We start from the raw sequence: 41,662 nt of genomic DNA on the forward strand, positions 1-41,662 counted from the left end.
CACTTGCCTTATTGTCATAATCATCTTGTGCTACTATAGCTGAATAACTTATCACTTCACGCAAATAAGTATCTAATAGCACTACCTTTCCACGTTTTAATTCCCGGCTTAACGTTGCAGGGCTTACACCCATCCGTTCTGCCATTTTACGCTGGCTCAGTTTTTCTTTCTTCGGCACAGCATTGTTTTGCTTTACCATTTCTTCTAATTCTTCTCTCTCTGAAAATGTTAGATGTTTACCTTTTTGTCGTGTTCTAATACAATATACTAAGCTCATGATCTTCTCCGTTTCTGTTTATTGTCGTTGATAACATTATAACAGAGAAGCTCTCATGAGCGTTGTTTTTTAGTTGTGTTTCATTTAATTATACAATTCGCCATCATTAATTGAACAATAATATGCAATTATATTAATGTTCATATTACCGTAATCATGAGCCACCTCAGTACAAAGTTTGTCAACAGAAACAACTATATTAAGCTCTTCATTAAGTTCTCTAGCAATACATGCTTGTGGGGTTTCATTGATTTCTATTTTCCCACCTGGAAACTCCCAACCACCAGCAAAGTTTTCTTTTGGTGCACGTCTAGTTATCTAAACTTTGTCATTATCCTTAATTACTCCTGCTGCAACTTTAATTCTTTTCACAGTTTTACACCTCTTTTCTCCTTAGGAGGTTATCATTAAAGTGGGTGGAGCTTTCAACTGAAATTGTGGTCCATTTTTAGTTTAACATAAACGCAATTATTTTATATATATATATTAGTTTAGCAATTTTATACATTTTAAATTTACCATGTTTTATTCTTTAATAATTTTGCTATCTCTGACATATCAGGCAGCTTTTCAATACCAAGAATTTCAGTTAAATCAAACATTCTACTTCCCATAGGTGCATATTGTGTTTTTTTCTCAAAAAATGTATCATAAAACTTTTCAACAAAAAAGTACCTATGCCTTATACTTGATAGATTATAACCATATTTTTTTGAATCTTTAATGGCCTCTAAAATATTGTTCTTCATTTCATCTGTTATTTTAGCTTTTTCTACAGTTATATCCAGTCCATTCGCTGTAGGCAAAGCAGTTACTATTGCAATAATTTTACCTATTGCTCTAACTTCTTTTTTACTATATAGTCCCAAATATTTATGCCCCGAAGAACCTCTCTCTGCATTATCATAATATAAGTTAAGCTTTTTGTTTGTATTTAAAGTTGTTCAAGAAAGCTGGACTCTCATTCGCTTCCAATCATCTGGTATAAGTCCTCCATAATAACAATATTCTTTATAATCTTCCAACACTTTTATCATTTCATAATCTCTATCATCTATAATTTCCTCGATATTTTTTATTAATTCTTCAAAGGTTAAATGGCAATGAACTACATTACTTTTATTATCTATATTATAATTATTTATTTGTTTATCAATCTGATCCTTAATCTTTGTATCTAGAAAATGCGGGTCAAGTGTCAGCAATACTTTGTAATCTTCGTTTTTAAATGAGGTTAAATGATTCATCAATTGTTTTAACCTAAAATTACCATATAGCTTCGTTTCAACAACAACTTTAAAATTCGCTTGTGAAATTTTCGCATCAGATACACTTTCCTTATTCTTTTCTTGAAAATTAAAAAATAATTCTACATCTGCATTTTCAGGCATTATTTTTCCTAGAAATGCAAAAAATTTAATTGATGAATATTGATATAACCTAGAAAGTAATAACATTATATTAGTATCTACATTTTCTTTACTATAATATCGTTGAAAAAAATGACTATGCATGTTTTACCCTCCTAATATATGAGATTACCCTCACCTTTGAGTTGTTTTATGTATAGCGAAAAACAAAATACCTCCAAAGGAAAGATAAAATTATGCCTCATTTACCTTATTCTACGCATTTAATTAAATCCATTCTTTTTCTAATAAATATATATTAAATTCCCCTCATCTCCAAATAATTTATGCTACAAAACAAAAAAGCCCTGATTTATCAAGGCTTCTATCTAATGTATCAATGCAATGTTCAAATTTGGTGGAGGCGGTGGGAGTCGAACCCACGTCCGAGAACCGATCCACAGGAGTTTCTCCGAGCGCAGCCAGTAATTTGCATTTCCCGAAACTAACCTCCTACTGGCAGGATGATAGTTTCGGTAGCTTCATGTGTTCCGTTTCTAGCTCAAAGCTTTGCTAGACTCGGTTCCCCACTGATTTGACGTTCTATTCTATATCGTGGGCAATATAGATAGAACGAGCAGCTTAAATTAAGCTGCTAGTGCGTAATTTTCTTCTGCGTTTATTTTTGTTGCCACTTTTTACGTTGCTTGGCGACAACGGCTCGCTACTCCTGATTCACGACCCCCGTCGAAACCATTTTCGCCCCCATATTTTCATGTATATGATACCACAAAGGTCATTAAAAGTCAAATTGAAAGAAGCTATTTATACTTCTCCTTCTCTAATTGCCTTATTTTTCTTTCAGCATCTCTTTTGGCAATTGTTTCTCTTTTATCGTAAAGTTTTTTACCCTTAGCTATTGCTAGTTCTACTTTAACTTTGCCATTTTTAAAATATAACGATAGTGGGACGAGTGTATATCCTTTTATAGTAGTCATACCAATCAATTTTCTGATTTCTCTTCTATTTAATAAAAGCTTTCTTACTCTTAATGGATCTACATTGTAAATATTCCCTTGCTCATATGGACTTATATGCATATTATATAAAAATACTTCTCCATTCTCTATATTTGCATAGCTATCCTTTATATTTACTTTACCTTGACGGATAGACTTAACTTCAGTGCCAGTCAATACAATTCCAGCTTCTATTGTATCTTCTATAAAATAGTCATGCCTTGCTTTCTTATTTGATGCAACTAGTTTTACTTGTTTTTCACTCACATCTACCACTCCTATATTGCAATTTCTTCAGTCAGTAATTCAAAATCTATTGTCTTTTTAATCAAATCTGTACCTATGACTCTAATCTTTACTTCATCACCAACACGATAAATCTTTTTTGTCATCTCGCCAATTATCTGATAATTTTCTTCATCAAAATAATAATAGTCGTCTATCATATTGCTAAAGTGAACTAAACCCTCCACAGTATTCTCTAGTTGAACAAACATGCCAAAATTTGTTACTGACGATATCAAACCATAGTATTCTTCTCCGATTTTAGAACTCATGTATTCTGCTTTCTTTAAATCATCAACATCACGTTCCGCTTCATCTGCTAATCTTTCTGTAGCAGATATATGATCTGCTATCTCTGGCAATATCTCTCTTAACTTTTTTTCTTTCTTTGGTGTTAATTTTAAGTTTAAAAAGTCACTAATGATTCTATGGATTTGTAAGTCAGCATATCTCCTAATTGGTGATGTAAAATGTGTATAATATTTTGCTGCTAATCCAAAGTGCATTTCATGTTCTGCACTATATCTTGCCTTTTGTAGTGTCCTAAGTAAAAGATTAGATATAAGTGCTTCTTCTTTTTTGCCTTTAATTTCTTTTGATATTCGCTGAAATTCTTTGGGATGCAAGTCTTTACCTTTTAATGAGTATCCAAAATTATATAAAACTTTATTAAATGCTTCAACTTTCTTTGGGTCTGGTTCCTCATGAATTCTATAAATAAAAGGTATATCTAACCAAAAAAACCGTTCTGCAATTGTTTCATTTGTAACAAGCATGAATTCTTCAATCATTCTATTAGCTACACGTCTTTCTAATTTTCTCACATCTACTGCTTTTCCATTTTCATCCAGCTCTATATAGCTTTCAGGAAAATCAAAGTCTATGCTTCCTCTCTTTTCTCTTCTATCTTTTAGTATATTCATTAATTCCATCATTATTTTGAGTTCTTGTTCTACTAGTAATAATTCTGTTGGGTATTCTCTTTCAACCCCTTCTATAAGATCAGAAACATCATCATAAACTAATCTAGCTTTGCTGTTTATAATACTTTTATATATCTTATGATCTTTCACTTTTCCATCTCTATCGATATCCATGATAACTGACATGGTAAGTCTGTCAACATTTGGATTTAATGAACATATTCCGTTACTTAATTCTTCAGGAAGCATAGGAATAACCCTATCCAATAAATAAACGGAATTCCCTCTTAATAATGCTTCTCTATCTAGTTGCATGCTTGGTTTTACATAATGCGATACATCTGCAATATGAACTCCCAGTCTAAAAGTATCTTCATTCAACATCTCTATAGAGACAGCATCATCAAAATCTTTGGCATCTTTTCCATCAATAGTAAAAATAACTAAATCTCGTAAATCTACTCTATTTTTTATTTCATCATCATGTATTTTAGCTACACGTTTAGCTTCTTTTTTTGCTTCGTCCGAAAATTTATCCGGCAAATTATACTCTTTTATAATAGATAGAATATCTGTACCCTTTTCATTCATATAGCCTAAAATTTCGATTATTATTCCCTCTGGGTTCTTATGCCAGTCTGGCCACTTTGTAATCTTTGCTACAACTTTTTGGCCATTTTTTGCATTGTTTTTAGCACTTTTAGGAATAAAAATATCATAGAAAATTTTATTATTATCAGGTATTACAAATCCATAGTTTCCATTATCTTCAAATGTTCCTATTACATTGATATTTGCTCTTTCAAGTATTTTGATGACTTCTCCTTCAGCTTTTTTACCAGCACTAGCTCTCTTTATAATATTTACTATAACAAGATCATTATGCATAGCTGACCCCATGTTTTCAGGTGCTATGAATATATCTTCTTTAGATTTATCTTCAGGTATTAAAAATCCATAACCTCTTTCATTTGCTTCAATTCTTCCAATAGCCATATATTCATTATTAATTAATATATATCTATCATCTTTATTCCTAACAATTAGCCCCTCTTTTTCAAGAGAAGTTAATATCTTATAGAAATCCTTTTCTTCTTTTCCACGTATACCAAAAACAAATGCTAATTCTTCTTTTAACATTGGTTTATATTCTTTCGTACTCATCAATTCAATAATCTTTTCTTTTATTGGCATATTTACCCTCCAACATTACTAATAAGTTATGCTGCACTAAAATGCGCAGCATATTTTAATGTTATTTTTTTATTTTTGTACCAAATTGCGTTCTATTAAACAAATTAGAATCATAAGTATATATATTGTTTTCTTTATCTTTCTGAGCTTTTACAGCAATATCTATCATTTTAGAGATCAATTCTTTAAAACTATATCCTCTGCCTTCCCAAAGGTAAAATGCTATCGAACCGGGTAAAGTATTTATTTCATTTACATAAACCTTTTCTTCACTGACTAGAAAGTCAATTCTAGCATTGCCTCTACAATCTATCGCTCTAAAGGCATCTTTTGCATAATTTTCTATTTTGATTCTTAATTCATCAGATATATTAGCTGGAATATTCTTATTTTTATTACTATCTTTCGATGTTTTACTGTTTTGCTTAACATATTTATCATCGAAAGACAATATTTCTTTCCAGCCTAAAGGTTCTTCGCATAATGAGGCCTCTACTTCATTTTCATAACCCATTACAGCACAGTTGATTTCTCTTGGATTCTCAACAGCTTTCTCAATGATAGCCTTTCTATCATAGCTAAATGCTAAATTTAATGCTGATTCTAATTCTTCTTTGTTCTTAACTTTGCTAATACCTATACTTGAGCCTAGATTTGCAGGTTTAACGAACAATGGATATTTTATTTTTGACTCTATATCTTCGAGAATTACTTCTTTATTTGAAATCCATGTGTTTCTATAGTAGTAAGTATAATCAACAACTGGTATCCCGTTTGCTTTGAATATATCTTTCATGATAATTTTATCCATGCCTACAGCAGAGCTTAATACTCCTGCTCCTACATAAGGTATACCTATTAGTTCTAACAATCCTTGTATAGTACCATCTTCTCCATTGGTACCATGCAATGCTGGAAAGAAAACATCAATACTATCCAAATCTTTTTTTGTAAATAATTTTATATTGTTTGGATGTAGATATAAATTTGCATCTTTATAATTTGGTGATAAAATTATCTTTCTAGGATTGTCGAACTTCGAATTCTTAAAACTCTCAAATTTTAAGAATGAATCAGAAATAAGCCATTCACCCGCTTTATTGATATATATCGGAATTGGATTGAATTTTGTTTTGTCTATATTTTCAATTATCTGCATAGCAGTTATTACTGAAACTTCGTGTTCAACACTTCTACCTCCGAATAATATTCCAATATTTTTCATTATATACACTCCTATTCTGAATAAGTATCTGGCAAATCATTTTCAAATAAAACAACATCTTTTGGTTTAGCTATTCTTCCAATAATCTCAGTAGCTTCATCTAAACTATTAACTACAAATATATGTTCATCATCAAAATTAGCCTCTTTTAATCCTTCATAGATTGGCTTTGAGCGGTTTTTACCTACTAATATAGCATAATCACATACTTTACCAATATTTTGCCCAAATTCCTTGTTGTATTTTTCTTCTAGCTCCCCAAGTTCAATCATTCCAGGAGTTACTATAATTTTTTTCCCTTCTTTAAATTGACTTATTACATCAAGCGCTGCTTTTGTACCTTCTGGATTCGAGTTAAATGCATCATCTATAATTATCACTCCATTAGGTGAATTAATCAAATTTAGTCTATGTTCAACTGGCTGAATTTTTTCAATACCTTCTCTTATTTCTTCAAAAGTTAAGCCCATAGCCAAGGCTGCAGCTGCACCCGCTAATATATTGTATATATTATGCTTGCCTAATAGTATCGTACGACAGCTTATACTTCTACCATCTTTATGTTTCAAAGTAAATGAAGATCCATTTTCCGATGTTACTATATCTTCAACATAAATATCAACTTGATCTTTAAGCTCAATACCATATAATATCTTTTCTTTAAAGGTCTTGTCAGCTAACTTTCTCACATATTGATTGTCATAGTTGAATATTGCTATCCCATTAGTTGGCAATTCTTCAATAAGTTCGTATTTTGTTTTCATTATATTGTCAATATTTTTAAATGTTTCAATGTGTACTGGTCCTATTGATGTCAAAATTCCAATCTTTGGTTTTGCCAATTCGGCAAGTTCTCTAATTTCCCCTATTTTTTTTGCTCCCATTTCTGCTACAAAAACCTCATGCTCATCTGTAAGCATATTGTTTATAACTTTAGATAGTCCCATTGGTGTATTATAAGACTCAGGGGTATTAAGTACATTAAATTTTGCTGAAAGTATAGTCCCAACTATAAATTTAGTACTAGTCTTGCCAAAGCTTCCAGTTATTCCAATTACAGTCAAATCTTTTCTTTGTTGTATTTTTTTCTGAGCTTCTAGGTAATATCCTCTATTTATGCGATTTTCTAAGGGTTTAATTATAAAAGTTGAAATATACATTGTTAATGGTTGCATAACATATAAAAGAAATGCAAAAATTAAAAAACTAAAAGAAGTTGCTATTACATTTTTAAAGATAACTTGTATTATTGAAGTCAAAATAAATAATAAAAATACATTAACAAAAAAATTACATTTGTTTAATCTCTTCGCTCTATCTGTCATTACAAGAGGCTTTTTTACAGGTTTTGATTCGGCTTTTAATTTAAAGGCATTATCTTTGTTGTTTTTTAGCCATTTAAAATATTCTTTAGCCTCATATCCTTCTAATTGAGAAATATGCAAAAATTTCTTAGCTCTTTTACTAAAAAAAGTTGTTATCAATATTGATAAAACAAGGATAATAATATGTACAATATAATCCAAAAAATTCCCCTCCATTTAAATTTAGTTATTTATGTTGAAAAAAGATTTTAAAACTAAGGAAAACCTATTGTAATCCTCTACATAAGAAAAGTGTCCAGTTCCTTCTAAAACTACTAGTCCTGAATTTTTTATTTTTTCTTCCATTATTTTCCCTTGATATAGTGGTGTAGCATCGTCTAATTCTCCCCAAATCAATAGAGTTGGGCACTCAATTTGTGTTAATAAAGATGATAAATCTTCATTTACAACCTTTACAAGTATTTTCCTCATTATTCCAGAAGAATTCTTATAATCGTCAGATCCAAATCTTTTATTAATAATTTCTGCTACTTCAGAGTCTTTTTTCCAAAAAAAGAATAGCTTATAGAGTCTTTTTATAGTTTTATAAGTTTTTACTTTCAGATGATATGATAGTGTTCTTTTTGGTATTAATCCAGCACTATCAATTAATACCATTTTATCAACTAAATCTTTATATTTAGTACTAATTATAATAGATATCTTTCCCCCAAATGAATGCCCAACCAGTGAAAATTTTTGTAAATTAAAATAGTCTATAAATTTTTTTACAATTTCTGCATAATCATAGCTACTATAAACATCATTAGGTTCATCTGATTTCCCAAATCCTGGAAGGTCTAAAGCATATACTTTGTAGCCATCTTTCAATATCCTTACAATAGGTCTAATGCTATCAATATTAGCTCCCCATCCATGTAGTACAACTATGGGTTCACCTTCCCCTTCGACAATATAATTTAAATTCAATCCGTCTATATTTACAAACACAATTTTCATCCTCGCTGATTAGTATTTACCTTAAGATTATACCATATTTGGCATAAATTATCATATAAAAAAATACTTCCAACTAGATATCTGATTTAAAAGATTAGATATCTAGTTTAGAAGTATATTATCATGTTTAATGATTTTTCCTAAAATAATATTCCACCATAGGTTAAGAATACTTGAGCAAATACTAGTGATACAATAGTCATTAGTTTTATTAGAATATTCAAAGAAGGTCCAGCAGTATCTTTAAATGGATCACCTACAGTATCACCAATAACTGCAGCTTTGTGTGAATCACTGCCTTTACCACCGTGATTGCCTTCCTCAATGAATTTTTTTGCATTATCCCATGCGCCACCTGCATTTGCCATAAAAATTGCCATCAAAACCCCTGTTACTAAAGCTCCTGCTAATAGACCTCCCAAAGCCTCAGGCCCTAATAACAATCCTGTAACGAGTGGAGCAATAACAGCTAATAACCCTGGAATAATCATCTCTTTAAGAGCTGCTCTTGTACTTATATCAACGCAACGAGCATAATCTGGTTTTTCAGTCCCTTCCATGATACCAGGTTTTTCTTTAAATTGGCTTCTAACTTCTTCAATCATACTAAATGCAGTATTCCCAACTGCATCCATAGTCATTGCTGAGAATAAGAATGATAGCATTCCTCCAATAAACAAACCAGCAATTACTGTTGGTCTTGTTATGTCAATACTTGATAGTGATACAGCTTGAGTATATGATGAAAATAGTGCTAAAGCAGTTAGTGCTGCAGAGCCAATAGCAAACCCTTTACCGATTGCTGCAGTAGTATTTCCTACTGAATCAAGTTTATCTGTTATTTTTCTTACATCTTTTGGTAATTCAGCCATCTCTGAAATTCCACCTGCATTGTCAGCTATAGGCCCATATGCATCTACTGCGATAGTCATTGCAGCTGTAGAAAGCATACCAACCGCAGCTAAAGCAATACCATATAATCCTTTTGTAGGTTGGTTAGCTCCACCAGAAGCATAATATGCTATCAATATACCTACTGCTATTACAATTATAGGTAGTGCAGTAGACATCATTCCAACAGACAAACCACCTATTATATTTGTTGAAGCTCCAGTTTCTGATTCTTTAGCAATTCTTTTTACTGGTTTATAGTCTGCTGATGTATAATACTCAGTTATTCTTGCGATTATCAATCCTACAGCAAGTCCAGCTACTATTGCAATAAATGGTCTATAATTATTTAAGAATATGTTACTCAAAATAAATGCCAAAACCAATGTAACGATAGCACTAACTAAAGTCCCAGTATTCAACGATTTTTGAGGATCTTTATCGCCTCTAACAAAGAAAACCCCAATAATTGAGGCCAAAATTCCAACAGCAGCTAATGATAGAGCGAAATAAACTCCATTATTTCCATAAGCTAAAACCCCAAGAGTCAAAGCTGATATTATTGCTCCTACATATGACTCAAACAAGTCTGCACCCATTCCAGCAACATCTCCAACATTGTCTCCAACATTGTCAGCTATAACAGCAGGGTTTCTAGGGTCATCTTCAGGTATTCCTGCTTCGACTTTTCCTACTAAGTCAGCTCCTACATCAGCAGCTTTTGTATATATTCCTCCACCAACTCTTGCAAAAAGAGCAATAGATGATGCTCCAAGCCCAAATCCTGTTATAATAGCAGGATCTTCGAAAATTATGTAGGACACACTTACCCCTAGTATTCCAAGCCCTACAACACACATTCCCATAACTGTTCCACCTGAAAATGCTATTTTCAAGGCTTCGTTTATACCGCTCTCCATCGCAGCATTAGAAGTTCTCACATTGGCTTTAGTAGCTACATTCATTCCAAAGTAGCCAGCTAATATTGAAAATAATGCCCCAAACAAAAATGTAATTGAGGTCTTCCAGCTAATCAAAATTCCAAGAACTATGAATAAAACAAGTATAAATACAGCTAAATATCTATACTGTCTTGACAAAAAAGCCATTGCTCCTTCATGAATATAAGATGATATTTCTTCCATCCTTTTATTCCCAGGATTTTGTTTGTTCACATAAGTTGCTTTGTAAAAAGCAAATAACAAAGCAACAACTCCAGCTATAGGAGCTGCGATCAGTGCGATATTCATCAATCTTCCTCCTTTATTTAGTTTTAGATTGCTAAAGCAACTGCAGAAATCATAAATATTACTGACGCAACTATTGTTATCTTTCTTAACAGTGCTTGTCTGCTAGTGCCTATGCTTTTACCAAAAATCGAATCAGCGGCTCCTCCCCCAATTGAACCTAATCCTTCTTGCTTACTCTCTTGCATTAAAATACTTACAATCAAAACAATGCTCGAAATAAGCATTAATACTGAAAAAAATGTAGCCATGTCACACCTCCCATATCCTTAATCCCTTAACAGTAGTATTTTATCATACAGATAGTTTAAAATCAAACAAAATAAAGCATGTTAGTGTATACCATATGGCCCCTGACAATTTGGACAAATACCTTTAATTTCTAAATTGTGATCAACGATTACATATCCAGTTTGTTCAGCAATATCATGCTCATATTTTTCAAACGGACAATCAGAAATGGGTATTATTTGATTGCAACAAATACATAATAAATAGTGTCTATGCTTTTCGCGAATGATTTCAAAATGAAATTTTTCATCAATGTCAAGTTTGTATTTAACTACTAATTTCTTTTTAACAAAAGTATCTAAGATCCTATAAATAGTTGATAAATTAAAAGAATTTATTTCTTTTTTTGCCAAAAAATATATCTCTTCTGCTGTTAATGGTTTTTCTTGTTTCTTTAATATTTCATATAAAAAAATTCTTTGTTTTGTTGCTTTTATTCCTTGTTTGTTCAGTATTTCTATTGTATCTTTATTCATATTTTTCACCACACATCAATTAATAACTTTACCAATAACATAAAGTACTATAAAAACTAAAGTATTCATTATGACTATACTTGGTCCAGATGGAATGTTTAATATATAAGAAAAAATCAGACCAAATGCCATAGAAAAAACGGAAATGAATACTCCAATTATTTGCAATGATTTAAAACTTCTTGCAATCTGCATAGAACTTATAGTTGGAAATATAATCAAGCTTGAAATCAGAAGTGTCCCTAAAACTCTCATCCCCAAAACTATAGTAATAGAGGTTAAGATAGAGAGCATATAATTAGTTAAGCTAGTATTCACTCCAGATACTTTTGAAAATTCTTCATCAAATGTTACAGCTAACAAATCTTGATAAAAAATATAGACTAACAATATCATAACAATCGACATAATAACTGATAAGTAACTGTCGAGTTTGTTAATTGCTAAAATACTACCAAATAAATAGCTATTTACGTCAATATTAAATCCTTGTGATTTACTTGCTATAACAACACCAAGTGCAATTGAAAATGATGATACCATACCGATACTAGCATCTCCATTTAGAGATGCTTTTTCATTTAATTTCATTATTAGTATAGAAGCTAATATAACTATCGGTAGAGAAATAAAAAGAGGAGAAACTCCTAGTGCCAATCCTAAGGAAACTGTCGCAAAGCTAACATGTGCTAATCCATCACCAATTAATGAATATCTCTTTAATACTAAGAAAGAGCCTAATACCGAACTAATCACTGCTATGAAAATGCCTACTAGCATAGCTCTTTGCATAAAAACAAAAGACATAGCCTCATTTATTGTTTCAATAATATTCATATAATCACCTTTCTTCTAGAATGAATTAAATTTGAAGTCACTTGATGGCCCGAAATAAATTATCTCCCTATCAATTAGCATTATTTTATTTGTTCTTTTAATTAGACTTTGAGTGTCATGAGACACTAAAAGAATAGCTGTGCCTTTTTCGTTTTCTTTGTCAATTATTTCAAATATCTCTTCCCTAGCTTTTGGATCAAGAGCACTAGTCGGTTCATCTAGAATTAGAAGCTTAGGATTGTTAACTAAAGCTCTTGCTAAAAAAACCTTCTGTTGTTGTCCTCCCGATAATTCCCCGATTTGCTTGTTCTTTAATTCTAAAGCTCCTACTCTTTCTAGAGTGTTTTCTATTTTTTTTATATCTGTTTTTGTAATCCTTTTTGGATATTTCTTACTTCCTAATAGCCCCAATCCTACAATTTCATATACGAGTGCCGGAAATTTTATATTCCCTGATACCAATATCTGTGGCAAATATCCTATTGTTGCTTTATCTTTAATATCATAATATCTAACCTCTCCACTAGAGCTAGGTATTATTCCCAATAATGCTTTAATAAGTGTGGTCTTTCCTGACCCATTTTCTCCGATTAGCCCTATATAATCTTTCTCATAAATAGCAAAATTTACATTTGTTAATACTTTTTCGTTACCATAATTGACATATAAATTGCTTGCTTCGATCAATTTACCCATTATAACCAAGCCCTTTTTTAAGATTTTCTAAGTTATTATACATGATATCTATATAATGAACATTTTTTTCTAATTGCTCTTTTGATACATTGTGTGCAGCATTTAATTCAAGCATTTGTACTCCTGTTTGATCTGAGATTGTTTTTGAAACTTTAGGATCTACTAATTCCTCATAAAATATCGCTTTAGCATTAGTATCCTTTACGGTTTTGATGATATTTGCAATTGCTTGTGCGGATGGTTCTGCATTTGGAGAAAATCCATCATATGGTGAAATGTATTCTAATCCATATCTATTAGCAAAATATCCTAACGCAAAATGTCCTCCAGAAATTATAGTTTTACTTTCTGAATTTTCAACTACATATCTTATATCTTCATCTAGTTTGATTAAATCACTCTTCAGCTTTTGAGCATTTTCAATATAAAATTGTTCGTTCTCTTTGTCAATTGAAATGACTGCATTAAGAATCTCATCCACCATTATGATAGCATTCATAGGATCAGTCCAATAATGAGGATCATAACCCGACTCCTCATGTTTATGTTCATTTTCATGATCATGGTCATGGTCTTCGTATTCAAAGTTTTTTAATTCTATTTCTGTACTTAGATCTATTGCTAAAATTTCTTCTGCTTCTAAGGATTCTAATATGTTTTTTACCCATGGTTCCATAACTAAGCTAGTATATATAAAAATATCTGATGATAATATAGTGGTCATATCCTTTGGAGAAAGGTCAAATGAATGTGCTTCAACTCCAGGTGGTAATAGCAAGACGACATCGAACTTATCCCCTACTATTATTCTCGAGAAATCATACTGTGGAAATAGTGTTGTAGTAATTATCGGTTTAGCATCGTTTAAATCTAATATATCATCATTTGGATTGGTACATCCTGAAATAAATACCATTAAGAATACTAATAATATATACAATGTTCTTCTTTCCATAGAAAATCCTCCCTATACAATAAATGCAGATGCGAACTATTCGCATCTGCATTTATTGTATAAGCTTTTTGTTAAACTGTCAATCTCTATTTTTTCAAGTTGTAAAATGATTTTAATCCGTTGTATATAGCTGTGTCGTATAAATTATCTTCAATTCTTAATAGTTGATTATATTTTGCTACTCTATCTGTTCTAGAAGGTGCGCCTGTCTTTATCTGTCCAGCATTAGTCGCAACTGCTAAATCAGCAATAGTTGAATCTTCAGATTCACCTGATCTATGTGAAATTATAGCTGTATATCCATGAGTTTTTGCTAATTCAATTGCATCTAATGTCTCCGTGATAGTTCCAATTTGATTTAATTTAATCAAAATAGAGTTACCTACACCTAATTCAATTCCCTTTTGTAGTCTTTTCGTATTTGTTACGAATAAGTCATCTCCTACTATTTGAACTCTATTTCCTAATTTTTCAGTCATTAATTTCCATCCATCCCAATCATCTTCTGCTAATCCATCTTCAATAGATATTATAGGATACTTATCTATTAAATATTCATAGTAATCTACCATTTCATTTGAGTTCAAAACTTTATTTTCACCTGCAAGAGTATAAGTTTTCTTTTCTTCGTCATATAATCCTGATGAAGCTACATCAATTGCTAACATAATATCTTTTCCAGGTACATATCCAGCTTTTTCAATAGCTTCAACAATTGTTTTTAAAGCTTCTTCATTGCTTGATAAGTTAGGTGCAAAACCACCTTCATCCCCAACAGATGTACTTAAGCCTTTAGATTTTAAAACAGATTTAAGATTATGGAATACTTCAGCCCCCATTCTTAATGCTTCTTTAAAATCTTTTGCGCCAACAGGCATTACCATAAATTCTTGAATGTCAACATTGTTGTCAGCGTGTTGTCCACCGTTTAGAATATTCATCATTGGAACAGGAAGAGTCTTTGCATTTACTCCACCAAGATATTTATAAAGAGGTATACCCAATTCATTCGCAGCTGCTTTTGCCACTGCCATCGAAACAGCAAGTATCGCATTTGCTCCTAATTTACCTTTATTTTCTGTCCCATCTAATTCTATCATTGTCTTATCTATCAAAACTTGGTCAAATACATTTAGACCTATTAATTCTTCTGCTATTACCTCGTTTACATTTTCTACGGCTTTTAATACTCCTTTTCCCAAATATCTAGATTTATCATCATCTCTTAATTCTACTGCTTCATATATTCCTGTTGAAGCTCCAGAAGGTACAATTGCACTCCCAAAAGAATTTTCAGTATATACCTCCACTTCAACTGTAGGATTACCCCTAGAATCTAGTACCTCTCTTGCGTAAACATCAACGATCATGCTCATTAACTATCACTCCTTATACTTATTTATTTTCAATTATTAATGATTCTCCTGTCATTTCTATTGGTTTATCTATTCCAAGCAAATATAATATTGTTGGAGCAATGTCTGCTAATATACCATCTTTTAGTGATACTTCTCTATCACTTACTAAAATGAATGGAACTTTATTTGAAGTGTGGGATGTTACTGGAGTTTTAGTGACTTCATCTAACATATACTCTGAATTCCCATGATCAGCTGTTACGAGAACTTCTCCACCCACTTCATTCATTACATCTAATATTTCTCCCATGCATTCATCAACTGTTTCAATGGCTTTTATAGCTGCTGGTATTACTCCAGTATGCCCTACCATGTCTGGATTTGCAAAGTTTAATATGATTAAATCATATTTGCCGGATTTTATTCTATTTATTACTTCATCTTTTACTTCATAAGCGCTCATTTCTGGTTTCAAATCATATGTTGCTACTTTAGGTGATGGAATCAAAACTCTGTCCTCATTCTCATAAGGTACTTCTCTACCACCATTAAAGAAGAACGTTACATGAGCATATTTCTCTGTCTCAGCTATTCTCAATTGGTTTAAACCTAATTTGCTTACGGTCTCACCTAGAGTGTTTATTAAATTTTCTGTTTTATATGCGACATGCACATGAGGAATTGTTTTATCATATTCTGTCATTGTCACATAATACAAATTTTTTCTAAGAGGTCTATCAAAGCCATCGAATTTATCGTCAATAATTGCTCTTGTTAATTCTCTTGCTCTGTCTGGCCTGAAATTGAAGAAAATAATCGAGTCATTATCTTCGATAGTAGCAATAGGTTTATTGCCTTCGACTATAACAGTTGGTAGAATAAATTCGTCATTCACACCTTCTTTATATGATTCTTCAATTGCATCTATCGGATTGGCTTTAGTTTTACCAATTCCTAAACATATTGCATCAAATGCAAGTTTTACTCTATCCCATCTCTTGTCCCTATCCATTGCATAATATCTTCCTGATACAGTAGCAATTCTACCAACTCCGATTTCCTTTATCTTAGCCTCTAGCTCTCTGATATGTTTACTACCTATTGTAGGTGGTACATCTCTACCATCTAGAATAGCATGAATATAGACATCGTTAAAATTTTGTTGTTTCATAAGTTCAAGTAAAGCATACAGATGAGTGTTGTGACTATGAACTCCACCATCAGATACTAATCCTATTAAGTGAAGTTTAGAGCCATTTTTTTTCGCATGTTCTATTGCATTTAAAAACTCTTCTTTTTTAAAGAAATTACCTTCATTAATTTCTTTTGTGATTCTTGTAAGCTCCTGATATACAATTCTGCCTGAGCCAATATTTAAGTGCCCAACTTCTGAATTTCCCATTTGTCCTTCAGGTAATCCTACATAAAGTCCACTTGCATGTAAAGTGCTGTGAGGGTATTTTGCTATTATCTTGTCATAATTTGGTTTTTTAGCTAAATATACAGCATTTCCCTCATATTCTTTTCCTAACCCGAATCCGTCTAAAATCATTAGCATTAATGGTTTTTTTGCCATAATATTCCCCCACCTAATAGTTGATAAGTTGAGCAAAATCATCTGCTTTGAGACTTGCTCCACCAACTAAAGCTCCATCAATATTTTCCATAGCCATTAATTCTTTTATGTTCTCAGGTTTTACACTACCACCATAAAGAATTCTAATAGCTTGAGCTGTTTTCTCATCATATAAACTGGTCAACACATTTCTTATCAATTGACAAATTTCTTCAGCTTGTTCACTTGATGCTGTCCTTCCAGTTCCAATAGCCCATATAGGTTCATAGGCAATTACAGTTTTTTTAGCATCTTCTGTAGAGATTCCTTCAAATGCTTTCCTTACTTGATCTTCTATCAACTCTTTGTAACTGTCATTCTCTCTTTCTTGTAAGCTCTCCCCAACACATACTATCGGAGTTATATTATGTGATAAAGCAGAGATTGTTTTCATGTTAACAGTCTTGTCAGTTTCATTGAAATACTGTCTTCTCTCGGAATGTCCAATTATAACATATTCTACATTAAGCTCATTTAACATCAATGGAGAAATTTCGCCTGTATATGCTCCTTTTTCTTCCCAATGCATGTTTTGTGCGCCTAATTTGATTTTATTTCCATCTACCATTTTACTAGCTGTTTGAAGAAAAGTAAAAGGTACGCAGATTACAGCTTCAACACTTTCATTCAATTCTCGATTTAAAATATCACTAACTAAAGCTTGCCCTTCTACTATTGTATTATTCATTTTCCAATTTCCTGCTATAATAGGTTTTCTCAATAGTGCTCCTCCTTACTATTCTACATCGTCTATAGCATCAATTCCTGGTAATACTTTGCCTTCTAAAAACTCTAGTGAAGCTCCTCCTCCTGTTGATATATGAGTCATTTTGTCTGCAAGACCTGCTTTTTCAACAGCACTAGCCGAATCACCACCGCCGACGATTGTTATTGCATCTGTTTTAGCTAAAGCTTTTGCTATCTCAAAAGTACCTTTACTGAAATTATCCATTTCAAAAACACCCATAGGTCCATTCCAAATGATAGTTTTAGCTTCCTTTATAATATTCCCAAATATTTCTATACTCTCTTGCCCAATGTCCAAGCCTATCATATCTTCAGGGATTGAATCGATAGAAACAGTTTTAAATTCAGTATCATTCTTAAACTCTTTTGCTACAACAACATCTACTGGCAATGCAATGGCTACATTCCTTTCTGCTGCTTTCTCCATCAATTCTTTTGCCAGTTCTAATTTGTCTTCTTCTAACAGAGACTTCCCAATTTCATATCCTTTAGCCTTTAAAAAAGTGAAAGCCATTCCTCCACCAATTATTATAGCATCAACTTTTGAAATTAAATTTTCAATTACTCCTATCTTGTCTGATACTTTAGCTCCACCTAATATAGCGACAAAAGGTCTCTCTGGTTCTTCAAGAGCTTTTCCCATTATATTTACTTCTTTTTCAACTAAAAATCCTAGTGCAGATGGTAAATATTTTGAAACACCTACATTAGATGCATGAGCTCTGTGTGATGTTCCAAATGCATCGTTTACGAATAATTCGCCTAGGCTTGCAAGTTCTTTTGCAAACTCTTCTCCATTCTTTTCTTCTTCTTTTCTAAACCTAGTGTTTTGAAGTAACATCACATCTCCTGGTTTCATATTATATGCCATCTCTTTAACTTTTTCTGAAACCACATTATCATCATCTGCAAATATTACTTCTCTATTTATAAGTTCTGATAGCCTCTTTGCTACAGGTGCTAAAGAATATTTCTTGTTTGGCTCTCCTTTAGGTCTTCCTAGATGTGACATCAAGATAACTTTTGCATTATTTTCAAGTAAATAATTAATTGTTGGTAATGAGCTAGTTATCCTAATATCATCAGTTATATTTAAGTTTTCATCCATAGGAACATTGTAGTCGACTCTAACTAAAACCCTTTTGCCATTTACATCTAAATCTTTAAGCGTTTTTTTCCTTTTCAAAATATCAACCTCCAAAGATATTATTAATGGATAAGTCGGGTCAATAGACCCGACCTCTTTACCATCTTGATGCTATCATACTTACTAAATCAACTACTCTATTTGAATAACCCCACTCATTGTCATACCAAGATACAATTTTTACCATATTATCTATAACCATTGTAGAATCAGCATCAATTATTGATGATCTTCTGTCTTTTAAGAAATCTCTGGAAACAAGTGGTTCTTCTGTATAACCAAGAATTCCTTTAAGTTCGTTTTCACTTGCTCGTTTTAATAAATCGTTGACTTCTTTCGCTGTTGTTGGTTTTTCAACTTCAAATACTACATCTACTAAAGATACTGTTGGTACAGGTACTCTTACGGAGAATCCATTTAATTTGCCTTTTAATTCTGGCAATACCAAAGCCACAGCCTTTGCTGCCCCTGTTGTAGTAGGTATTATATTTTCTGCTGCTGCTCTTGCTCTTCTAGGGTCTTTGTGGAATTTGTCATGAACTTGTTGATCATTTGTATATGCATGTACTGTGGTCATTAATCCTTTTTTAATTCCAAGGTTATTTAATACGACTTTAGCAATCGGAGCTAAGCAATTGGTTGTGCAAGATGCATTTGAAATAATGTTGTGATTAACAGGGTCGTATTTATCATCATTTACTCCTAATACGATTGTTATATCTTCCCCTTCAGTTGGTGCAGTTATAACTAATTTTTTTGCACCTGCTTGAAGATGTTTTTCAAAGTCTTCTCTCTTTTTAAATACTCCAGTTGAGTCTATTGCGATATCTACTCCTAGTTCTCCCCATGGCAATTTTGAAGGATCTTTTTCTGCAACTACCTTTATTTTCTTTCCATTAATAATGATTCCTTCATCATAAGTTTCAACTGTTCCATTGAATATTCCATAAACACTATCATATTTAAATAGATGAGCCATTTGCTCAATTGTTCCACCAATTTCATTTATTGCAACTATGTCAAAAGCATCAGTATTGCTCTCTGCCCAAGCTCTTGTTACATCTCTACCTATTCTACCAAATCCACTTAATCCAACTTTCAATGTCATATAAACTCCTCCTTAATATTTTTTGTTATAATTTTTTTTGCTGCTGATTCATCGATTACTAAAATTATGTCTTTTCTCAATGAAGAGATTGCAATAATTGCTTCGGATTTATCTTCTCCGCCAGCAACCCCAATCACTTTTGGTATCTCTAGATATTTGTTTAGAGATAACCCTGCTGAGCCATATTCAAATACGTCTTTACCTTTAATGTCAAAGAAATGACCAAAAGCCTCTGCAACAGCTTGATTTTGTTTTAAAAATTCTATATTTTGTTCAGGCAATGTTCGTCTTCTAGCCATTATGTCAGCTCTACCAATCCCAAAAATGAAGATATCAATTCTTTCAATCAAATCTAGAATGTCTTTTATTTCCTTGTTTTTATTAGCTATTTCATTGATATCCTGTCCTATGCTATCTGGAATGTAAAGGAGCTTGTAATTTGCTCCTATATTTTGAGCTAGTTTTGATGCCACCGTATTTGCCTGAGTTTTTAAGTCATTCCCAAGTCCACCTCTTGCTGGTATTATAGTGACGTTTTTAAAATCTCCATTTGATGTGGCTTGCTCAGAAACTGCTAGCATTGTATGTCCACCTGTCACACCAACAACAGAATTTGGTTTTAAATGACTGATTAAAACATCTGAAGCTGCTTTGGCTAAATCATTTAATGTTAAATCACTGAGAGATGAATCTCCAGAGACTACATAACATTCATTTACACCTAAAATGTTTGTTACTTCTTTTGATAGTCCTGGTTTTATTATTATCTCTTGGAAAATTTCAGAGAGTTCAACCAATAATTTTTCACCATCATCAGTTACATACATACCCATATTTTTTATGTTTAATAAATTAAGTTTAACTAAATTTTCCACTTCTGTTCTAACATTTCGTTCACTCATGCCTATATTTGCAGAAAGAGCCCTTCTTCCTATAGGCTGATTATTTTTAACTTCTCTTAGTATAATGTATCGCTTCTCTAATAGTTCCAAGGTTTCAGGCACTATCATCTTTATTAAATTTAAATTAACTAATGGGACCACCTCCATATGTGGACAAATATTGTCCCTCATGTATTATTTTTGTCCCAGCTTTTATAAAAATCACATCCTTATTATACCCAACCCTGGAAAAAATATCAAGGTAAAAACAAATTAAAATCTTTTTCTTAATTTTGAAGAAGGAATACTTAACTCTTCTCTGTATTTAGCTACAGTTCTTCTTGAAATAATGATTCCCATTTTTTCTAATTCATCTGATATTTGTTGATCGCTTAATGGTCTTTTAATATCTTCTTTTTCTATAATGTTTCTGATTAAATTTTTCACAGAATCAGATGAAACCATTCCATCGTTTCCTTTAATTGCTTGAGTAAAGAAATATTTTAATTCAAAAATCCCTCTTGATGTCTGTATATATTTCCCATTTGTAGCTCTCGAAATAGTCGATTCATGCATATTGATGTCATCGGCTACCTCCTTTAATGTTAGAGGTTTTAAATAGCCTTCTCCTTTTTCAAAAAAATTTATCTGAAATTTAATAATAGATTCTATTACTTTCAATAATGTTTGCTTCCTTTGTTCAATGCTTTTTATAATCCAAACAGCGGAATTTAATTTCTCTTGCAAAAATTGTCGTGTTGCTTCATCAGAATTTTTTATTAAATTTTTATAAAAATTGTTAATATTTAACCTAGGTGCTGTTATTTCATTAAGTAATACAACATATTCTCCACCAATTTTCTCAACTGTTGCATCTGGGATTATATATTTTATTTCTTTATCATACCCACCAAATGACCTACCAGGCTTTGGTTCTAGTAATTTTATTTCATCTGCAATTTTTTGTACTTCCTCTACATTTATGTGTAACTCTGCTGCAATTTTAGAAAGTTTGTTAAGGGCAATATCCTCTAAATATTCTTCTATGATTGTGTTGATTAGCGTATCTCTTTTATCCTTTATTTGTAATAACAAACACTCTTTTAAATTCCTTGCTCCAACTCCTTCTGGTTCGAATGTTTGAATTATTCCAAGCATTAATTCAACTTCTTCTACAGATACATTTAGTGCTTCAGAGATTTCATATATACTTGAGTTTAAATATCCATTTCCGTCGATGTTTTGAATTATATATTCTCCTATTTTATACTCTCTATGCCCTAAACTTACCATAGAAAGTTGCTCTAATAAATAATCCTTTAATGATTGAGAGGATGTGAAAAAGTTTTCATAAACTGTAGATTTTAAATTCTTATCAACTTCTTCTTTATAGCTTATATCATCATACTTTTCTATGAACTCTTTCCAATCTATCTCATCTATTTCATTAAATATATCTTGAGGTTGTTCAATATCTTCAAATTCTTCGTATTCTAATAGCGGATTTTCCTCAATTTCTTTTAAAATAAATTCTTGCAGTTCTAGACTAGTATATTGAAGCAATTGAATTGCTTGTCTTAATTCTGGAGTCATAACTAATTTTTGACTCTGTTCTAATGTTAATTCATAATTAAGCTTCAATTACTTCACCTCCATTTACTGCTTATATTATATCAAATTTAGGCTAACTTAACAAAAAAACTTAAGGTCTAAGACCTTAAGTTTTTAACATTCTTCAGCTTTTTTTACATTATATCCTGCATTTGCTAATACATCTATAGCTTTTTTTAGGTTATTCTCATTTACCATAACAATCGGACCCGTGCAACCCATGCCTGATTCTGCGTAAATTTGATTTTCCCATAATACACTAACAGCATCGTCTAATTCCATAATATCAATTCCATCTATTGTAGCAGTTACAACTTCTTTATCTGGGCTTTTTATTTCTTTCTTTTCATCTTTTTTAACTGAATCTTTATTAAGTGATTTGAGAATTTCTTTTAAGTTTGCCTTGTTAGCTTTTTCAAATTCACTTCTAGCTATGTCGAATATTTTACCTTTTGCCAAGTCAGCAGCATAATTTATTGCATTAGCTATTACTGGAGAGCCTGATGCCCTAGATATGATTAGTATAAGTCTGTTGTAGTCTTCTCCAATTCCAGGACCATATCCAAAACCTAATGATTCGTAACTCCCACCAGTTGTATATGCCGAAAAAACTTTCATCAGTATGTTGCCTGTTAGAGTGTCAGTTACCATTATATCAGGTGTTCCTGCTAACAAGTCGTTTCCTCTCATTACACAACCGCCATCAGCTCTTGTGGATTCAGTCAATTTTATATCATATCCGTTTGAAATAAGCTCTTTAAAAATCCTTTCAACTTGTCTTGCTCCATCAACATTTAATATGCCTACTGTAGGATTTTCTATTCCCATAGCTTTTGCTGTAATAATCCCATATATCCCATTTTTTACCATAGCTTCAGCTCTATTTGAAGAAGATGTTCCTGTAGTTGTTGCAATGAACATTTCTTTACCTTTACCTGGAGTTATTACTCGTCCAACAGTTGAAACCCCAATAGGAAAATTATAATGCATAGTAACACATGAGTTTATTTCATTATTATCAAGCATTTCTTCCATTTTTTTATATGCTTCATCTTCATTATCAACTATGATTTGGGTCAAACTAGAGTCAACTTTAGGTCCTATTAAAACAACTTCTATTGTTTTATTTCTATCTTGTGCTAATTCAGCACCTTTTACAACATTAGAAATTCCATGTTCGCTTCCTAAAGTTGTTACCCCAACTCTTATTTTGGGACCATATTGACCTGTTTCTAAAGTATCTGCTATTTCATTGAATATTTTAGCTACAGTTTTTTTAACATTTTCTGTTTGCACAAAATCACCCCTATTCTTCTAAAAGGTGCGCTGCAAAATCTCTCATTGCCTCAGCCACAAAATTTCTAATTTGTTCTTCAGAAATACCTTTATTCTCTTCTTTTTTACCATCATTTTTTTCTATAACCACAGAAACTCCGTCAAACAAATTAGTCATTCTGCCTAAAAATAAACTACCTTTACCTACTATCATAACTTTGTTAACATTTCCACTCATGATATCATCTATTGCAAAACCAACATATGGTACTCCAGATGGAATGTGTCCTTGAGTTGGAGCCCATCCTTCCATACCATGTTTATCTATAAACTCATTTATTTGTGTCCTATCTAATTCTCCTCTTTTAACTCCTAAAGCAGCTATCATTTTATAATTAGCATTTGGTACATCTCCTGCTCCAGCGGGTTTGGTTATGTCGGGATTTTGCATTTCTACGGAATATTTGTCTATATCTGTAATTTTTAAATTGCCTCTATCAAGCGGAGCTGTAACAAGCGATGTTATTACTGCCTGTGGTGAAGATCCTGTTCCTACTGTATGCCTTCCTACTAAATCATTCCTTATTATTGGGCTAATACCATCGTTTTCACTTACTAAAACTGCAAAGCCGCCAATAACATCTTCTAATATAGGCAATCCTTTCTTCACATGATCTTTCCCATTCATCCCTAATTTTGCTGTAGAGCCGCCTGATACTACTAAAACATTTTTAAATGTCTTTGCTTTTACTAATGAAGCTGCAGATATTATTGCATGGGTAGGTGCTGCACAGAAACCTCGTACATCTGAGCCAGTTGCGTTAATAAGTCCAGCAAACTCAGCAATAGCCTTTGCAAAGTTTCCTCCACCTCTTTGATTCATATCTCCACATGCTTCTTCTGAGCATTCAATTACATACTCTATTTCATTAGGGTCTATATTTGCTCTTTTTATCAAATGTAGTGCTGCTAAAACTCCTGATGCTTTTGATACTAAATTTTCAAAAATAACATGAGCACTTAAATTAGGATCAATGTCATGAGCTCTTTTTACACATCCAACTAAATTGTTGTCAAAATAAAGTGGTTCTGCTTCCTGTTCATTGATAAGTTTTTCAACATCTCCTAAATCTTCGCCATCTTTTAGTCTTGAAACTAATTCATTGTTTATTAAGTCATGATTTAATAGTTTCTCTTTAATTGAACTAGTAAATTCTTTTGATAATTTTACTAAATCAAATACATCTACTATCTTCATCAATCCAATAAATTCATCCTCTGGCATTATTTCCCCAAACTTGCCATATCTAGATGAATTTAGAACAGGTTTATCAACCCAAGGTTGAGGAGTCGATTTTAAATCCTCAGGAGTTTTATTTCCAATATATACTTGATTTGGCAAATAATTTATTGCTTCTTCATAACTTCTTAAGCTACTTCTAATGTTTTTAAGATACTCGGAATTTGGATTTAATAGTTTTTCAGTTGTTTGTGTTGAACCATTATGAATAACCATATCTGGTGCATGTACTAAAATATAACTTGCACATTTTATAACTGCATTACTCAAATGAGTCACCTCCGTATTATTATTAATTTTAGAAAAGGGTGATTATAATCACCCTTTTCTAAAATATTAAACCTTTATTAATCTTCAAATACTGTTTGTTCTGTAATTTCAGTTGTTAGAGCTTTTAGTGCTTTTTCTACTAATTTCCTTCTCAACTCTTTTTCTTCCTCAGCAGTTAATTGAGGATTGCCAAGTGGGTGAGGTATAGCTACTGCTGGAACTATTCTATTTGCACCAACAGTCAGTGAAATAGGTACAACTGTACAAATGTGAACTACTGGTAACCCTGCTCTTTCGATTTCTTTTACCATCGTTGCACCGCAACGAGTACAGGTGCCTCAGGTAGAAGTTAATATAACTGCATCTACCCCATCAGCAACTAATTCTTTCGCTATTTCACTTGCAAATTTTTTAGCATTAGCTACTGAAGTTCCATTTCCTACTGTAGAATAATAATATCTGTGAAGTTCTCCGATTTTGCCTTCTTTTTCCATATCCCTTAGCACGTCAACTGGTAATACCCTATCAGCATCCTCATTAGCATATACTGGGTCATAACCACCATGAGCTGTCTGGAAAGTTTCTTTTGTTAAATCTAAAATGCCTTCAATGTCATATTTCCCATATTTTGATGCAGAACTTGACTCTATATGGTCTGGATTTCCTTTAGGAACTATACCACCTGATGTAACTAGAGCAATTTTAGCTTTAGTTATATCCTTGATTGCAGGATTTGGTGTTACTCTGTCAAAATCAGGCATTGGGTATTCAGTCTCGTAAGCTTCACCTTTCAATTTCTTAATTAGCATTTCAACTGCTCTTTGTGATCCTCTCTTGTCCGCAAAATAGTTGACCCTAATTCCTCTCTGAATATATCCTTCTTCGCTTGGAGAACCTATTTTCTCTCCTTTTGCCAATTTTAAAGCAAAAGGTACAATTTTAGAAACAGCATCCCTCATGCCAACTGCACTGTCCTTTGTAGGAATGATATATATTGATTTTCTATATAGATCTACTCCTGGATTTTCTTCATACATTGCTGTAAGTGCAGGTATATTTAGTTCGTTTTGAACTGCTTCAGTTATTGCACCACATGCTACCCCATATCTACCAGCATTAAATGCTGGACCTGCTATAAATAAATCAGGATTGTACTGTTTAACTAATTCTAACACTCTTGATTTTGCTTCTTCTATGTTTTCGTTAAAGTAACTATCTCCACATATAACTGTAGCTACTATTTCAGCTTCATCTTTGAAACCAGCTTGAAGTGCCATCCCTGGCCCAACTACTCCTTCTCTTACTTCTGGTTCATAATCAGCCTTTTCTTCTCCCCCAATTCCAGCGAAGAATTGATTTAGATAGTGTACTATTCTTATTTTCCCCATTTGATTCCCTCCTCTCCTTGATTTAGATGGAGAATTAATATTTTGAATATTGCTCTCTCATATTTTTAACTTCTTCCACAATTGAATCAACATCTAAAACCATTTCCATCATACCGATTTGTTCATCGTATACTTCAGGATCTACTGATTCTTTAAATTCTGGCTCTACTGCATGATAAACTTTGAGTCCCAACGAGACTCCTGCTAATGGACCTGCATAAGTTGGATCACCAGCTGTTACTGTTTCAGCAGCTAATCCTGCTGCTTCTGCTTCAGCGCCGCCTAATACTACTATTATATTTTCAGCGCCGTATTTTTCAGCTAGTTCCTTTACTCTCTTTTGGTTTTCCAAGTCCATTGCTCCTGCAGCCGTTCAGACAAAACACTCAGTTGCTGAAAAAACTATTTCTGCAGGAGTGGTTTTTATACATTCTTCAATCGCTGGTCCAGGAATTCCATCCCTATCTCCAATGATGATAACTTTTGAATTTTCATCAAAGATTGACATATTTCCACTTCCTTTCATTCATTTTACTATTATTATATTAATATGTTTTTGCTGTTAAATTACTAAATCCTATTTCATTAGTTGCACCAGTGATAGCTTGAATTTCAACAGTAATATAGCCATTAGCATCCAAACTACCATCAAAACCTCCAGCAATTATATCCACATACTCTAATGAACCTATAACCTTATCCATAGGAGGGAGGGTTATTACTTGGTTTGCATTCCCTGCTGTAACAACTGCATCTGCTGATTTATCAGCATCTGCTAATGACTGGCTTGCACCATCTCTACCTGCATATTCATCTGTGATTATAACTGTCTTTATACCCTTAGCTTCTATTTTCTTTGTGTTCATAATTAAGTCAGTATCTGGATTTCCAAATCCTTCTTGAGATATTATTACTCCGTCTAATCCCAAAAACTCAGCTAATTTAGCAGTCATGTTAGATGATCTTTCTTTGTCTGCCAAATAAACATTTTCATTAGTGATTATTACACCAACAAAATTCAATTCTTTACCATGTAGATTTAATAAATCTTCTATTACTGGATTGTTTAAATGATGATAAGTTGTGTTTTTATCACATGCTGAAACGCAGTTTCCACTTACTATAGCACCATCCATTGATTCTGTAGGATACATAATAGTAGGTATTATTTGCTTAGCATCAACTCCATAGACATAAGTGTCATGTAACAATCCTTGAGTTTGTAACATTTGAACATATCCTACTTTTGGCAAGTTTGGATATTTCTTTAGATTTTCAGTAAATGTATCCACTTCATATACTTTTACTTCATCAGGAACTATATTTCTTGCTGTTTCTCCTAAATACTTAGCTGCTTTAAATCCCGCCAACCTAACAGCTTTCTCATGATCGTGTTGTTTTAAACCATCAACTGGTTCACATACTAAAACAATATTTATTAATTTAGAAAATGGTGTATATTCTGCTCCTGGTCCAGACATATCTACTATTCCTTCTTGGAACCCAACAATTTTACCTGTTGTCATTACTGCACAGCCTTTTAGTACATTTGTCTTCCCTGAACCTACCATGTCTACTTTAGATAAAATGCCAGGAAAAATTCCTCCAGGCCCTTCAACCTTTACTCTTGGTTCAATGACATCTTTTACTGGTGTAATTCTAACTTTTTCTCCTGGTTTAGCAATATCAACATCTACCTTTTTTAGATGTTCATCTTCCATTAATAAGTTAATTAATTCTTGTTTGTTTATTGAAAGAACACCTTTTTCTAGTTTTGTTGTATCGCCAAATATTACATCTTTAATTAGGACATTACCTAATTCTAGACGCATTTACTTCACCTCCCTTAAATATTTCACATATATCCTAAACTCATATGAGTTAGAGGCTTAATAATACTTCTTTATTAATTCTTCAACACTGCTTTCAGTTGCTTCTTCTCCTACTACTGAATCTACTCTTTCTCCGTTTTGATATATTGCAATTACTGGCAAACCTAATACTTTTTGTCCAATAGCAACTCTTCTTGCTTTAGTAATATCAAGTGATGTAAATTTGATTTTGTCTCCATATTTTTCTTCTAAGCTATGAACAAAAGGCATCAATGCCTTGCAAGGTTCACATGATGGACTCCAATAATCAACTAAAATTGTGCCTTCTGCTTTTAAAACTTCTTCTTCAAAGTTTTCTTTAGTTAATTCGATCATAATTAATCCTCCTCTTCTTATTCAAATGTATTTTCTTCTATATATTTCTCTGCCTGTGTTGCAGCTATAGCCCCATCTGAAGTTGCTGTTACTACTTGTCTAAGTGGTTTTACCCTGTTATCTCCAGCTGCAAATACACCAGGAATATTTGTTGCCATCTTATCATCTGTTATGATGTATCCATTCTCCATGTCAATTAAGCCTTCAAATAATTTAGTAGCTGGATCATAACCCACAAATACAAATATTCCAAAGGTCCCGTCATTTTCATCTGCAAAAATTTCTTTTTCTTCTCCTGTCTTGACATTTTTAACAACCATAGATTCCAATAGTCCATCACCTTTTAGCTCTGTGACAACGGTATCCCACATAAAATGAATCTTCTCGTTTGCAAAAGCTTTCTCTTGAATTGATTTAGCAGCTCGTAGAGAATCTCTTCTATGAATTATAGTAACTTTTCTAGCAAATTTAGTTAGATAAATAGCTTCTTCAACAGCTGAATCTCCCCCACCAACAACGAAAACTTCTAAATCCTCGAAGAATGCAGCATCACATGTAGCACAATATGAAACCCCTCTTCCAGTGAGTTCCTTTTCTCCTGGACAACCTATTTTCTTAGGTGTTGCTCCAGTTGCTATTATTACAGTTTTAGTTTGATATTCAGCTTTTTCTCCTTTTAAGATTTTTATCTTTCCAGATAAATCAACACTCTTTATAGTATCAGATGTTCTTTTTGCTCCAAAACTCTCTGCTTGTTCAACCATACGAGCAACTAATGATGGTCCTGTAGCATTTTCTATAGAACCCGGATAATTTGCGACTTCTTCTGTGGTCACTATCTGCCCGCCAACTGCATCTTTTTCAATAATCAATGTATTTAATCTAGCTCTTGCAGCATAAAGTCCAGCAGATAATCCAGCAGGTCCTGCCCCTATAATTACTACATCATAAAGCATATTTCTACCTCCAATCATTTAATTAACAAAAAATAAGTACAACTAAAAAAACAGAATAAATAGACTGCCTGCCTACTTACTCTGTTTATTTACCTGAGAGATTCTCTCTAATAGAGATTGCTCCTTCGGTGTTATATCACTTTCCAGAGTCCTGTCATATTACGGTACTTTTGCCTGAGAGTTTCACATTTAAGTGGCTAGCTTAAATAATTACTCCTTCGGCGCCATATAGGTCTCTCCCGCAATAATCATTCAGAAACGCAATATTTATTTGTTACTAAATTAACGACTTATCTTCGATTTAATTATATCTTACTATAAATATTATTTCAATATAAAATTTTTCAATAATACTATTCTTTAAATTTATCTAATACATACATTGAAATATTTCTAGAATGATCAGAAACTCTTTCTAAATTACTAATTACGTCCAAAAATACTACACCTGCGCCAGTACTACATTGCATTTTGTTTAATCTTTCTATATGATTAGCTCTATTTCTCTTCTCCAGTCTATCTACCTCATCTTCTAAAGCTAATACTTGCCTAGCTAAATTTTCATCAGTATTTTTATATGATTCAATTGATGTATTGAAAACTTTTTTACACATCTCAAACATTTCAGTGAGTTCATTTACTGCTTCAGGCGTAAAGAATATGTTGTTTTCATACTTAAATAGAGCCTGCTCAGTTATATTTTCCACATGATCTCCAACTCTTTCAATGTCACCAATAACATATAACATCGCATTTATATCCTCATGTTGTTCATCTGATAATGGTGCATTAGATAATGCTACCAAGTATTCAGTGATTTCTCTTTGTACTTTGTTAATTACCTGCTCTTTATCAAGAATACTATCCACTTCTTCAGTCCTATCCTCAAGTAGCACCCTTTGACTAGCTGAAAGATTATCGTAAACTAGTTCCCCCATCCTTAATGTTTCTTTCTTTGCTTGAGCTAAGGCAATAGATGGTGTCTGAATAATACGTTTATCCAAATATATTGCTTCAGTTACCTCAAATTCATCTGATCCTGGTACAAGCTTTTCAGCAATTTTTACTAATATACTAATGAATGGAAGTAAAATTAATACATTTGCAAAATTAAATAAAGTATGTGCATTTGCTATTTGCCTTGCTAAATCATTTGGTGATATGTATGCTACTAATAATTTTACTGGATAGCTTAATAAAGTCATAAAAATAAATGCTCCTACTACATTAAACAAAAAATGTATCACAGCTGCTCTTTTTGCTGTCTTATTTGCTCCAACACTTGATATAAGGGCAGTAGTTGTTGTACCAATATTGCTTCCAAATAGTATTGGCAAAGATATCCCTATACTCACTAACCCTTCTTTTGCAAGTGCTTCCAATAATCCAATTGCCGCAGAGCTGCTCTGTACAAGAGTAGTAATGCCTATCCCAGCTAGTACTCCAAGAACGGGATTATTTAAGCTTGTCAATATTCTCGTAAATGAAGGTAAACCTGCTAAAGGTTTTAATCCATCACTCATCATGCCCATGCCTATAAATAATATCCCAAACCCAATCAATATTTCAGCATATGATTTTGAGTTCTTGCTCTTTGCTGTCATCCATATTGCTACCCCTAATGCAACGGCAATCGGTGCAATATATTCTAGATCAAATGCAATTAATTGGGCAGTTATAGTAGTTCCTATATTTGCTCCCATTATTACCCCTGCCGCCTGAGGTAAAGTCATTAGGCCAGCATTTACAAAACCTATAACCATTACAGTTGTTGCACTACTGCTTTGAATTATCATAGTTACTAGCGTACCTACTAAAACACCCATAAACCTATTAGTAGTTAAAGCTTCTATGACAGATTTAAGCCTATTGCCAGCAGCTTTTTCTAAACCGCTCCCCATCATAGTCATACCATATAGAAACATTCCCAATCCCCCTATAACGGGGATTAACAAAGTCATAATATTTGTTTCCTCCTTTTTCTGATTTTAGCTTAAACTAGTTCAGGAAACCCTAGTTGTCTTAGAGCTTCATATAAAATTATATTTACTGAATTAGATAAATTTAATGATCTCTTTAAATCACTTCTCATTGGTATTCTTATAGCAGTATCAATATTTCTAAAAATAAGCTCTTCAGGCAAGCCTTTAGTTTCTTTACCAAAGACAAAAAAAGACTCATCTTCATATTTGAAATCGGTATATATTTTTTTTGCTTTTGTTGTTGAATAATAAAAAGGATGATTATAATATTTGATTCGGCACTCATCAAAATTGTCATAATAATTTATGTCAAGAAGATCCCAATAATCTAGTCCTGCTCTTTTTAAATGTTTATCATCTAAAGAAAACCCTAAAGGTTTAATTAAATGCAACCTTGTCTTTGTTATAGCACATGTTCTAGATATGTTTCCAGTATTTTGAGGTATTTCAGGTTCTACTAATACAATATTTAAAGCCATTTGATCACCTATTCTAAAATGAATTTTCTAAAAGCATATGCAACTCCATCTTCGTTGTTTGTCTTTGTAACATAATCAGCAATTTCTTTAATATGTTTTTCTGCATTTCCCATAGCTACTGATATGCCTGCTGTCTCTAGCATAGGAATGTCATTGTCATTATCTCCTATTGACATTATTTGAGATTTATCTATTTTTAGTAACTCTGATACATATTTAAGCGCATGTCCTTTTGAGGCGTTCTTGTTTGTAATTTCTATATTGTTTATCCCACTCTTTGACAAGGTAATATCACTTATTCTTGACAATTTCTTCTTTACTTTGTTTAGCTTTTCTAAATCATCATCCATAAATAAAAACTTATAAATTTCTATATCTCTTCTTAAAACTTCATCTATATCTTCAAATAGTTCAAACTTTATATTTTGACCCTTTAGTCTCTCTTTCGATGAATTATAATATTTGTCAATTTCTTTGATATATTTATTTGAAAAATATGTGTCATCATTATAAAAATGAAAATAAATGTTTTCTTCTATTGCTATTTCAACTATCTTTTTAATAGTTTCACATTCAAGTGGCATTTTCAAAATTATATTAGAATTTTTATCAGAAACTATTGCCCCATTTGATGCTATTATATAATTTTTTAACCCTAACATATCTGAAAAATAAGTCGCTGATTTTAAAACTCTACCAGTAGATAAAATTATTTCAATACCTCTTTTTTTAGCTTGCCTTAAGACCTCTACAGTATTATGGCTAACCTCTCCACTATCATTTAGCAAAGTGCCATCCATATCGATTGCAACTAATTTTATATCCATATCTTTCCTCCAAATATTTAATATAACACATTTATATTAAATATAAAATATATTTTTCACATAAATAGAGGAAAGCCTTAGGCTTCCTCTATTTAACTAAATCCAAAGCTTCTCTTACAATGTTTTCTACATTGAATCCAAATTTATCGAATAGTTTATTAGCTGGTGCAGATTCTCCAAATCTATCAAGACCAACAATTTTACCATCTAATCCAACATATTTATACCAGCTCAAAGATGCTCCTGCTTCCACTGCAACTCTAGCTTTAACTTTAGATGGAAGAACTTCTTCTTTGTATTCATTGTCTTGCATTTCAAATAATTCAAATGAAGGCATACTTACAACTCTAGTACCAATTCCTTCTTCTTCAAGTTTTTCACTAGCTTTATATGCTAAATTAACTTCAGAACCAGATGCAATCAATATCAATTTAAGTTTCTTTGTTTCTTTTCTTAAGATATATCCTCCTTTAAGAGCTTGCTTTCCTGTTCCTTCTAACAATGGCAGTGTTTGCCTTGAAAGAACAATTCCTACAGGTGTTTGAGTTGAATTTATTGCTGTATACCAAGCTGCAGCAGTTTCTCTAGCATCACAAGGTCTAAAAGTTATAAAATTTGGTTGAGCTCTAAAAACCGTTAATTGTTCAATAGGTTGATGTGTAGGTCCATCTTCCCCTACTCCTATGCTATCATGTGTCAATACATAAGTTACTGGTAATTTCATCATTGAAGACAATCTCATAGCAGGTTTCATATAATCACTAAAAATGAAGAAAGTAGCTCCAAATGGCCTAAGTCCTCCATGCAATGAAATCCCATTAAGTATAGCCCCCATAGCATGTTCTCTTACCCCAAAATGAAGGTTAGAACCAGTATAATCTGCATGTGAAAAATCCTTTCTATTCTTCATATATGTTTTAGTCGAAGGAGCTAAATCAGCAGAACCCCCAAATAAATTAGGTATTACTTCTGCTAATCTATTTATCAATATTCCTGAAGCTTCTCTAGTGGATAAATCCTTTTCAAAACTCCAAAAATTATCAGAATCTAGATAATCTGATGGAACAGTCTTTTCTAACCACATTTTTAATTCCCTAGCAAGTTCAGGATATTCATCCATGTATTTTGCAAATAATTCGTTCCATTCTTTTTCTTTGTTCTCATTCTGATTGCATATATCTCTTAAAAGTGATTTAACTTCATCTGGTACAACAAAAGGTTCATAATCCCATCCTAAATTTTTCTTTAATATTTCTATGTTATGCTCTCCTAATGGCTCACCATGTGCTGATGCACTATCTTGTTTTTCAGTGCCATATCCTATATGTGTTCTTATTTCTATAAGTGATGGCTGATTTAAATTCTTTTTAGCTTCCAATATTGCTTTTTCTATTGATATTAAGTCATTACCATCTTCTACATAAAGAGTGTGCCATCCTAATGCTTCATATCTTTTTCTTACATTTTCTGTAAATGCCAAATCAGTGCTACCCTCTATTGAAATTGAGTTTGAATCATAAAGAACTATCAATTTCCCAAGCTTCAATGTGCCAGCTAAAGAAGATGCTTCATTACTGATGCCCTCCATCAAATCTCCATCCCCTGCAATAACATAGGTATAGTGATCAATTATATTGAATTTATCTCTATTAAATATCTTTGATAAATGAGCCTCTGCCATAGCCATCCCAACAGCCATCGATATCCCTTGTCCCAATGGTCCTGTTGTTGCTTCTACTCCTTTGGTGTGCCCATATTCTGGATGTCCTGGAGTCAAACTATCCAATTGTCTAAACTCTTTTAAATCATCTATAGTTAATCCATAGTCGAACAAATGAAGCAATGAGTATAATAACATAGAACCATGTCCAGCAGATAAAACAAACCTATCTCTATTAACCCAGTTGGGATTTTTCCCATTATGATTCATAACCTTAGCCCATAATGTGTATGCCATAGGAGCAGCTCCTAAAGGCATTCCGGGATGGCCTGATTTTGCTTTTTCAACTCCTTCGACAGATAGCATTCTAATTGTGTTAACACATAGTTGATCAATATTTTTCATAAAATCTCCTCCTAATTTAATTCGCAAATAGAATTTTTATCTAAAATTACCTGTATTAAAAATAATGGTAAGTAGACTTGCCTTTTGATCCTTGATGGGTTTTTTATCAATCTATATAACCATTCTAAATTTAATTTAATAAATATATCTGGTGCCCTATTTACTCTACCAGAAAGTACATCTATGACTCCACCATTTCCTATCAATATTGTTGTGTTTAGCTTTTCTTTGTTTTTATCTATCCATATTTCTTGCTTAGGAAATCCAAAACCTACAAACAGTATATCTGGGTTAGACCTATTTATATCTTCAATAATCTTTATCTCTTCTAAAGAATTCTCATCTCCTGTATGTGCACCGTTAAAATACCCATGATGATATCCAGATAATCTTATGTTTGGATATTTTTTTAATATATTGACAAAGGCATCTTTACTGACTCCGTCCTTCCCACCAAGCAAATACAGCCCTAAACCATACTTGTTTGCTATTTCTAATAATCTTATAGAAGTGTCATAGCCTGTAACTCTTTGTTTAAGAGTAATACCTTTAATTTTAGCCCCATAAATCAATCCTATTCCATCAGGAATTACATGGTTAGCTGTATTTATAAGCTTTTTAAGTTTTTCATCTTTCTTAGCCATCATTACTATTTCGGTATTTGGCGTAAACACTATTGTTTTCCTTTTATTTAAAAGTGCATCTTCTAAATCTTCTATAACTTCATCTAAAGTAGTGTTTTCTACTTGAATTCCAAATATGTCAACTTTATTCATTAATATCCCTTCCTAGCAAACGATAGACTAATTCAACATTTTCTTTCGATAAATTTCTTAATATTTGCCTGTTTTGGTCTAATTTATTTTTTATTTCAGGTGTTTTTTCATATATATTGTCAATAAAATTAATTAAATGCTCAGATTCTACCTTTTCAACTGGCAAATAATACTCATAATCTATTTGTTTAAGAAATCCTTCGACTTTAGGATCATAGACAATTCCAATCATAGGTGTTACTTGAGTAGTGGCATAAATTAAAGTGTGAAGTCTCATAGAGATAATTAATTCCATATTCTTAATTATTCCTAGTATATTTTCAACTGGATATTCATTTTTAAGAATAAAGCATCCTTTTAAATTTGTCAATTCTAATAAACATTTGCTTATTTCAAAGTCCTCCCTATGATGCATAGGAATCAAAATCACATTAACTTTTTTTGTGTTTATTAAATAATTTATTGTCTTAGCTAATTCGTTTAAGAGCTTTGGATCATTTTTCCATTTTCTTATCGAAATACCAACCAATTTCTTATCAGTAGGTATATTTTCGTTTTCTAGTATTTCTAGTACTTTATTATCATCAGATGCTTTTAAAGTAAACACTGGATCTGCTGTTACCTTGATATTGGGATTTGTAACTCCTAGTTTTTGCAAATAATCTAAAGATAGACTATCCCTTAGAGATATAAAGTTAACTTTATTTAATATATTTTTTGATAGCTTTCTATTTATGCTCTTATTTATTGGCCCTATGCCATTAGCATAAACTAATATTGGTTTTTTATAAATAAGAGCTAATTTCATTAAAGCTAAATAATATAAAAGGGACCTAGTTGATGTAACATCTTGTAGTAAACTACCTCCACCGCTTATAAGTAAATCAGTTTCTCTAATTGAAATTAGAACGTCTTTTATTTTAAATCTATTAGCAGAAAATACCCCACACATATCTTCAGTTTTATCCGGGTTATTCGATAACACCTTGATTTTTAAATCATTATCATACTCCAATAAATCGTTAACTATTGCTTTTAATATAGCATCATCCCCGCTATTGTCAAATCCAAAATACCCTGACATTAAAACTTTTGGAGAAGAATTTAGGATATATTTATATATTTCTATATGGTTCATTGCCATAGCATCATAAGAATATCTAGTGCAAGCATCATCATGTAAATTTTGCCCCATCTTGATTCTTTCATCTTTATTATCTATTAAATACATAATCTTATTTGCAAGTTCTTTATAGTCCCCTATTTTAATTAAGAATCCATTTTCTCCATTTTTTACGAGCTTATTAATACCACCAACATCAGTAGTTATTACTGTTTTGTTTAATTTAGCTCCTTCTAATATAGTATATGGAAAGCTCTCGCTAAGAGAAGTTAAACAATTTATGTCTATCGCATTTAAAAATGAAAATGGATCTTTCACATATCCTAAGAAATACACATTTTTTTCGATTCCATATTCTTTTGCTATATCTTGTAGTTCCTCTTTTTCTGGCCCTTCACCAGCAATTAATGCTTTAATTTTATAATTATTAGACACTTCTTTTACTGCTTTCATAAAAGTTAAATGATCTTTTACTTTGTCTAATCGTGCTAAAATCCCTATAAAAACATCATTTTCATCGTAATCTATATTATATCTTGCTAGAAACTCTTTTTTAGAAACATAATATTCATTTTTATCGCAATCTATTCCGTTATATGTTACAAATATCTTATCTCTTCTAAATCCTCTTTCTATCAACATTTGTCTGAAAGTATCAGACACAGCTATATAATAATCAAATCTTTTTAGACTTATTCTATTAAGATTTGTATATACTACTCTCTTATAAAAATTATCTTTAAAATCTAATTTGTAATCACTGTGAATAGTTGTTACAAATGGCTTTTTTATTTTTCTCTTTAAAAAAGTAGCTATAAAATTCGCTCGAGCACCATGGCAGTGTATTATGTCATAATTTTCTTTTTCTATCTCATCTACTAATTCATCAACTACAGAAAGATCAAACCTATTATCTTGTCTGAAAACTTCTATATTAATTCCTTCTTTTAAAGCATCCTTATAAAAAGAATCTTCTATAAAACATATTAGCTTAACATTTATGTTTTTGCTTAAACCTTTTAACAAAGAAATAATATGAGTTTTTGCTCCTCCACTATCTCCTCCACTAATTAAATGCAGTACCTTCAAATTAAATGGCTCTATCTATAGAGCCTCCCTCCTCTCCGAAGAGAATCTCAGCTATTTTATCGCTAAATTCCTTTTTTTTATCTCGATTATGTCTAAAAGCTTTTATTAAGTTAAACTCGCTGCTAAGTTGAACATAATCTGTTGGATTGTATCCATTTTCAATAAGGTATTTAGAAGCTTTTATCAATGATTTTAAATCCGATTTTACAAAGACTTCTGAAGCAACACCTTTTTTATAATAGGAAGTTTGTCTTTCGTCAATCAATGAAAAAACATCAAATCCCATTGCCCATTGCGATGAAAATACTCTATATATTTTCTTCTTTTTTTCAAATTGTTCTTTAGTTAAAGCTGTAATATTTGTTATTAGATTAGGCATTATAGGGCTATTAATTTGGTAGCATATGATCTTTAGATTAGAAACATATTCATTGTCCATATCATATAATGCATTTAAAACAGAAATAGAAGTGTTAAAATGATCCACATGTGAGTCAATCAAAAAAGGAATATAGATTATAGTCGGTTTAATGTCTTTAACAATTAACTTAATATTATCTATTAAATTTTCATCATTATAGTCTAATGCAGAATCTTTATAGTCGAGAAAAAAAATTTCTTTTATATTGTATATTTCTTTTAAGTTTTCTGCTTCATTTTTTCTTTGTTTTATCAGTTCTTCCTCATCTAAATCTGTAGTTGCACCACTTCCATCTGTCATGTAAACTACATATATTTCTTCCCCTTTTTCTTTGTATTTTAACAAAGTACCTCCCAAACCAATAGTTTCATCGTCTACATGAGGTGCAAACACTATCACTTTATCATTTAATCCCATTAAATGATCTATGTCATAAATTGGTTTTTTAGAATTCTTAAAAAAAATAAATTTAGTATAGACTCTATTAATATAATTCATAGGTCTTCTCAGTACCTTTTTAACTTTTTTTTTATTCAAAATATCACCCTCATTTAGAAGTAGTCCGCCTTATTTATAGGTATAAACGGAATAACTGTTTCTGTTTCCCTATTGTCATAATAAACTGTGGTGCTTTTGCTTTTTAGAATACTGGAAGTTAAAGTTTTTTTATCTAAATATCTAAATATCAAACCTCCACTCGTTTTTTCAAAATATTGATTGAATTTTGGTTCAAAATTTCCAAGATAAAAATATATCCCATTTTTCCTTTTTAATAGTAGATATGATTTTTCTCTTCCACTAGTGTAATAGTATTTATTGTTTGGATTTTCAACATATCTCCACTTTAAGTACTCTTCATCTATATAATCTTCTTCGTTATTTAAATCGTCTAGTCTTAAATTTAAGCCCAAATATCTATTTTTATAAATTTTCCAACCCATTTTTAAATTAGCAGGAAGTGAATTCTCGTTAGGAAAATTATAAATGAACGCTCCTTTGCTTTTTTCAAGAGCAAATCTACTCATAGAAGAAAAAATACCTCTATTTCGATATTCTGATAACACTGCAGTATCGCAAGGTTGATAAGCTATCTGTTTAATTAAGTCATTCCTCCAAAAACATCTAATTCCAACTAACTTATCTTCATCATAAGCGAAAACATGTATTGAATCTCCATATATGTTTTGTTTATATTTCCAATTAAACCATAAATTGTCTTTTATTTCATCAAAAACAAAATTGAACAAATTCAAAAACTTTTCCACATCATCATTAGTAATTTCTTGAGTCATCTTAACTATATAATTTATTTCACTCAATAATATACTCCCCCCTTACTAAGATGAAAGTAGAATCGTGGATAATTATTAAACCTCGTCCATCATCTCTCGGTATTATCAGTTGATGATTCCTTGGTATATTTTCTCCTTCTTGCAAATCAACCCCTGCTGTGACATCTGAAATGCCCCCTAGAGAACTCGTTTTTGCTACTGCTCTTCCGCTTCTTAAAATAAATTCTGTTCCTTCTTTTCCGATAATTCTCTGCCCGCTTTGTAGCTCAATTACCTCTAATTTATTGCTGTTAGAATTGTCTGAACCACTCGTTTTGTTATCTACATACTGTTTAACCTCTTCAATTCTTTTTTCTAAATAACTTAAAGTAATCAATGGATCGCTATCAGTACCAGGCTCTGCAAAAATCCTATTTGAAATTATATTAGATACAAAATAAGTTCCTGCAATTATTCCAGTTGCTGCAAATATAATTAATTTACCTTTAATTTTCATTTAATAAACCACTCCCTTAATTATCACCTTTCATTATACTATAAATAAGCACAATCGAGTAGGCTATAATTAATTATTTTGATTTCTTTCTATTCGAATTTTAAGCACATAATAAAAAAAACCTTGATTCTACAAGGTTCTTCTATATTATCAATATTTAATTGGTGGGCCTTCAGGGACTCGAACCCCGGACCTGCCGGTTATGAGCCGGACGCTCTAACCAACTGAGCTAAAGGCCCTTACGATCATGGCAGGGGTGGCAGGATTTGAACCCACGACATTCGGTTTTGGAGACCGACGTTCTGCCACTGAACTACACCCCTAATTATAAAAAATGGTGCCCAGAGCCGGAATCGAACCAGCGACACGTGGATTTTCAGTCCACTGCTCTACCGACTGAGCTATCTGGGCTAGATATATTATGTAATTGGTGGGCCTTCAGGGACTCGAACCCCGGACCTGCCGGTTATGAGCCGGACGCTCTAACCAACTGAGCTAAAGGCCCTAAATTATGTGGCGGAGAAGGAGGGATTTGAACCCTCGCGCCCCTTGTCGGGACCTACTCCCTTAGCAGGGGAGCCTCTTCAGCCACTTGAGTACTTCTCCTTTTGGTTGGCGGAGAGAGTGGGATTCGAACCCACGTGGGCCGCAAAGCCCAAACGGTTTTCAAGACCGCCCCGTTATGACCACTTCGGTACCTCTCCATTGGTGATCCATCCGCGACTCGAACGCGGGACACCCTGATTAAAAGTCAGGTGCTCTGCCGACTGAGCTAATGGATCAAATTTAAAAAATGGCTGGGGTGGCAGGACTCGAACCTGCGGAAATGCTAGAGTCAAAGTCTAGTGCCTTACCGACTTGGCTACACCCCAACATAATGGTGCACCTAGGAGGATTCGAACCCCCGGCACACGGATTAGAAGTCCGTTGCTCTATCCTACTGAGCTATAGGTGCATGTTTTTTTGAAATGGAGCGGGTGAAGGGAATCGAACCCTCGCAACCAGCTTGGAAGGCTGGGGCTCTACCACTGAGCTACACCCGCATGTGGACATTTTGTTTTAAAATTAATGGTGGAGGAGACTGGATTTGAACCAGTGAAAGCGTAGCTAACGGATTTACAGTCCGTCCCCTTTGGCCAACTCGGGAACTCCTCCTTATTTAGCCCTATGTACGGACTTTGGAGCTGGTGAGAGGACTTGAACCCCCAACCTACTGATTACAAGTCAGTTGCTCTACCAATTGAGCTACAGATCGGAAGA

At 32.4% G+C, this 41,662-nt stretch carries 38 protein-coding genes, 11 tRNA genes, 1 other RNA gene and 1 riboswitch; all 50 genes read right to left on the reverse strand.

The features are described from left to right. A partial coding sequence (locus tag ACTB1H_RS02330) for a helix-turn-helix domain-containing protein (protein ID WP_463261230.1) occupies nt 1-277 on the reverse strand: 277 nt, incomplete at its 3' end. Nucleotides 278-361: 84 nt separating this feature from the next. Next, nucleotides 362-595, reverse strand: coding sequence for an NUDIX domain-containing protein (locus ACTB1H_RS02335; protein WP_463261265.1), 234 nt, complete (start codon nt 593-595; stop codon nt 362-364). A gap of 197 nt (nt 596-792) precedes the next feature. Further along, the gene (locus tag ACTB1H_RS02340; RefSeq protein ID WP_463261231.1) at nt 793-1,146 is read right to left on the reverse strand and encodes a hypothetical protein; all 354 of its coding nucleotides are present in this window, start codon (nt 1,144-1,146) and stop codon (nt 793-795) included. Between the two features lie 75 nt (nt 1,147-1,221). Further along, entirely contained in the window at nt 1,222-1,791 is a 570-nt protein-coding gene (locus ACTB1H_RS02345) for a hypothetical protein (protein WP_463261232.1), read from the reverse strand. 251 nt (nt 1,792-2,042) lie between these two features. Beyond that, nucleotides 2,043-2,393, reverse strand: a transfer-messenger RNA (tmRNA) gene (gene ssrA / locus ACTB1H_RS02350). Between the two features lie 54 nt (nt 2,394-2,447). Beyond that, nucleotides 2,448-2,912 (reverse strand): SsrA-binding protein SmpB, encoded by a 465-nt coding sequence (gene smpB, locus ACTB1H_RS02355; protein WP_463261233.1) that lies wholly within the window; start codon nt 2,910-2,912, stop codon nt 2,448-2,450. Nucleotides 2,913-2,923: 11 nt separating this feature from the next. Beyond that, entirely contained in the window at nt 2,924-5,047 is a 2,124-nt protein-coding gene (gene rnr / locus ACTB1H_RS02360) for a ribonuclease R (protein WP_463261234.1), read from the reverse strand. Nucleotides 5,048-5,108: 61 nt separating this feature from the next. Then, on the reverse strand, nt 5,109-6,272 hold the full coding sequence (locus ACTB1H_RS02365) for a D-alanine--D-alanine ligase family protein (protein ID WP_463261235.1): 1,164 nt from the start codon (nt 6,270-6,272) through the stop codon (nt 5,109-5,111). 11 nt (nt 6,273-6,283) lie between these two features. Continuing rightward, nucleotides 6,284-7,798 carry a UDP-N-acetylmuramoyl-tripeptide--D-alanyl-D-alanine ligase gene (locus tag ACTB1H_RS02370; protein ID WP_463261236.1) on the reverse strand — a complete coding sequence of 505 codons (1,515 nt, stop codon included), beginning with the start codon at nt 7,796-7,798 and terminating at the stop codon, nt 6,284-6,286. Between the two features lie 21 nt (nt 7,799-7,819). Next, the gene (locus ACTB1H_RS02375; protein WP_463261237.1) at nt 7,820-8,596 is read right to left on the reverse strand and encodes an alpha/beta fold hydrolase; all 777 of its coding nucleotides are present in this window, start codon (nt 8,594-8,596) and stop codon (nt 7,820-7,822) included. 140 nt (nt 8,597-8,736) lie between these two features. Next, nucleotides 8,737-10,737: a sodium-translocating pyrophosphatase gene (locus ACTB1H_RS02380; protein WP_463261238.1), complete on the reverse strand. Its 2,001-nt coding sequence runs from the start codon at nt 10,735-10,737 to the stop codon at nt 8,737-8,739. Between the two features lie 23 nt (nt 10,738-10,760). Beyond that, nucleotides 10,761-10,985, reverse strand: coding sequence for a preprotein translocase subunit SecG (secG, locus tag ACTB1H_RS02385; RefSeq protein WP_463261239.1), 225 nt, complete (start codon nt 10,983-10,985; stop codon nt 10,761-10,763). Nucleotides 10,986-11,066: 81 nt separating this feature from the next. Continuing rightward, nucleotides 11,067-11,501 carry a Fur family transcriptional regulator gene (locus tag ACTB1H_RS02390; RefSeq protein ID WP_463261240.1) on the reverse strand — a complete coding sequence of 145 codons (435 nt, stop codon included), beginning with the start codon at nt 11,499-11,501 and terminating at the stop codon, nt 11,067-11,069. A gap of 15 nt (nt 11,502-11,516) precedes the next feature. Then, complete coding sequence (locus ACTB1H_RS02395) at nt 11,517-12,338, reverse strand: metal ABC transporter permease (RefSeq protein ID WP_463261241.1); 822 nt, start codon at nt 12,336-12,338, stop codon at nt 11,517-11,519. Between the two features lie 15 nt (nt 12,339-12,353). After that, nucleotides 12,354-13,034 carry a metal ABC transporter ATP-binding protein gene (locus tag ACTB1H_RS02400; protein ID WP_463261242.1) on the reverse strand — a complete coding sequence of 227 codons (681 nt, stop codon included), beginning with the start codon at nt 13,032-13,034 and terminating at the stop codon, nt 12,354-12,356. Next, nucleotides 13,027-13,989, reverse strand: a complete 963-nt coding sequence (locus tag ACTB1H_RS02405) for a metal ABC transporter solute-binding protein, Zn/Mn family (protein ID WP_463261243.1) — start codon at nt 13,987-13,989, stop codon at nt 13,027-13,029. Before ACTB1H_RS02405 ends, ACTB1H_RS02400 begins: the two co-directional genes overlap by 8 nt. A gap of 86 nt (nt 13,990-14,075) precedes the next feature. Then, nucleotides 14,076-15,365 (reverse strand): phosphopyruvate hydratase, encoded by a 1,290-nt coding sequence (gene eno / locus ACTB1H_RS02410; RefSeq protein WP_463261244.1) that lies wholly within the window; start codon nt 15,363-15,365, stop codon nt 14,076-14,078. Nucleotides 15,366-15,384: 19 nt separating this feature from the next. Beyond that, nucleotides 15,385-16,923 (reverse strand): 2,3-bisphosphoglycerate-independent phosphoglycerate mutase, encoded by a 1,539-nt coding sequence (gpmI, locus tag ACTB1H_RS02415; protein WP_463261245.1) that lies wholly within the window; start codon nt 16,921-16,923, stop codon nt 15,385-15,387. A gap of 13 nt (nt 16,924-16,936) precedes the next feature. Then, nucleotides 16,937-17,683: a triose-phosphate isomerase gene (gene tpiA, locus ACTB1H_RS02420; RefSeq protein ID WP_463261246.1), complete on the reverse strand. Its 747-nt coding sequence runs from the start codon at nt 17,681-17,683 to the stop codon at nt 16,937-16,939. 15 nt (nt 17,684-17,698) lie between these two features. Next, a complete protein-coding gene (locus tag ACTB1H_RS02425) occupies nt 17,699-18,895 on the reverse strand; it encodes a phosphoglycerate kinase (protein WP_463261247.1) in 1,197 nt (398 codons plus the stop codon). 58 nt (nt 18,896-18,953) lie between these two features. Then, nucleotides 18,954-19,964, reverse strand: coding sequence for a type I glyceraldehyde-3-phosphate dehydrogenase (gap, locus tag ACTB1H_RS02430; RefSeq protein WP_463261248.1), 1,011 nt, complete (start codon nt 19,962-19,964; stop codon nt 18,954-18,956). Next, the gene (locus tag ACTB1H_RS02435; protein WP_463261249.1) at nt 19,961-21,013 is read right to left on the reverse strand and encodes a sugar-binding transcriptional regulator; all 1,053 of its coding nucleotides are present in this window, start codon (nt 21,011-21,013) and stop codon (nt 19,961-19,963) included. Before ACTB1H_RS02435 ends, gap begins: the two co-directional genes overlap by 4 nt. A 105-nt stretch (nt 21,014-21,118) precedes the next feature. After that, nucleotides 21,119-22,486: an RNA polymerase factor sigma-54 gene (gene rpoN, locus ACTB1H_RS02440; RefSeq protein ID WP_463261250.1), complete on the reverse strand. Its 1,368-nt coding sequence runs from the start codon at nt 22,484-22,486 to the stop codon at nt 21,119-21,121. Nucleotides 22,487-22,570: 84 nt separating this feature from the next. Next, a complete protein-coding gene (gene grdD, locus ACTB1H_RS02445; RefSeq protein ID WP_463261251.1) occupies nt 22,571-23,752 on the reverse strand; it encodes a glycine/sarcosine/betaine reductase complex component C subunit alpha in 1,182 nt (393 codons plus the stop codon). A gap of 10 nt (nt 23,753-23,762) precedes the next feature. Further along, nucleotides 23,763-25,301 carry a glycine/sarcosine/betaine reductase complex component C subunit beta gene (gene grdC, locus ACTB1H_RS02450; protein ID WP_463261252.1) on the reverse strand — a complete coding sequence of 513 codons (1,539 nt, stop codon included), beginning with the start codon at nt 25,299-25,301 and terminating at the stop codon, nt 23,763-23,765. A gap of 77 nt (nt 25,302-25,378) precedes the next feature. Further along, nucleotides 25,379-26,689, reverse strand: a complete 1,311-nt coding sequence (grdB, locus tag ACTB1H_RS02455; RefSeq protein WP_463261253.1) for a glycine reductase complex selenoprotein B — start codon at nt 26,687-26,689, stop codon at nt 25,379-25,381. 34 nt (nt 26,690-26,723) lie between these two features. Then, nucleotides 26,724-27,197: a glycine/sarcosine/betaine reductase complex selenoprotein A gene (grdA, locus tag ACTB1H_RS02460; RefSeq protein ID WP_169578512.1), complete on the reverse strand. Its 474-nt coding sequence runs from the start codon at nt 27,195-27,197 to the stop codon at nt 26,724-26,726. 37 nt (nt 27,198-27,234) lie between these two features. Next, entirely contained in the window at nt 27,235-28,521 is a 1,287-nt protein-coding gene (locus ACTB1H_RS02465) for a glycine/sarcosine/betaine reductase component B subunit (protein ID WP_463261254.1), read from the reverse strand. Between the two features lie 57 nt (nt 28,522-28,578). Further along, on the reverse strand, nt 28,579-28,896 hold the full coding sequence (gene trxA / locus ACTB1H_RS02470) for a thioredoxin TrxA (protein ID WP_169578268.1): 318 nt from the start codon (nt 28,894-28,896) through the stop codon (nt 28,579-28,581). Between the two features lie 17 nt (nt 28,897-28,913). Next, entirely contained in the window at nt 28,914-29,852 is a 939-nt protein-coding gene (gene trxB / locus ACTB1H_RS02475) for a thioredoxin-disulfide reductase (RefSeq protein ID WP_463261255.1), read from the reverse strand. A gap of 152 nt (nt 29,853-30,004) precedes the next feature. Beyond that, nucleotides 30,005-30,104, reverse strand: a riboswitch (glycine riboswitch). A 101-nt stretch (nt 30,105-30,205) separates the two neighbouring features. Continuing rightward, on the reverse strand, nt 30,206-31,813 hold the full coding sequence (locus tag ACTB1H_RS02480; RefSeq protein ID WP_463261256.1) for a Na/Pi cotransporter family protein: 1,608 nt from the start codon (nt 31,811-31,813) through the stop codon (nt 30,206-30,208). Between the two features lie 32 nt (nt 31,814-31,845). Further along, nucleotides 31,846-32,313 (reverse strand): tRNA (cytidine(34)-2'-O)-methyltransferase, encoded by a 468-nt coding sequence (locus tag ACTB1H_RS02485; protein WP_463261257.1) that lies wholly within the window; start codon nt 32,311-32,313, stop codon nt 31,846-31,848. Nucleotides 32,314-32,321: 8 nt separating this feature from the next. Then, nucleotides 32,322-33,140, reverse strand: a complete 819-nt coding sequence (locus ACTB1H_RS02490; protein WP_463261258.1) for a Cof-type HAD-IIB family hydrolase — start codon at nt 33,138-33,140, stop codon at nt 32,322-32,324. An 88-nt stretch (nt 33,141-33,228) separates the two neighbouring features. After that, nucleotides 33,229-35,205 carry a transketolase gene (gene tkt / locus ACTB1H_RS02495; protein WP_463261259.1) on the reverse strand — a complete coding sequence of 659 codons (1,977 nt, stop codon included), beginning with the start codon at nt 35,203-35,205 and terminating at the stop codon, nt 33,229-33,231. An 11-nt stretch (nt 35,206-35,216) separates the two neighbouring features. Beyond that, complete coding sequence (locus tag ACTB1H_RS02500; RefSeq protein WP_463261260.1) at nt 35,217-35,981, reverse strand: WecB/TagA/CpsF family glycosyltransferase; 765 nt, start codon at nt 35,979-35,981, stop codon at nt 35,217-35,219. Further along, nucleotides 35,974-38,193: a polysaccharide pyruvyl transferase CsaB gene (csaB, locus tag ACTB1H_RS02505; RefSeq protein ID WP_463261261.1), complete on the reverse strand. Its 2,220-nt coding sequence runs from the start codon at nt 38,191-38,193 to the stop codon at nt 35,974-35,976. Before csaB ends, ACTB1H_RS02500 begins: the two co-directional genes overlap by 8 nt. A 1-nt stretch (nt 38,194) precedes the next feature. Beyond that, the gene (locus tag ACTB1H_RS02510; RefSeq protein ID WP_463261262.1) at nt 38,195-39,151 is read right to left on the reverse strand and encodes a PIG-L deacetylase family protein; all 957 of its coding nucleotides are present in this window, start codon (nt 39,149-39,151) and stop codon (nt 38,195-38,197) included. 14 nt (nt 39,152-39,165) lie between these two features. Continuing rightward, on the reverse strand, nt 39,166-39,933 hold the full coding sequence (locus tag ACTB1H_RS02515; protein ID WP_463261263.1) for a GNAT family N-acetyltransferase: 768 nt from the start codon (nt 39,931-39,933) through the stop codon (nt 39,166-39,168). Further along, nucleotides 39,926-40,402 (reverse strand): hypothetical protein, encoded by a 477-nt coding sequence (locus ACTB1H_RS02520; protein ID WP_463261264.1) that lies wholly within the window; start codon nt 40,400-40,402, stop codon nt 39,926-39,928. Before ACTB1H_RS02520 ends, ACTB1H_RS02515 begins: the two co-directional genes overlap by 8 nt. Before the next feature lie 162 nt (nt 40,403-40,564). Next, nucleotides 40,565-40,641, reverse strand: a tRNA-Ile gene (locus tag ACTB1H_RS02525). 9 nt (nt 40,642-40,650) lie between these two features. Beyond that, nucleotides 40,651-40,725: transfer RNA gene (locus ACTB1H_RS02530), tRNA-Trp, on the reverse strand. Between the two features lie 12 nt (nt 40,726-40,737). Then, a tRNA-Phe gene (locus tag ACTB1H_RS02535) sits at nt 40,738-40,813 on the reverse strand. A 17-nt stretch (nt 40,814-40,830) separates the two neighbouring features. After that, nucleotides 40,831-40,907, reverse strand: a tRNA-Ile gene (locus tag ACTB1H_RS02540). A gap of 9 nt (nt 40,908-40,916) precedes the next feature. After that, a tRNA-Ser gene (locus tag ACTB1H_RS02545) sits at nt 40,917-41,008 on the reverse strand. A 7-nt stretch (nt 41,009-41,015) separates the two neighbouring features. After that, nucleotides 41,016-41,106: transfer RNA gene (locus ACTB1H_RS02550), tRNA-Ser, on the reverse strand. 2 nt (nt 41,107-41,108) lie between these two features. Continuing rightward, nucleotides 41,109-41,184 (reverse strand) — tRNA-Lys (locus tag ACTB1H_RS02555). 12 nt (nt 41,185-41,196) lie between these two features. After that, nucleotides 41,197-41,274 (reverse strand) — tRNA-Gln (locus ACTB1H_RS02560). A 6-nt stretch (nt 41,275-41,280) separates the two neighbouring features. After that, nucleotides 41,281-41,357: transfer RNA gene (locus tag ACTB1H_RS02565), tRNA-Arg, on the reverse strand. A gap of 14 nt (nt 41,358-41,371) precedes the next feature. Then, nucleotides 41,372-41,445: transfer RNA gene (locus ACTB1H_RS02570), tRNA-Gly, on the reverse strand. 26 nt (nt 41,446-41,471) lie between these two features. Then, nucleotides 41,472-41,557: transfer RNA gene (locus ACTB1H_RS02575), tRNA-Tyr, on the reverse strand. Nucleotides 41,558-41,662: the final 105 nt, after the last annotated feature.

It is taken from the genome of Soehngenia sp. (assembly GCF_055108775.1).

Coding starts and splice junctions, on each gene's coding strand:
- ACTB1H_RS02400 (WP_463261242.1), bottom strand. CDS start 13,034: ATGGGTAAATTGATCGAAGCAAGCAATTTATATGTCAATTATGGTAAC.
- ACTB1H_RS02345 (WP_463261232.1), bottom strand. CDS start 1,791: ATGCATAGTCATTTTTTTCAACGATATTATAGTAAAGAAAATGTAGAT.
- secG (WP_463261239.1), bottom strand. CDS start 10,985: ATGGCTACATTTTTTTCAGTATTAATGCTTATTTCGAGCATTGTTTTG.
- trxB (WP_463261255.1), bottom strand. CDS start 29,852: ATGCTTTATGATGTAGTAATTATAGGGGCAGGACCTGCTGGATTATCT.
- ACTB1H_RS02380 (WP_463261238.1), bottom strand. CDS start 10,737: ATGAATATCGCACTGATCGCAGCTCCTATAGCTGGAGTTGTTGCTTTG.
- trxA (WP_169578268.1), bottom strand. CDS start 28,896: ATGATCGAATTAACTAAAGAAAACTTTGAAGAAGAAGTTTTAAAAGCA.
- tkt (WP_463261259.1), bottom strand. CDS start 35,205: ATGAAAAATATTGATCAACTATGTGTTAACACAATTAGAATGCTATCT.
- ACTB1H_RS02405 (WP_463261243.1), bottom strand. CDS start 13,989: ATGGAAAGAAGAACATTGTATATATTATTAGTATTCTTAATGGTATTT.
- ACTB1H_RS02485 (WP_463261257.1), bottom strand. CDS start 32,313: ATGGCTTTAAATATTGTATTAGTAGAACCTGAAATACCTCAAAATACT.
- ACTB1H_RS02520 (WP_463261264.1), bottom strand. CDS start 40,402: ATGAAAATTAAAGGTAAATTAATTATATTTGCAGCAACTGGAATAATT.
- gap (WP_463261248.1), bottom strand. CDS start 19,964: ATGACATTGAAAGTTGGATTAAGTGGATTTGGTAGAATAGGTAGAGAT.
- ACTB1H_RS02500 (WP_463261260.1), bottom strand. CDS start 35,981: ATGAATAAAGTTGACATATTTGGAATTCAAGTAGAAAACACTACTTTA.
- rnr (WP_463261234.1), bottom strand. CDS start 5,047: ATGCCAATAAAAGAAAAGATTATTGAATTGATGAGTACGAAAGAATAT.
- ACTB1H_RS02395 (WP_463261241.1), bottom strand. CDS start 12,338: ATGAATATTATTGAAACAATAAATGAGGCTATGTCTTTTGTTTTTATG.
- ACTB1H_RS02390 (WP_463261240.1), bottom strand. CDS start 11,501: ATGAATAAAGATACAATAGAAATACTGAACAAACAAGGAATAAAAGCA.
- ACTB1H_RS02480 (WP_463261256.1), bottom strand. CDS start 31,813: ATGACTTTGTTAATCCCCGTTATAGGGGGATTGGGAATGTTTCTATAT.
- gpmI (WP_463261245.1), bottom strand. CDS start 16,923: ATGGCAAAAAAACCATTAATGCTAATGATTTTAGACGGATTCGGGTTA.
- ACTB1H_RS02435 (WP_463261249.1), bottom strand. CDS start 21,013: ATGGAGGTGGTCCCATTAGTTAATTTAAATTTAATAAAGATGATAGTG.
- ACTB1H_RS02375 (WP_463261237.1), bottom strand. CDS start 8,596: ATGAAAATTGTGTTTGTAAATATAGACGGATTGAATTTAAATTATATT.
- eno (WP_463261244.1), bottom strand. CDS start 15,365: ATGAGCATGATCGTTGATGTTTACGCAAGAGAGGTACTAGATTCTAGG.
- ACTB1H_RS02365 (WP_463261235.1), bottom strand. CDS start 6,272: ATGAAAAATATTGGAATATTATTCGGAGGTAGAAGTGTTGAACACGAA.
- ACTB1H_RS02465 (WP_463261254.1), bottom strand. CDS start 28,521: ATGCGTCTAGAATTAGGTAATGTCCTAATTAAAGATGTAATATTTGGC.
- ACTB1H_RS02490 (WP_463261258.1), bottom strand. CDS start 33,140: ATGGATATAAAATTAGTTGCAATCGATATGGATGGCACTTTGCTAAAT.